56 protein-coding genes and 1 tRNA gene (1 of these 57 running past the window's edge) are annotated in these 57,671 nt (G+C 58.3%); 33 read left to right on the top strand and 24 right to left on the bottom strand.

From position 1 onward, the window contains the following. The first annotated feature begins 1,212 nt into the window (after positions 1-1,212). Positions 1,213-1,524 carry a hypothetical protein gene (locus tag F4X57_02830; protein MYC06103.1) on the top strand — a complete coding sequence of 104 codons (312 nt, stop codon included), beginning with the start codon at positions 1,213-1,215 and terminating at the stop codon, positions 1,522-1,524. Positions 1,525-1,565: 41 nt separating this feature from the next. Here F4X57_02830 and F4X57_02835 read toward each other — a convergent pair whose 3' ends face one another. From F4X57_02835 to F4X57_02845, 3 genes are all read right to left on the bottom strand, one after another. After that, positions 1,566-2,273: a hypothetical protein gene (locus tag F4X57_02835; protein ID MYC06104.1), complete on the bottom strand. Its 708-nt coding sequence runs from the start codon at positions 2,271-2,273 to the stop codon at positions 1,566-1,568. 99 nt (positions 2,274-2,372) lie between these two features. Continuing rightward, positions 2,373-3,803 (bottom strand): MFS transporter, encoded by a 1,431-nt coding sequence (locus tag F4X57_02840; protein MYC06105.1) that lies wholly within the window; start codon positions 3,801-3,803, stop codon positions 2,373-2,375. Positions 3,804-3,852: 49 nt separating this feature from the next. Next, positions 3,853-4,794, bottom strand: a complete 942-nt coding sequence (locus F4X57_02845) for a YihY/virulence factor BrkB family protein (protein ID MYC06106.1) — start codon at positions 4,792-4,794, stop codon at positions 3,853-3,855. A gap of 212 nt (positions 4,795-5,006) precedes the next feature. Here F4X57_02845 and thrC point away from each other — a divergent pair, with 212 nt between their 5' ends. After that, positions 5,007-6,134, top strand: coding sequence for a threonine synthase (gene thrC / locus F4X57_02850; protein ID MYC06107.1), 1,128 nt, complete (start codon positions 5,007-5,009; stop codon positions 6,132-6,134). A gap of 8 nt (positions 6,135-6,142) precedes the next feature. On the opposite strand, the gene F4X57_02855 is transcribed toward thrC, so the two are convergent. Further along, positions 6,143-7,324, bottom strand: coding sequence for a pyridoxal phosphate-dependent aminotransferase (locus F4X57_02855; GenBank protein MYC06108.1), 1,182 nt, complete (start codon positions 7,322-7,324; stop codon positions 6,143-6,145). A gap of 397 nt (positions 7,325-7,721) precedes the next feature. Between F4X57_02855 and F4X57_02860 the strand changes: the two genes are divergently transcribed. The 6 genes from F4X57_02860 to F4X57_02885 all read left to right on the top strand — a co-directional run bounded on the left by F4X57_02860 (position 7,722) and on the right by F4X57_02885 (position 13,592). Continuing rightward, positions 7,722-8,786, top strand: a complete 1,065-nt coding sequence (locus F4X57_02860) for a Gfo/Idh/MocA family oxidoreductase (protein MYC06109.1) — start codon at positions 7,722-7,724, stop codon at positions 8,784-8,786. Positions 8,787-8,924: 138 nt separating this feature from the next. Continuing rightward, positions 8,925-9,743, top strand: coding sequence for a hydroxypyruvate isomerase (gene hyi, locus F4X57_02865; GenBank protein MYC06110.1), 819 nt, complete (start codon positions 8,925-8,927; stop codon positions 9,741-9,743). A 100-nt stretch (positions 9,744-9,843) separates the two neighbouring features. After that, positions 9,844-12,216, top strand: coding sequence for a pyruvate dehydrogenase (locus F4X57_02870; protein MYC06111.1), 2,373 nt, complete (start codon positions 9,844-9,846; stop codon positions 12,214-12,216). Between the two features lie 70 nt (positions 12,217-12,286). Continuing rightward, a complete protein-coding gene (locus tag F4X57_02875; GenBank protein MYC06112.1) occupies positions 12,287-12,706 on the top strand; it encodes a type II 3-dehydroquinate dehydratase in 420 nt (139 codons plus the stop codon). A gap of 168 nt (positions 12,707-12,874) precedes the next feature. Continuing rightward, a tRNA-Ile gene (locus F4X57_02880) sits at positions 12,875-12,949 on the top strand. A 28-nt stretch (positions 12,950-12,977) separates the two neighbouring features. After that, on the top strand, positions 12,978-13,592 hold the full coding sequence (locus tag F4X57_02885; protein MYC06113.1) for a hypothetical protein: 615 nt from the start codon (positions 12,978-12,980) through the stop codon (positions 13,590-13,592). Between the two features lie 47 nt (positions 13,593-13,639). On the opposite strand, the gene F4X57_02890 is transcribed toward F4X57_02885, so the two are convergent. Next, the gene (locus F4X57_02890) at positions 13,640-14,011 is read right to left on the bottom strand and encodes a hypothetical protein (protein MYC06114.1); all 372 of its coding nucleotides are present in this window, start codon (positions 14,009-14,011) and stop codon (positions 13,640-13,642) included. A gap of 149 nt (positions 14,012-14,160) precedes the next feature. Here F4X57_02890 and F4X57_02895 point away from each other — a divergent pair, with 149 nt between their 5' ends. Next, positions 14,161-16,365, top strand: a complete 2,205-nt coding sequence (locus F4X57_02895) for a hypothetical protein (protein MYC06115.1) — start codon at positions 14,161-14,163, stop codon at positions 16,363-16,365. A gap of 233 nt (positions 16,366-16,598) precedes the next feature. On the opposite strand, the gene F4X57_02900 is transcribed toward F4X57_02895, so the two are convergent. From F4X57_02900 to F4X57_02910, 3 genes are all read right to left on the bottom strand, one after another. Then, complete coding sequence (locus tag F4X57_02900) at positions 16,599-17,054, bottom strand: peptidylprolyl isomerase (GenBank protein ID MYC06116.1); 456 nt, start codon at positions 17,052-17,054, stop codon at positions 16,599-16,601. 139 nt (positions 17,055-17,193) lie between these two features. Next, the gene (locus F4X57_02905) at positions 17,194-17,754 is read right to left on the bottom strand and encodes a peptidylprolyl isomerase (GenBank protein ID MYC06117.1); all 561 of its coding nucleotides are present in this window, start codon (positions 17,752-17,754) and stop codon (positions 17,194-17,196) included. 362 nt (positions 17,755-18,116) lie between these two features. Continuing rightward, positions 18,117-19,070, bottom strand: a complete 954-nt coding sequence (locus tag F4X57_02910) for a branched-chain amino acid aminotransferase (protein ID MYC06118.1) — start codon at positions 19,068-19,070, stop codon at positions 18,117-18,119. A gap of 246 nt (positions 19,071-19,316) precedes the next feature. Here F4X57_02910 and F4X57_02915 point away from each other — a divergent pair, with 246 nt between their 5' ends. The 3 genes from F4X57_02915 to F4X57_02925 all read left to right on the top strand — a co-directional run bounded on the left by F4X57_02915 (position 19,317) and on the right by F4X57_02925 (position 23,877). Further along, positions 19,317-20,036: an ABC transporter ATP-binding protein gene (locus tag F4X57_02915; GenBank protein MYC06119.1), complete on the top strand. Its 720-nt coding sequence runs from the start codon at positions 19,317-19,319 to the stop codon at positions 20,034-20,036. Between the two features lie 69 nt (positions 20,037-20,105). Continuing rightward, positions 20,106-22,688 carry an FtsX-like permease family protein gene (locus F4X57_02920; protein MYC06120.1) on the top strand — a complete coding sequence of 861 codons (2,583 nt, stop codon included), beginning with the start codon at positions 20,106-20,108 and terminating at the stop codon, positions 22,686-22,688. Next, positions 22,678-23,877, top strand: coding sequence for a carotenoid 1,2-hydratase (locus F4X57_02925; protein MYC06121.1), 1,200 nt, complete (start codon positions 22,678-22,680; stop codon positions 23,875-23,877). The genes F4X57_02920 and F4X57_02925 overlap by 11 nt, the downstream gene beginning before the upstream one ends. A gap of 25 nt (positions 23,878-23,902) precedes the next feature. Here the strand turns inward: F4X57_02925 and F4X57_02930 are convergent, their stop codons facing one another. After that, a complete protein-coding gene (locus tag F4X57_02930; GenBank protein ID MYC06122.1) occupies positions 23,903-24,184 on the bottom strand; it encodes a hypothetical protein in 282 nt (93 codons plus the stop codon). A gap of 240 nt (positions 24,185-24,424) precedes the next feature. Here F4X57_02930 and F4X57_02935 point away from each other — a divergent pair, with 240 nt between their 5' ends. From F4X57_02935 to F4X57_02960, 6 genes are all read left to right on the top strand, one after another. Continuing rightward, entirely contained in the window at positions 24,425-24,748 is a 324-nt protein-coding gene (locus tag F4X57_02935; GenBank protein ID MYC06123.1) for a hypothetical protein, read from the top strand. Positions 24,749-24,793: 45 nt separating this feature from the next. Continuing rightward, the gene (locus F4X57_02940) at positions 24,794-25,204 is read left to right on the top strand and encodes a hypothetical protein (protein MYC06124.1); all 411 of its coding nucleotides are present in this window, start codon (positions 24,794-24,796) and stop codon (positions 25,202-25,204) included. A gap of 308 nt (positions 25,205-25,512) precedes the next feature. Beyond that, positions 25,513-25,935, top strand: coding sequence for a PaaI family thioesterase (locus F4X57_02945; protein ID MYC06125.1), 423 nt, complete (start codon positions 25,513-25,515; stop codon positions 25,933-25,935). A 47-nt stretch (positions 25,936-25,982) separates the two neighbouring features. Further along, positions 25,983-26,537, top strand: a complete 555-nt coding sequence (locus tag F4X57_02950) for a Uma2 family endonuclease (GenBank protein ID MYC06126.1) — start codon at positions 25,983-25,985, stop codon at positions 26,535-26,537. Between the two features lie 20 nt (positions 26,538-26,557). After that, positions 26,558-27,553 (top strand): zinc-binding dehydrogenase, encoded by a 996-nt coding sequence (locus tag F4X57_02955; protein ID MYC06127.1) that lies wholly within the window; start codon positions 26,558-26,560, stop codon positions 27,551-27,553. Positions 27,554-27,670: 117 nt separating this feature from the next. Further along, positions 27,671-29,260 (top strand): acyl--CoA ligase, encoded by a 1,590-nt coding sequence (locus F4X57_02960; protein MYC06128.1) that lies wholly within the window; start codon positions 27,671-27,673, stop codon positions 29,258-29,260. Between the two features lie 21 nt (positions 29,261-29,281). On the opposite strand, the gene nudC is transcribed toward F4X57_02960, so the two are convergent. Further along, complete coding sequence (gene nudC, locus F4X57_02965) at positions 29,282-30,232, bottom strand: NAD(+) diphosphatase (GenBank protein ID MYC06129.1); 951 nt, start codon at positions 30,230-30,232, stop codon at positions 29,282-29,284. Between the two features lie 32 nt (positions 30,233-30,264). Here nudC and F4X57_02970 point away from each other — a divergent pair, with 32 nt between their 5' ends. Further along, entirely contained in the window at positions 30,265-31,347 is a 1,083-nt protein-coding gene (locus F4X57_02970) for a hypothetical protein (protein MYC06130.1), read from the top strand. Positions 31,348-31,405: 58 nt separating this feature from the next. Beyond that, positions 31,406-32,314 (top strand): dihydrodipicolinate synthase family protein, encoded by a 909-nt coding sequence (locus F4X57_02975; protein ID MYC06131.1) that lies wholly within the window; start codon positions 31,406-31,408, stop codon positions 32,312-32,314. 16 nt (positions 32,315-32,330) lie between these two features. On the opposite strand, the gene rimM is transcribed toward F4X57_02975, so the two are convergent. The 6 genes from rimM to F4X57_03005 form a co-directional block, all read right to left on the bottom strand. After that, positions 32,331-32,840: a 16S rRNA processing protein RimM gene (gene rimM / locus F4X57_02980; GenBank protein MYC06132.1), complete on the bottom strand. Its 510-nt coding sequence runs from the start codon at positions 32,838-32,840 to the stop codon at positions 32,331-32,333. A gap of 65 nt (positions 32,841-32,905) precedes the next feature. Then, the gene (locus F4X57_02985; protein MYC06133.1) at positions 32,906-33,136 is read right to left on the bottom strand and encodes a KH domain-containing protein; all 231 of its coding nucleotides are present in this window, start codon (positions 33,134-33,136) and stop codon (positions 32,906-32,908) included. A gap of 2 nt (positions 33,137-33,138) precedes the next feature. Next, a complete protein-coding gene (gene rpsP / locus F4X57_02990; protein ID MYC06134.1) occupies positions 33,139-33,498 on the bottom strand; it encodes a 30S ribosomal protein S16 in 360 nt (119 codons plus the stop codon). A gap of 79 nt (positions 33,499-33,577) precedes the next feature. Continuing rightward, on the bottom strand, positions 33,578-33,838 hold the full coding sequence (locus F4X57_02995; GenBank protein ID MYC06135.1) for a 30S ribosomal protein S20: 261 nt from the start codon (positions 33,836-33,838) through the stop codon (positions 33,578-33,580). 73 nt (positions 33,839-33,911) lie between these two features. Then, positions 33,912-36,077, bottom strand: a complete 2,166-nt coding sequence (locus F4X57_03000) for a bifunctional (p)ppGpp synthetase/guanosine-3',5'-bis(diphosphate) 3'-pyrophosphohydrolase (GenBank protein ID MYC06136.1) — start codon at positions 36,075-36,077, stop codon at positions 33,912-33,914. A gap of 187 nt (positions 36,078-36,264) precedes the next feature. Continuing rightward, the gene (locus F4X57_03005; GenBank protein MYC06137.1) at positions 36,265-37,200 is read right to left on the bottom strand and encodes a DMT family transporter; all 936 of its coding nucleotides are present in this window, start codon (positions 37,198-37,200) and stop codon (positions 36,265-36,267) included. A gap of 554 nt (positions 37,201-37,754) precedes the next feature. Here F4X57_03005 and hisS point away from each other — a divergent pair. From hisS to F4X57_03025, 4 genes are all read left to right on the top strand, one after another. Beyond that, positions 37,755-39,119: a histidine--tRNA ligase gene (hisS, locus tag F4X57_03010; protein MYC06138.1), complete on the top strand. Its 1,365-nt coding sequence runs from the start codon at positions 37,755-37,757 to the stop codon at positions 39,117-39,119. Between the two features lie 170 nt (positions 39,120-39,289). After that, positions 39,290-39,934, top strand: a complete 645-nt coding sequence (gene npdG, locus F4X57_03015; protein ID MYC06139.1) for an NADPH-dependent F420 reductase — start codon at positions 39,290-39,292, stop codon at positions 39,932-39,934. A 124-nt stretch (positions 39,935-40,058) separates the two neighbouring features. Beyond that, positions 40,059-40,859: a hypothetical protein gene (locus F4X57_03020; GenBank protein ID MYC06140.1), complete on the top strand. Its 801-nt coding sequence runs from the start codon at positions 40,059-40,061 to the stop codon at positions 40,857-40,859. 2 nt (positions 40,860-40,861) lie between these two features. Next, positions 40,862-41,989 carry an acetoin utilization protein AcuC gene (locus tag F4X57_03025; protein ID MYC06141.1) on the top strand — a complete coding sequence of 376 codons (1,128 nt, stop codon included), beginning with the start codon at positions 40,862-40,864 and terminating at the stop codon, positions 41,987-41,989. 50 nt (positions 41,990-42,039) lie between these two features. On the opposite strand, the gene F4X57_03030 is transcribed toward F4X57_03025, so the two are convergent. Further along, positions 42,040-42,933, bottom strand: a complete 894-nt coding sequence (locus F4X57_03030; GenBank protein ID MYC06142.1) for a TIGR01777 family protein — start codon at positions 42,931-42,933, stop codon at positions 42,040-42,042. A 286-nt stretch (positions 42,934-43,219) separates the two neighbouring features. Between F4X57_03030 and prfA the strand changes: the two genes are divergently transcribed. Together prfA and prmC are read left to right on the top strand one after the other, a co-directional pair. Beyond that, on the top strand, positions 43,220-44,287 hold the full coding sequence (gene prfA / locus F4X57_03035) for a peptide chain release factor 1 (GenBank protein MYC06143.1): 1,068 nt from the start codon (positions 43,220-43,222) through the stop codon (positions 44,285-44,287). Next, a complete protein-coding gene (gene prmC / locus F4X57_03040) occupies positions 44,287-45,180 on the top strand; it encodes a peptide chain release factor N(5)-glutamine methyltransferase (protein ID MYC06144.1) in 894 nt (297 codons plus the stop codon). The genes prfA and prmC overlap by 1 nt, the downstream gene beginning before the upstream one ends. Positions 45,181-45,341: 161 nt before the next feature. Here prmC and F4X57_03045 read toward each other — a convergent pair whose 3' ends face one another. After that, positions 45,342-46,484, bottom strand: coding sequence for a GuaB3 family IMP dehydrogenase-related protein (locus tag F4X57_03045; GenBank protein ID MYC06145.1), 1,143 nt, complete (start codon positions 46,482-46,484; stop codon positions 45,342-45,344). A gap of 305 nt (positions 46,485-46,789) precedes the next feature. Between F4X57_03045 and queG the strand changes: the two genes are divergently transcribed. The 3 genes from queG (at position 46,790) to F4X57_03060 (ending at position 49,580) form a co-directional block, all read left to right on the top strand. Further along, on the top strand, positions 46,790-47,971 hold the full coding sequence (queG, locus tag F4X57_03050) for a tRNA epoxyqueuosine(34) reductase QueG (GenBank protein ID MYC06146.1): 1,182 nt from the start codon (positions 46,790-46,792) through the stop codon (positions 47,969-47,971). Further along, positions 47,968-48,504, top strand: coding sequence for a DUF1643 domain-containing protein (locus F4X57_03055; GenBank protein ID MYC06147.1), 537 nt, complete (start codon positions 47,968-47,970; stop codon positions 48,502-48,504). The genes queG and F4X57_03055 overlap by 4 nt, the downstream gene beginning before the upstream one ends. 86 nt (positions 48,505-48,590) lie before the next feature. Further along, positions 48,591-49,580 (top strand): D-glycerate dehydrogenase, encoded by a 990-nt coding sequence (locus tag F4X57_03060; GenBank protein MYC06148.1) that lies wholly within the window; start codon positions 48,591-48,593, stop codon positions 49,578-49,580. 20 nt (positions 49,581-49,600) lie between these two features. On the opposite strand, the gene F4X57_03065 is transcribed toward F4X57_03060, so the two are convergent. From F4X57_03065 to mftG, 5 genes are all read right to left on the bottom strand, one after another. After that, positions 49,601-49,906 (bottom strand): carboxymuconolactone decarboxylase family protein, encoded by a 306-nt coding sequence (locus tag F4X57_03065; protein ID MYC06149.1) that lies wholly within the window; start codon positions 49,904-49,906, stop codon positions 49,601-49,603. A gap of 49 nt (positions 49,907-49,955) precedes the next feature. Further along, positions 49,956-50,711: an SDR family oxidoreductase gene (locus tag F4X57_03070; GenBank protein MYC06150.1), complete on the bottom strand. Its 756-nt coding sequence runs from the start codon at positions 50,709-50,711 to the stop codon at positions 49,956-49,958. 74 nt (positions 50,712-50,785) lie between these two features. Then, positions 50,786-51,658: a DMT family transporter gene (locus F4X57_03075; GenBank protein ID MYC06151.1), complete on the bottom strand. Its 873-nt coding sequence runs from the start codon at positions 51,656-51,658 to the stop codon at positions 50,786-50,788. Positions 51,659-51,717: 59 nt separating this feature from the next. Beyond that, on the bottom strand, positions 51,718-52,578 hold the full coding sequence (locus F4X57_03080) for a deoxyribonuclease IV (protein ID MYC06152.1): 861 nt from the start codon (positions 52,576-52,578) through the stop codon (positions 51,718-51,720). A 325-nt stretch (positions 52,579-52,903) separates the two neighbouring features. Continuing rightward, positions 52,904-54,451, bottom strand: coding sequence for a mycofactocin system GMC family oxidoreductase MftG (gene mftG, locus F4X57_03085; protein MYC06153.1), 1,548 nt, complete (start codon positions 54,449-54,451; stop codon positions 52,904-52,906). A gap of 73 nt (positions 54,452-54,524) precedes the next feature. Here mftG and F4X57_03090 point away from each other — a divergent pair, with 73 nt between their 5' ends. The 4 genes from F4X57_03090 (at position 54,525) to F4X57_03105 (ending at position 57,444) form a co-directional block, all read left to right on the top strand. Beyond that, positions 54,525-54,740, top strand: a complete 216-nt coding sequence (locus tag F4X57_03090) for a hypothetical protein (GenBank protein ID MYC06154.1) — start codon at positions 54,525-54,527, stop codon at positions 54,738-54,740. Continuing rightward, entirely contained in the window at positions 54,737-55,345 is a 609-nt protein-coding gene (locus F4X57_03095; GenBank protein MYC06155.1) for a hypothetical protein, read from the top strand. Before F4X57_03090 ends, F4X57_03095 begins: the two co-directional genes overlap by 4 nt. 127 nt (positions 55,346-55,472) lie before the next feature. Beyond that, positions 55,473-56,384, top strand: a complete 912-nt coding sequence (locus F4X57_03100) for an NAD(P)-dependent oxidoreductase (protein ID MYC06156.1) — start codon at positions 55,473-55,475, stop codon at positions 56,382-56,384. A gap of 13 nt (positions 56,385-56,397) precedes the next feature. After that, a complete protein-coding gene (locus F4X57_03105; protein MYC06157.1) occupies positions 56,398-57,444 on the top strand; it encodes an alcohol dehydrogenase catalytic domain-containing protein in 1,047 nt (348 codons plus the stop codon). Between the two features lie 33 nt (positions 57,445-57,477). Here F4X57_03105 and secF read toward each other — a convergent pair whose 3' ends face one another. After that, a protein-coding gene (gene secF, locus F4X57_03110) for a protein translocase subunit SecF (GenBank protein ID MYC06158.1) crosses the window boundary here: on the bottom strand, positions 57,478-57,671 show its 3' portion. 745 nt of this gene lie beyond the right edge of the window; only the last 194 of its 939 coding nucleotides appear in the window; its start codon lies beyond the right edge, outside the window — the gene reads right to left on this strand; its stop codon occupies positions 57,478-57,480.

The raw sequence follows: 57,671 nt of genomic DNA on the forward strand, positions 1-57,671 counted from the left end.
CTACAACAGAAAATAGCCAATCTCACCAACGACGGTGAGACCATAGCCATGTTCCTTGTGGACACCTTGCAAAGCGACAGCTATGCCATCAAGACCTGCCACAAGCTGGACGCCGCACGTATGCTAACTAAGTACGGCTTCGCGCAAGTCGAAGGCAAAGTCATACCCTTCGACCCAACCGGCGACGAACCATCAACCGACAACTCTGAACTGATAACTGATAACTCTAAACTGACACCCACGCTCAGAGACATCGTAGCCTACCCCATTGCCCGATACATCCGAGACCGCACAAACGAAGGCGAAACCCTAGTCGAAGCCCTCTGCGACATAATCCACGACGACGGAGAATACGACAGTCAAGCAGCGCAGGGCTTCGGATACGGTGGAGTCCGCCCGCCCGCAAAGCCACACCACAAGCTCGCAGCAGCAAGCGAACTCCTGCGCCGCGCATTCGGCGAGTCCGCCAAACGCCGCAGGTCCGCATCCTACGACCCCGAAGCGGACTTAGACGACGCAGCCCCCATCAACGGACACTTGGCAAAGCTAGTCCGAGACAAGACAAACGGCGGCACGGAAGCCGCAGAACTCCTCATACGCATAGCCGAAGACGACCGCAGCGATGGTGACTGGACAGCCGCGCACCGCGTAGCAGCCGCGCGTGAACTGCTCCACCGCGCCTACGACCTCAACTACGAAGCCGTAAGCTGGGAGCATGTGCAGGCATACAAGCAAGCCACCGACTTCGCAGACGAAGGCGCGACCCTAGAACACGCCCGCATTCAAGCCGGACGCAACGCGCTGCTCCGCGAATTCAACGAGGCATACGAGTCCGGCGACGAAGAGGCAGCGCAAGAAGCCGAAGACAGGTACAACGCCTACAATCGCTGCATCACCGAAGGCAAAGACCCCGAAGATGCAATGGCATTCGCCACCTGTGGCCCCAACGACCCCGACCCCGAAGATGAGCAGGGAATGCACGACGGCAATCTGGCCCGCTACAACCTCGTAGGGGCGACCGGCCGATCGTCCCACACCGCCGCCGCCCAAGTCCCCACTCCCAGGCTAACCATCCCCATCAACAACCGCAGCCCCTAAAAGCCCTATCCATCCCGTCCACATATTTCAGCCCAGTCCCAAGAAGGCTGACACATATCGCAGCGCCTGCATCAATTCAGTTGCGGCGCTGGGCGTGATACAATACACGCCATCATGAAATCAGCCCTCCTGCCACTGTTGCTGCTGCCGCTTTTGCTCGCCGCCTGCCTAGAACTTACGCCCAATGTCTCTACCGATTTTTCCGAGATAGAGGCGCGCGCCACTTTCGACGCGAAGGTGCGCAGCATGTGCGCCCACAAGAAGGCGCGCATCCCCGCCATTCTGGAAAAGGTCGAGGCGGCGGAGGTTATGCCAACCATCGACCACTGGGTCTTCACGATCGAAGACTTTGAGGCGCAGGTCTTCCCGTCAGGTCTGATTACCGGCGAATATCACCGCCATATACAGGAGAATCTTTGCCGTTAGATGACGGCAAATCATGGCGACAATCATGACGATGATTGAGATTAAAAAATCTCGCCCGTCGTCGGGTCCAGCACTAGCGCAATCTGCTTGACCTGCAGTCCCAGCGAATCTCGCACAGCCACCAGAACATCGAGCGCCTGCTCGCGCGTACCCCAGCCGACATCGCGCACAATTCCCAGCAGCTCTTCGCCGAGCCGGGCTACTTGCGGACTGCGCGCTGCGAATATGTGGCCCAACTCCGCCCATTCGTCCGAGTTCAACACGATTTGCAGCTCGCAATATCGTATCGCCCAGGTCGTGAACCATGCAGTGCCGTACTCCGGCACCGGACTGTTCGCGACGCCATGAAGCGCGCCTTGTAGCATCCGACCGCGAATGACATCGTTCGTGAAGCCCATCTCGCCGCGCAGCAGCTCTTCGAGCGGCGGATGCAGTATCATTTCTTCAAGGTCGCCGCCGATGCGCGCTTCCAACGAGTCAGGCGGATACTGCCGCCCTCTGACCGTCTTCGGATAGCCGCGCTGTCGCTGCACGATGTGGTATAACTCGTGCGCCGCATGGTAGGCGAGGTCGTCGCCCGGCAGCGCAGCCCACGCGGGCATCGCCGGCGCACTCAGGTCGTAGCCTTGCTCGCCGAAGACGACGCTGTGGCCCGCTTCGATGTGCTCCGCCGATACGGGAATTTCGGCATGAAAGCGCTCCCAGAAGTCGTCGAATGGTGGCGGCAATTCACGTCCTAGCACTTTCATTGTTCGTTCCTGATAGCGATTTGATTTGAGTCAAGAGGGTTGGACATTCTTGCGACTTGCTCCCTTCCCAAGCTTCCCTCTGAGTGGATGTGGACTGGTCTATCTCGACGGCTGCGCCGCTTTCGTTGTTGCGATAGATTCCGCATCGGCAGGTTCCTGCATGCTAGGGCGCTTAACGGTGAGCATTAGGAATGCGCCCAAGATGTTCAGGAAGCCGAAGAAAGCGAAGGGTATGAAGTATGTGCCGGTGGTGTCGAACATGAAGCCCGCAAACAGCGGCGCGAATATCATGCAGATATTGTTCGGCATTTGCGACAGCCCCATGATGGTGGCGAACGCCTTACGCCCGAAGTACTCGCCGCGAATGGATGTCAGCAGCGGTATCCGCCCACCGAAGCCGATGCCATACAGCACCGCGAACACCAGCGCCATCAGAATCTGGTCCGTAACCGCGATGAGCATTATTCCCACGCCCTGCAGCAATATGAAGAAGAAAATCAGCGGCGGCTTGGGCATTCTGTCCGCCAGCCAGCCCGCGACGAATTGCGTAGGCAGCGCCAGCACGGTGTAAATCAGCACGATTGTCCCCGCGCCGCTGAGCGACATGCCCATGTCCGTGAGCTTCGGCGCGAGATGCAGCGCGAGCGTTACTATCGAAACGCTCGACGACATGTGAACCACTGTCAGTATCCAGAACGCGCGCGTCCGGAGCGCCTGCATTGCCGTGAACTCTTGCTCGTCGTCGTCATCATTGGCTGCGGTCGATTTGGCAGTGTTTCGCTTTGTGCTCTGCGACTCACACTTGTCCGCGCTGCGTTCCGGTTGTCGTCCTACGCCGGGGCGAGCGCCGTCCGGCAGCAAGCCTATGTCTTCCGGCCTGTCGCGCAGCACCGTGTAGATGGGCAGAATCAGCGCCGCCAGGAATATGGCAATACCAAATGTCGTCCAGCGAAAGCCGTACAGTTCGATGCCGAGCGCAAGCACCGGCACGAGCAGCCCGCCAAAATGTATGCCAGACATGGATGTGGCAATCGCCAGCGAGCGCTGCCGCACGAACCAGTTGTTCATCAGAGCCATCAGCGCGAGCCACCCACCCACACCGGAGCCGAGGCTTATCGTGATGAACGAGATATAGAACTGCCACACGCCGCTGCTGATTGCAAACAGCCCCAAGTCCCAGAAGTCGCTGTTGCCGACCTGCGAGAACATCAGGAAGCCGAACGCCATCAGCAAATAGCCGAATAGAATCATCCGGCGATTGCCCACCTTGTCGATGAGCCACCCTTCGATAGGCCCGATGACGGCGCCTTGTGCGCGCGAAAGAGAAAACGCGCCGCTTAGCACTGTGCGGCTCCAACCGAACTCAAGCTGCAGCGCGACTAGGAATGTGCCCAATCCCTGAAAGACGCAGAGCGCCATCAGCGTTAGCAGCACGACCGCGATGCCGACCAACCACCAGCCGTAGAAGACGCCGCGCACCATGCCCACGGCATCGGCAGGGCTGCGTATGGTGGCAACAGGAATTCGCATTGAGCAAGTGTACCCACTTCACGCGCCATTGCACAAGCGAATCAAGGCGCTAGTCTGTCAGCAGCACACCGCGCCGCGTCCCTCTGCATACACGTTCGTACTCGGAACTCAATTCCGCGCCGAGTATGAGTATCAGCCCGCTTAAGTAAGCCCATAGCATGAAGACCACGACCGTGGCAAGCGTGCCGTACACGTTGCCGAAGTTCGTGAAAGTGTTCAGATACCAGATAAACAGATTCTTCGTTATCTCAAACAGCGCTGCGCCAACTAGCGCGCCAACCCAGATATACTGCCAAGATGTCTTGGTGTTGGGCGTGAACTTGTACAGCATCAGGAACACTATCAGGATGAGCACGAACGAACTCGCGTACAGGATGACCACGCTGCTCGATTCGACCAGCGCAGCAGCGTACGGAATATCGAGATACGCAAAGCGTTCGTATGAGCGCAGGAAGGCGGATATGCTGGTAGAGCAAAGGAATAGGCAGCCGGTCAGCCCCGCCATGAGCATCTGCCGCGCCTTGCTGATGGGGAGCGGACGGTCTTTATGCACATCCCACGCGCGGTTGATAGAGCGCGTGATGCCGCCGAAGACCGCGCTGCCCGACCAAAACAAGCCAAATATGGCGACCGCGCCGACCGTCTCCCGCGATCTCAGCACTTCCTCGATATTTGCCTCGATAAGTTTCTCCGAACCGGGCAGGAAGCTCGCCACCCAGTCGATAATCGTTTGCCGCGTATGCGCGTCGTCGGCAATGAACGATGTTATCGAGATTAGCCCAAGCGTCAGTGGAAACAGCGACACGAGCGCGTAGTACGACATCGCAGCCGCCATATGCGTCGCGTCGTCGTCAGACATCTCCTGCGCTGTGCGAGCGATAAGCCTGAGCACGAAATATCCGCTCAACGCGCGCAATGTACCGCGCAGGTAGAACCGGGCAAGCGTCGTTCCCCGCCTGATTGTCGGATGGCGTCGTATTTTCTCTATCATAGTTCTGATAACAAAATTATAGCAAAAGCCGCGCCCAAGCACCGTTTCCCCAACCCGCCAAGCAAGGAATCATCGATTCACACGGGACTTGCGCCTATGTTGCCAGCCACCAATCCGCACACTACTCCACCATTGACAGCCAACCCTGCCGCGAATAGCATCAGACAGCAACCACCCAATCAAGTTAGCAGCGTCAATCGAGGTATCCGCCCTTGCCCCACTTCAGACTAGCCTGCACAGAATGCCCCGCATCGTACAGCGCCGACATGACAACTCTGCACTGTACAAAGTGCAACAGCGTCCTGGATGTCGCGTACACCACCGATGAAGTGCATAACGCCCAATGCAATCCCTCCGCCATGCCCATACCAACGCCGCTGCGCAATCCCGCAGACGCCATCTCGCTTGGCGAAGGCAACACGCCCACCGTGAATCTGCGCAATCTCGGCAATTCGCTAGGAATCAGCCGCCTATACGCCAAGTTGGAGGCAATGAACCCGACCGGCTCGTTCAAGGACAGGGGCACGGCGGTGATGATGAGTGTCGCCAAGGAGATGGGGGTAACTCAGGTCGTTGAGGATTCGTCCGGCAATGCTGGCGCATCTGTGTCCGCATACGCCGCGCGCGCTGGCATTGATGCGCACATCTTCGCCCCGGCGAGCGCACCCGCCGCCAAGCTGGGGCAGATCGCCGTCTATGGCGCAACGACACACGCGATAGACGGCGACCGCCAAGCCGTGACGGACGCAGCGGTCGATTTCGCCAATAGTAACAGCATCGTCTATGCTTCGCACAACCTCAGCCCATATTTCACCGAAGGCACAAAGACTTTCGCATACGAAGTGGTGGAACAGTTCGGCGATGACCTGCCGCAGCATATCGTATTGCCTGTTGGCAACGGTTCGCTGCTAATTGGCACACACAAAGGCTTCACAGAGATCAAAGTCGCGGGCAAGATCTCACGCATACCAACGCTGCATGCGGTGCAGGCGCAAGCCGTTATGCCACTTGTCGCCGCATTCAACGGCAAACCGGCACCAACGACCGGCGCGACAATCGCGGGCGGAATTGCAGTCGCCAACCCGCCCAGACTGCTCCAGTGTGTCCGCGCATTGAATGACACGGGCGGCGCGGCAGTCGCGGTCGCTGAGGTGGACATCCTACGCTGGCAGCGGCAAATCGCGGCGCAGGAAGGCGTATTCATCGAGCCGACCTCCTCAGCGGCATTCGCCGGTGTGAAGGCGCTGTTGGATATGGGCAAAATCCAGAGCGCCGACTCTATCCTTGTCGCAGCGACAGGATTCGGCTTGAAAGACGCAATGCCGCCGTCGGATGACTAGAGCAGTAATTAGCGATATGCCCCTATCGCCGCCTCGAAGCCGGGCAGCGCTCCTTCTAGCGTGCGGTCGTCCACGCAGTACGATATGCGGAAGTAGCCAGGAAGCCCGAATCCCGCGCCCGGCACGACCAGCACCTTGCGCTCTTGCAGCACCGCTACGAACTCCACATCGTCCGGCGTGGGCGACGCGGGGAACATGTAGAACGCGCCCTGCGGCTTGACCAGCTTGTAGCCCATCGCCGTCAGGTTGTCGTAGAGGAAATCGCGCTTGCGGCGGTACTCATCGACATCCACGCTCGCCGATTGCAGCGCACGCACGATGTGCTGCATCAGCGCAGGCGCGTTCACGAAGCCCAGCGTCCGATTGCAGAACACCAGCCCGTCTATCAGGTCATCCTTGTCGCCGTATTCGGGATGTACTGCGATGTAGCCGATGCGCTCGCCCGGCAGCGCGAGGTCTTTCGAGTGCGAGGTCGCCACAATGCTGTGTTCGTGGTGATGGAAGATGTGCGGATACTCCAAGCCGTCGAACAGCAACCTGCGATACGGCTCGTCGCTGACGAGAAAAATCTCGCGTCCGTGCGCCGCTTCAGCGTCCCGAATGAGTGCGCACATCTCGTCGAGCAACTCTGCGCTGTACAGCACGCCGGAGGGATTGTTCGGAGAGTTGATGAGCACAATTTTCGTCCGCTCGTTTAGCGCATCCTTCAAGGCGTCCATGTCTGGCAGAAAGTTCTCGTCAGGCGGCACGACGTGGCATGAACTACCATGGTTATCCGCGTAGAAGTGATACTCCACGAAGAACGGCGAGAAGATGACGATTTCGTCGCCCGGATCAAGCAGCGTCTTCAGCACGACATTGAGCGCACCGCCCGCGCCGCAGGTCATCACGATGTCGCCCGCGCCAAAGTCAAGCCCGGTCTCGCCGCCAAGCTGCGATGCGACCGCCGCGCGCGTCTCTTCGTAACCTGCGTTCGGCATATAGCGGTGAATGCCCGGCTGTGGGTCGTTCGCAATGCGCCTGAGTTCGTCGAAGAACTCGGGTGGCGGCTGCATAACAGGATTACCCAGAGACAAATCGAAGACATTCTCCTCGCCAAACTGCCGCTTAAGCTCAATGCCCTCCTCGAACATCCTGCGAATCCAAGAGCCTTGCTCCATAAAATTCCGAATTTTCTGTGAAACAGCCATAGCCCAACTTTCGATTCGATTAGAATTGTTGGCGTCCAGACGCCTAAAGACGCCCCGATTTTGCCCCATGACTGGGGACGGTGTCAATTGGGGACGCTCACCTCCGCAACGATCCTTGAACAAGCATAGTTGACTCTCGCGAGGCGCACTGCCCATTGTCATTCCGAGCAAGGGGAGAAATCTAAAATCGTCGCAGTCGAGCGTGCCAATACTTTCGATTCTTGAGCTTAACCCAGAGGGCGACGGGACTATTTATGAAGCAAGTGCACCAGCCGCTTAATCGGACACATTCAGCCATGCTAAATTTCACGGCAAATGGTATCCTACAAGGCAGCTTAGCAATCCGAGTTGATCCTGATGATTCGGTGCCCGGCATTTCGGTTTTAGGAGGCGGGAAATGGACAAGGTACGACTGGCTATCGTGGGCTGCGGCACAATTTCGCAGCTCAACGCGCCCGGCTATCTGGCACACGAGCAGTGCGAGGTTGCCGCGCTCTTCGATCCTCAGACCGAACGCGCCATGCAGCGCGCCGTGCAGTGGGGCATCTCGCCGCGAATCCACGAGAGTTATGAAGACCTGCTGAACGACGACAATGTGGACGCCATCGAACTGCTGACGCCGACACACTTGCATCCACAGCAGATCGTGGATGGGCTGAAGGCGGGCAAGCATGTATCGTGCCAGAAGCCCATTTCTTCGACAGTCGCGGAAATCGACACCATTGAAGCGGCGGTCAACGGCGCCTCAACCAAATACCGCACGACCGAGAACTTCTTGTACTACCCACCCATCTTAAAGGCAAAGGAACTGCTGGACGCGGGTGAAATCGGCGAGCCGTGCATGGTTCGCATTCGTACCGTGCGCGGCAAGTTAGCAGACCAGTCGCAGATTGAAACCATGCCCGGCGCGTATGTATGGCGGCGCGACCCGACGCTCCACGCCGGCGGCATGCTCTACGATGACGGCTGGCACAAGTACGCCACCGCTATCAACTGGATTGGCCAAATCGAAAGCGTGCAGAGCATCGTATCCCGTTCGGACGACTACCTCAACGAGACGCCAAGCGCAGCGATATGGAAGTTCAAGGGCAGAACTTGCCTCGGCGTTCTCGAATACTCGTCCGCGCCCGAAATGGAGATACGCGGCAGGTACTATCCTGCCGACGAGTTCTTCGAGATTCAGGGCAGCAAGGGCGCCATCTGGGTTACGCGCTGCACCGGCGAGATGCTCGATCTGCCGCCGGTCATGGTCGTCAAGGGCACGGAGACGACCGGCATACAAGTACCGATGGACTGGATAGAAGGATTCAACGGCGCGGCGCGGCAGTTCATCGACTGCATCATCCGCGACGAACAGCCGGACATGGACATCGACTTCTCGCGCCATACCATGCAAGTTGCAATGTCCATTTACAAGGCGTCTGACGAACAGCGCCCTGTGCAACCGTCAAGCCTTACATAGCGGATATTCCATCGCTGTCACACGCAGATTGGACAGGTGCAACCAAGTCCATCACCGAACATTGCTCATCGAAAATCAATCGGCGACATTAGACAGCGACTTTTAGACACCTATACTGACCGACAACAAGGACAAGAAATGCCAAGATTCGCAGCAAACCTCACGATGTTGTACAACGAGGTGGATTTTCTCGACAGATTCACCGCCGCGTCTGCCGCCGGGTTTAAGGGCGTAGAGTATCTGTTCCCATACGAATATGAACCCGCGCAGTTGGCGGAAATGTTGGAACGGCATAGTCTCGCGCAAGTCTTGCACAACCTGCCCGCTGGCGACTGGGCAGCAGGCGAGTGTGGAATCGCGTGCCATCCCGACCGCGTGGGCGAGTTTCAAGACGGCGTGGGCAAGGCGATCGAGTATGCCGCCGCGCTCAGTTGCCCGCAGGTCAACTGCCTCGCCGGCATCGCGCCTGAAGGTGTGTCTAGCGAAGAGCTGGACGCAACGCTCGCGGCGAATCTCAAGTTCGCGGCAGAGCAGCTTGGCGCTGCCGGAATCCGACTACTCGTCGAGCCGATAAACACTATCGACATTCCCGGTTTCGTGCTGAACTACCCGGAGCAGGCACGCGACCTTATCGAGCGCGTCGGCTCGGACAATCTGTTCCTGCAACACGACCTATATCACATGCAGATAATGCAGGGCGATCTCGCGCGCAACATAGAGCGCAATATGGACATCATCCGACACATCCAAATTGCGGACAACCCGGGCCGCCACGAACCCGGCACCGGCGAAATCAACTACGCCTACCTGTTCGACTATCTCGACGAACTCGGCTACGACGGCTGGGTAGGCTGCGAATATGTCCCCGCTGCGACGACGGACGAAGGGATGGGATGGGATGGGCGAAGGCGTATCTGTAATGCGGAATCTCCGGCGCGGAGCTCATATCAAGTGTGAATAGAATCTTCGCCCCCTTACTAATCTTCTCCTGACGGGAGGGACTAATTGGACTCGACGACTGATTGCTGACACCTGAATTCTGACTGCGAGGTTAGCGATGGCAACGGCAATTCCGGAAATAGCGGATGTATATCAAGACCGCGATACGACACTGCGGCAAATCCAAGACCGCGTGCTGTGGCTCGCGATAAATATGGTGCATTACGCGAACAACGAGCGCCCGTCGCCGGACGGCAAGGTCGGCGGGCATCAGGCGTCCAGCGCGTCGGTCACGACGATAATGACATCGTTGTTCTTCGACCACATGCGCGCCGGAGACAGGATTTCGGTCAAGCCGCATGCATCACCCGTCTATCACGCCATACAGTATCTGCTGGGCAACCTAGACGGCAGATACTTGAAGACGCTGCGCGGATTTCACGGGCTGCAGGCGTACCCAAGTCAGACCAAAGACCCGGACTCTGTGGACTTCTCTACCGGGTCAGTCGGACTAGGACCGGTCGCGCCAAACTTCGCCGCGATTACTGAAGAATACCTGCGCGCGCACCTGCACTTCTATAATCGATCGCCGCGCCGATACATCAGCCTTGTCGGAGACGCCGAGCTTGACGAAGGGTCCATTTGGGAAGCGATTTCCGAACCGGAAATGGCGGCGCTCGACAATGTGCTATGGGTCGTTGACTTAAACAGGCAGAGCCTCGACCGCATCATACCGGGTATCCGCGTGCAGAGTTGGCGCGAGATGTTCGCCGCTAACGGCTGGAATTTCATCGATGTCAAGTACGGCAGACGCCTGCAAAGCGCATTCGCTGAACAGAACGGCGAGCTGCTGCAAATGTGCATCGACGATATGTCGAACGAGGCATACCAGCGTCTGCTGCGCGTCGATGGCGCCATCCTGCGCGAGTGGCTGCCCCGCTACAGCAGATTCCCACGCGATCTGGCGCGCTTCATCAGCCGGTGGAACGACGAAGAGTTTCGCAGCCTGTTCAGCAACCTTGGCGGCCACGACTTCTCCATGCTCAGAGACGCATTCGCGCGCGCGGACGAACTACGCGGTCCCACAGTGGTGTTCGCGTACACTTTCAAGGGATTTATGCTGCCGACCATCGGCGACCCACGCAACCACTCGAACCTGCTGTCGCAGACCCAGATGGAAGAACTTCGCGAGCACATCGGGTTGGCAGAGAACGAAGTTTGGGACGACTTCGATCCCAGGTCTGCGGCGGGGCTGGCTTGCCGTAGCACAGCCGCGAGATTGCGCTCGTCAGGGCTGCGCTCGCCGACAGCGTTGACTCCCGCGATTCCCACCAGCATCGACCACGAATATCGCGGCAGCACATCGAGTCAGCAAGTTTACGGGCTGGTGCTGACCGACCTCGCGCGTAATCTGCCCGAAGTCGCCGACCGCATCGTTACCGTCAGCCCGGATGTGGCGAGCTCAACCGGCTTGGGCGGCTGGATAAATCGCGCAGGCGTGTGGAATCGTACCGAGCCGGAACAACTGCCCGAAGAAGACGAAAGCGTGCTGCGCTGGAACGAATCATCGCAAGGGCAGCACATCGAGCTTGGCATATCCGAGAACAATCTGTTCATGATGCTCGGGCAATTGGGGCAGTCGTTCGAGGCGAATGGAGAGCTGCTGTTCCCCATCGGCACGCTGTACGACCCGTTCGTGCGGCGCGGGCTGGACGCGTTCACTTACGGCCTGTATTCCGACGCGAAGTTCATTGTGGTCGGTACGCCTTCGGGGATCACGCTCGCGCCGGAAGGCGGCGCGCATCAGTCGTTTATGACGCCGTCCATCGGCGCAGAAATGCCGGCACTGGACTTCTACGAACCCTGCTTCGGCAAAGAAGTGGAGTGGATTATGCTGAGCGCGCTCGAACAAGTGAGGCGGCGAGAACGCTCCACATACCTGCGCCTGACGAGCAGGCGCGTTGAGCAGTCGCTATTCAACCTGCCGGATGACACGGAGGCGCAAGAGCGTCTGCGGCGGCAGGTGTTGTCGGGCGCGTATCGCCTAGTCAGTCGCGCGTCTGAGCCTCAGTACGCGCCGGGCGAAAATGTGGTAAACATCATGGCAATCGGGGCGATGATCCCGGATGCGATTGAGGCGAGCGAGGAGTTGCTGCGCGAGGGAGTGTTCGCCAATGTCATCAACATCACTGGACCGGGCCCCCTGTACCGGCGCTATCAGGAAGGCATAGACGCTGCGGTTGCGGGCAGCACCACCACGCCGTTCCTAGCGGGCATTCTATCGACTGAAGAGCGCCAAGTGCCAGTAGTCGCGGTGGCGGACGCGCACCCGCATTCGCTCGCGTGGATAGGCGGCGCGCTCGGCACGAGGATAATGCCGCTAGGAGTAAGCGAATTCGGCCAGTCCGGTACCCGATCCGAGCTATACAAGGAATACGGTATCGATGTTGACAGCATAGTAGCGGCATGCTTCACTGCGCTGGACATTTAGCATTCACCCAATCTCACACACAGCCAACCACATATAGCCGACATTCATATCCAAAAGGAGACACGAAACGATGACGAAAGTGCTGGTACTTCACGGGCAGGGCATGGAACTACGCGGCAAGGTTGACATCGAAATCTTCGGCACGATGACGCTGCCCGAGTACGACGAGAACATCCGCCAATACGCAGCCGATTTGGGCGTGGATGTGGAGATATTCCACTCGAACGAGGAGTCCGAAGTCATCGCCAAGCTCAAGGATTCGGACGCGGACGCGGCGCTCATCAATCCAGGCGGCTACACGACCGGCCATCCCGCACTCGCCGACACGATACGCGAGGGAAGCACACCCACGCTTGAAATTCACATGTCTAACCCGGCAAGCCGAGGCCGCATATCCGAGATTGGTCCAGCCTGTAGAGGTGTCATCACCGGCATCGGTATCATGGGCTACAACCTAGGCTTGCAAGCGGCAAAAGAACTTTCTGCATAGTAAAGTCAGCGGCGTCTTTTTTGGCGGGCGCAACAGTCCCTACTCCATATGAGCGAAGGCTAGGATCAAGGCAAAATAGCGATTGGCGTCGCCATTGGCAACGCCATCTGCAGAATGCCAATCCTTGACAGCGCACACCCAGTTCGCTAGTCTAAATTGACATCAAACGGGCTTGTAGCTCAGCGGCAGAGCGGTCGGCTCATAACCGATTGGTCCCAGGTTCGATCCCTGGCAAGCCCACCACAACCAGCGCCCACACGGCACCTCTCAATTGCGCCTCGCATCTCACACACCGCGAAATATTCGCCCACGCGCCAATTCCGGCGCGGTCCGATTATTCTATCTGCTCGCCGCCATAGTCGCGTTGAGCGTGTTCACGATGGGGCAGACACCCGGCGAACGCGAGTCCGTGTTCGACAAGCCGTTACAGCTACACCGCGGTCCGGCGGGACCATACGAAGTCATCATCACCATACAGCCGCACAAGCCAAGAGTCGGCACGGTGCATTTCGGCGTAACGATACTTGACCCGGCGGCACAAGAGCTTGTCGAAAACGCGCGTGTGCTAATTGTCGCGTATAATCCGGAAGGTGAGCCGACATTCCAGACGCCCGCGCTCAACGACCCGGCGACCCCGATCCACTACAAAGGCAACATCATCTTCCGCAGCGCCGGTCAGTGGTCGCTGCTGACGAAGATTGAGACCGACGAACACGGCGAAGTTACCACAACTACCCCGCTGAACATCGCCGAAGCCGCGACCGTGCCGAGCTTTGAAGGCAGGCTCATACTCGCGCTAGTAACGCTGGCGCTAGGCGGCGGCACGGCATGGGTCGTCTTTAGCATACGGCGGGTGCAGCGTGCTAGGGATGCTGAACATGGATAAGGCAATGTGAAGCAGGCATATTGGGTCAACTCCCTCAGCCTCTCCACTCAATCTTCTATGTCGTGAATCACTAGCGCATCGCCTTCACGGTAAAAGGTTACTTCAATCGGATCGCCGAACAGCTTGTGTTCGTTCAGGTGCGATGGTGTGAAGCCTGGCACTACCTTACCCCTACCCTCGAAGCGCCATATTTTGCCGTCGTCGTCCTGCACTTCCAGCGCGGCGAGCGAAATCAGCGACTCCGCTTCTACCTGCAGCACCATGCCGCGCATCATTTCCAACGACAGCTCGGCGTCGTTGTCCGTTGCCGTGTTGGCGCCGCCGTTGCCTACGCACGCCATTAACGACATCGCGATCACAAACACAGTCACGACCGCCAGCGCACACATTGCCAACCGGCGCAGTGCTACTTCCGGCATGGCAGCCTAGTTTCATTCGACGGGATGTAGGGTTCTGAATTTTTACTGTAAGAGTTTTGGAACATTCTAAAACTAATGTGAAAAGGGACTAAATTCACGTTGAAGCGGATTTCGCACTTATGTAATTCTGACTTCCACGGAGGTGGAAGATGAAAAGAATCTACATTGCTTTCGCACTTGCGGCAATACTCTTAACTGTTTGGACAGCAAGCCAGACGGATTTGTTGCTTGCGCAGAACAACGATCCGCTAGACATCGTCATCGTTGACAGGCACGCGACGGGCGCGTCCGAGCAGAATCGTGACTTGGCTGTCTCGTTCATAGGACTGCTGTCCGAGCTGCGTGAAGACCAGCGTATAGGATTTATCGCTACTGGCGAAGAAGGCGTAATCGGGCCTGCCATCGCGGGCAGCCCCGAGCACGGCAGCGCCTATCGCGATGTCGTGAGCCACATCGAAGATTCTAACGGCGCGCAGGTCGAAGACCTAACAGCGGCGCTGTCATATGCCCACGAGCTGATGAAGTTCGAGAGTGCTGGCAGTGGTTCTACCGTTTATGTCGTCTCAGGCGGCGAACTTGACGGTGACTCGCCCGCCGAGGAGTATCCGCTGGGCGAGACTATCAACGCACTCAACCGCGAAGGCTGGCAAGTCGTCAGCGTCGCGCTGCCCGGCTCATCGACATACGCCAAAGAGTTTATGCGCACCGTGTCTGGCGGCACTGGCAGCGACATATTCCCGCTGTCCACGCCGCAGGAGCTGAAGGTCATCGCCGATCAGATACTGCGCGAGGACGCGAAGGGAACTCTGTTCGAAATTGGGCAGGACGAACTCGCTCCCAACGACGTATTCTCCGCAACACTGGATATTCCGCCGAGCACCACCGAGGCATCGCTGGTGTTCTTCAAGCAAGGCAGCACCGGCTCGTTTAGCCTACAGAATCCGTCCGGCGTCCGCGAGTCCGAAGGCGACCGCGCGCTGTCCAGCGTCGTGGAAACGCCGCATGTGATTATCTGGACGCTGACCGACCCTGCGCCTGGCAAGTGGACGATCGATGTTCGCGGCGGAGACGGTTTCATCTCGGCGTGGCATTATCCGAAAAACACGCTCGGCTTGCATCTCGTGTCCTTCGATACGATACCGCACGATAGCAGCACCGAGTTCGTGGTGTATGTCTCCGACGGCCACCAGCGTGTCTCCGTTCCGGATGCCGAGCTGCGGGCGACCATCGTCGCCGAGGGCGGGCATACCTTCACCCACGCGCTGAACGACAACGGCGAATACGGCGATGCAGTCGCCGGCGACGCCTATTATTCGACGACCGTGCCGCCGCTGGGTAGCGAAGGCGAGTACGAGATCGAGTTGGAACTGCACTGGCCGCAGCACGAGCACACTATCTCGACGCGCACTTCGGTTATGGCACAGGCATTCCCGGTGCTCGATGTCAACTTGACGCACGTGGACGGCCTAAGGCCCGGCGAACGCGTGGTAATAGGCACTACCGAAGTCAAGGTGAACGGGCAGCCTTACGCTGTGCCGACGAGCATAATCGACGTAGATATATCCTCCGCGAGCGGTAACAGCGCCATCGAATTGGTGCCCAGAGAACTGCTTAATCAAGGTCGTGCTTGGGCGTTCGACATAGTGTTCACGCCGGGCATTGAGGAATACCACACGATTCTCTTCCGCTTAAACATGAACTACGCCGCGCGCGACTACACCTTCACGAGCGACTCGGCGGTATTGTCATCGTACCCGATCCCGCCGATGCCGCAGCAGCCAGCCGTAGTCCAGCAAGCGCCACCGCCCGCACCGGAGCCGGTCCCCACAGCGCCGGTAGCGCCAGCCGCTCCGCCGGTTCAGGCAGAGCTGCCCGAAGAAAGCTCGGACTATCCGATTATCGCTATCGCACTCGCGGTGGTGGGAGGCATAGTGACGATAGTTATGGTTGCTGGCGCCGGCTACGCGATTTACGGACTGACCAAGCCTGAACCATTTGGCTACATCGCTGACGAGGAAGGCAAGGTGCTTGTGGACTTCAGCGCGGTGGAGCGGTCGTTCACGACGCTAGTTCAGCACAAGAATTTGCTTCTCGGTGAAGAGATTGGCATACCTGAATTACGAGGATTGTCGTTCTACTTCACTAAGGAAGAAGTGGACATTCGCAGCTCGCAGACCGAGCCGAGCATCCGCGTCAACAACAGACCGCTGATTGCGGGCGAGGAACAAAACGCAAGCAGGCAATCATGGATCGGCACGCAGGGCAAGCTATACAGCCTGCACCTAGCCAAGCCGGAGCCACGGCCAACCGAAGCGCCCGAGCCTACCATCGACCCAGTGGTTGGCGACGACTAGGGCTATGCGGACAGGCTACCAATAGCGGCTCGTTAGCGCAACAGCAGGAACAAGCAGAGAAAGGGCGCCGGTGATTTTGCCGACGCCCTCTTAAGTTTTGCCTTCTAAAGTCTTGATTAAGCACTCTCCTGATTAAGCACTCTCCCTTGAAGCGGTAAGGATAAGATAGGGAGACCGTATATCAACGGCGACACCCCTGTCTATCTCACGCAACCCCTACACCGCCGTCAACCCTAATCAGACTCCGCAATGCGAATTGTCCGCATCGCGTCGCCGGGCGTCCGGGAGCGCATGGGGTCGCGGACGGCGATTCCGTTGACCACGTCCATGCCGGACACGACCTTGCCGAATACTGAATGGTGATCGTCGAGGTGCGGCGTGGGGACGAATGTGATGAAGAATTGGCTGCCGTTCGTGCCGCGTCCACCGCGACTGCCAGCGTTCGCCATAGACAGGATGCCTGGCGAATCGTGCCGCAAGCTCGGGTGGAATTCGTCGTCGAACTGATAGCCGGGACCACCACTGCCAGAGCCAGTTGGATCGCCGCCCTGCGCCATAAATCCGGGAATTACCCGGTGAAAGGTAACGCCGTCGTAGTAGCCTTCCCGCGCGAGAAAGACGAAGTTGTTCACCGTGATGGGCGCTTCCGCCGCGAAAAGCTCTATCTCGATTTCGCCACCCTTTTCCATCTCTATGGTGGCGGTGTACTTCTTGCTTTGGTCGATGCCCAATGCGGGCGGTTCACTGTATTGGCTTACCACAATTCCTCCAATCGCCTGAACTGATCAAGCGGTTCAATTTCCTGTAAGTGCGTCTTCTTGTCAGAACCTAATTCTCTTCAATCCTGATGGTCTTAATCGCGTCGCCGGGTGTGGTCGCGCTGCCCGGGTCCCGCAGGCTTATGTTGTTCACCACATCCATACCTTCGACGACCTTGCCGAAGACCGAGTGGCATGACTCTGCGGCGCAGTCCTTTTCAGTGCCGTCGAGATTGTATCCGTCTAAGAAGTGCGTCTCGCGGAATGTGATGAAGAATTGGCTTCCGTTCGTGCCCTGCCCGTTGCGCATGCCTGCGTTCGCCATCGACAGGATGCCGGGGCCTTCGTGCCGCAAGTCAGGGCTGACTTCGTTGTCGAAGCGATAGCCGGGACCGCCGCCGCCCGTGCCTGTCGGGTCGCCGGTCTGCGCCATAAAACCTTCGAGCACGCGATGGAATGTTACGCCGTCGTAGAAGCCTTCGCGCGCGAGAAAGACGAAGTTATTGACTGTCGTGGGCGCGCCGTCCTCGAATAGGTCGATGACGATTTCATCGCCCTTTTCCAGCTCGATGACCGCGCGGTAGTCCTTGCTTGTGTCGATGGTCATCGCCGGCGGCGAATCCCACCGCATCAACTCAGGCTTGGCAGCAGGAGCAGGGGCGGATGTTGGCGCTGCGGCAGGCTGTACCGGCGCCGCCGCTTGTGCCGGGGCTGCGGCAGGCGTCTTAGGTGCGCCAAGCTCCGGCTCGCTGGAGCAAGCGGCAATCAGCATTAGCGTTATTGCGGCGGCAGCGACGAATGCGGCCGTCTGGGAATATCTGGTTATCATCGTCTTCACAGATCCTCCTGTATGGTGACGCAATTTTCGGCAATCACCGGCGCGTCAACGGCACTATTTTACAATCACAGCGGAGTAATCGCTACCCTGCAAGGCTGTTATTGACTTGAGGAGTGATTGAGGCTCAGGTGCGCCCCGACCTCTTCGCCTTTCAACTATTCCGCCAAATTCGCGAAGTGCACTGCTTGGTCAACGATGTCCACTCCTACCATTTCGCTGTGTGCGCTGATTAGCTGCCGTGTAATCGGACCGGGGCATTCGTCGCCGACGGCGCGGTTGTCCACGCGGCTTACCGGCACGATGCGCGGGCTGGTGCGCGAGAAGAACACTTCGTCTGCGGTGTAAAGGTCGTATGGCTGCAAGTCTTCCTCGCTGAAGGGTATGTCCAAACCTTCGGCGAGTTCAATCAGCACGCCGCGCGAGATGCCCTGCAAAATGCTGCGGTCGGTCGGTGTTTTCAGCACACCGTTCTTCACAAGAAATACATTGTAGCCGATTCCTTCGGTCAGGTTGCCCGCGTCGTCTAGCAGTATTGGCGACGCATCGGGATCGACATCCGCGACCTCCAGCTCAGCCTGCACGAAGTTCAGCCTACTGTGGTGCTTGACCTTCGGGTCGACGAACTGGCTGCTATAACTCCGCGTGCGCGCGATGACGCCGTGTGCGCCTTCGCTGTAGTAGTGCGCGAATGTGGCAAATGCGACGGGCCGAATGCCGATGCACACAGTCGCCGGCCCCGCGTCTCCGATACGCCCTGCCTGTCTGCCGCGCGTAACGAACGGGTGGATGCTGAAATCTCCGACGCGGGTCAGGTGTTCTTCGTTGCGGCGCACCCCTTCTTCGCACAGCGCGGTCATTTCCGCCGGCGTCAGTCCGCAATCAATGCGCAGGTATTTCAGCGACCGATACAATCGGTCGATATGCCTGTCAAGCACGAACGGCACCCCGTTGAAGGTGCGCCCGATGTCGAACACTACATCCGCCAGCATAAACCCGCGGTCGTCCGGCGAGATGCGCACATCCTTGTACGGTATCCACTCACCATTGAAATACGCGGCATAGTCACCATAATCTGCCATGTCTTCCTCCTTCGTGCCAGTCGGCGTCATCACCGTTATGATATATCACACGCCATTTACTCGCCATGCCCAGGAATTGAAGACGTTTTTTTCTGCCGAACCTAAAGTCCACTCATCCGCCAAGGCAAGGTTAGGATAGAGGAAAAATAAACTGCAACTGGTCCTATATGCTATAAAGGATATAGGGAGTGCAAAACTGACTCGCATTCAAGTCTCACAGTGAAATCCGCCATATATCAGCCAAAGGGGTTCACAGTTATCAAAGAACTATCCAACCTGCGAACCAACACGGTTGTACCACAGCAAACACAACCACCCAGGTCAATTGTCGAATTGCGCAGCCTCACAAAGCGCTTTCTTGAAGGACGCGAGACACGCTCGGTAATACGGCGCGCGGACGCTAAAATATATCATGGTGAGTTCGTCGCGCTGGCGGGACCTAGCGGCTCGGGTAAGACTACGCTGTTAAACCTTATCGGTGGCATCGACACGCCTACGGAAGGCGAGGTGCTCATCGATTCCACGCGCATAAACAAGCTATCCGAGACAGAACGGACGCTGTTCAGACGCAAGAATATCGGCTTCGTCTTCCAGTTCTTTAACCTAATACCCACGCTCAATGTCCGCGAGAATCTGCTGCTGCCGTTGCAACTCAACGGCTATGCAAGCGCAGAGTCCGAGCGCCGCATCAGGAAGTCATTAGAACAAGTCGGCATGGCAGACAGGATGGACAGCCATCCGGACAGGCTTTCCGGAGGCGAGCAGCAGCGCGTTGCAATCGCCCGCGCGCTCGTCCACGATCCGCTGCTGATACTCGCGGACGAGCCGACCGGCAATCTCGATTCCAACACAGGTCTGGTAGTCTTATCGCTGCTGCAAAGTTTGATTGCGAACAATGGCAAGACGCTAATTGTCGTGTCGCACAGCGATATGGTCGTGAGTGCGGCGCAGCGCGTGCTTGCGATGGAAAATGGCGAACTTGTCGAGCGAAGGTAATTTGACGACTGTCTCGATTGTCCCTGACGCCGTTATTGGATTGGCACGCTGGATGTTGGAGCGCGCTGAATGAACAGCATGCTATGGCTTTCCGGCATGCGATACTTACTGAGCCGCCCGTGGCAGACCTCGCTGTCTGTGCTGGGCATTACGCTTGGCGTCGCCATAGTGGTCGCTATTGACTTGGGCAATCAGAGCGCAAAGCACGCATTCAGCCTGTCTAGCAATGCCGTTACAGGCACCGCTACACACCGCATCGTAGGCGGTCCCGGCGGCTTACCAGAGCGCACATACCACGCGCTGCGTGTGGAACTCGGAGTCCGAGCATCCGCGCCCATCGTCGGAGGCTACGCGCATCCGATCGATGTTGACCCGCGTGGCAGGTCGCTCAGATTGTTGGGCATCGACCCATTCGCCGATACGCAGTTTCGACCGTACACGGACAGTGGCGCATTCGTGGCAAGGTCGGATTCGCCGGCGCGAAATGCCGCCTTCCTGCTTGCCGCGCCGGACGCTGTGCTAGTCTCGGTGCAGACCGCGGACGCGCTTGGCGTGCAAGCGGGCGATACGGTGAAACTGCGTATTGCCGATGCAGTGCGCGATGTGAAAATCGTAGGGCTTCTTGCCCCGCGCGACAGCATCAGCGACGAGACACTCAGGAACTTGCTGATTGTGGACATCGCTACGGCGCAAGAACTGCTGCGATTCGAAGGGCGACTCAGCCACATAGACCTTATGCTGCCACCCGGAGAGCAGGGAGACTTCGCACTGCAACGCATCCGAGCGATACTGCCGGACGAGGCAGCTATCGTCAGCTCCGAGACGCGCTCCGAGACAATCGACGAACTTACGCAATCATTCGACGATAACCTGTTCGTCGTCAGCCTACTGGGACTGATTGTCGGCGCGTTTCTGATATACAACGCGATGGCGTTCTCGGTGGTGCAGCGGCGGCCGGTCATCGGCGCACTGCGCGCCATCGGAGTTACACGCGGGCAGGTCTTCGGCATGGTACTTGGCGAGGCAGCCGTCATCGGCGTGGTCAGCTCGGTCGTGGGCGTGCTGCTGGGCATCGTCATCGGGCGCGGCGTGCTAAATATAATAACGCAGACGATTACCGATCTTTTCTTCGTCGTGTCGGTGCAAAACCTGGCTATCCCAGTTTGGTCGCTTGTCAAGGGCGCACTGCTTGGCGTGTTCGCGACGATAGCGGCGGCATTCGTGCCTGCGCTCGAAGCGACCGACATTCCCGCACGGGACACTCTATCGCGTTCAAATCTCGAAAGCAGATACAAGGGCGCTGCTCCAATCGCATCCATCGCTGGTATCGCACTGATGGTCGTTGGCGCGGTGCTTGTGCTGCTGCCCTCAAAGTCGCTGTTTCTGGCATTTGGAGGCGTTGGAACGCTGGTGCTTGGCTACGCGATGCTCACGCCGGCCGCGGTCATCGTGATGAGCCGCGCACTCGCGCCACTGATGGGCAGGTTGTTCGGTACGATGGGCGCGATGGCGGCACGCGGAATCGCCGCGTCCATCAGCCGCACAGCCGTAGCAATCGCCGCGCTCGCAGTCGCCATATCCATCACGATTTCCATTGACACGATGGTACAAAGCTTTCGTGTTACCGTCGTGCAATGGCTGGATAATTCGCTCGGCTCGGACATCTACATTTCGCCTGCGTCGTTCAGTTCACAAGCGACTGAGTCCGGATTATCGCCTGCGCTGCTCGATAGCCTACGACGCCTTGACGGCGTGGCAAGCGTGCGCACCGTGAGAAACGCAACTGTAAACTCGCCAAGCGGCGAAGTGGAGTTACTCGCGTTGGATACGACTCTCGACGACTTCGCGCGCTACAACACTTTCAAGGAAGGCGAACCGGTGCTCATCTGGGACAGGTTGCAATTCGGTGATGCCGTTGCGGTGTCGGAGCCGTTCGCGTATCGCAGCGGCATTGGTGTGGGCGACACCGTCAGCTTGTTGACGAGCGAAGGCGTGCGCGAGTTTCGTGTGGTGGGCATATACTACGACTACCGAAACTCCGCGAACGGCAAGGTGATGATGAGCCGCAAGGCGTACAACCGTTTCTGGGACGACGACAGGGTTACCGGAATCGGCGTAAGCGCGGCGTATGGCGTTAGCATCGACGCTTTGATAATGTCGGTGGATAACGCTATCAGCAGCGACGCGGATGTGCGAATACGGTCTAACGCCGAGCTGAAGACTGCCGCGCTAGAAGTGTTCGAGCGTAGTTTCGCCATCACTTCCGTAGTGCACGCGCTATCCATCAGTGTGGCGTTCGTGGGCGTGCTGAGCGCTCTGATGGCGATACAGATGGAGCGCGCCACAGAGTTCGGCACGCTGCGCGCCATCGGCTTCACGCCGCGCCAAGTGTGGTTAATGTTCACCGCGCAGACCGGGTTGATGGGCGTGGCAGCTGGCATACTCGCGGTGCCGCTCGGACTGATTCAAGGCGCGATTCTGATATTCGTGGTGAACCGCAGATCGTTCGGCTGGTCGATGGATATGGAAATCTACCCGATCATCCTGGCGCAGGCGGTCGTCATCGCCACCACCGCCGCGCTGCTCGCAGCAATCTATCCCGCAATCCGAATGTCGCGCGCGTCCCCCGCCGAGGTGCTGCATGAAGAGTAGCCTGTTGCGCCTCGTGATTGCGGCGATTTGCCTTGCGATAGTCATAGCGATGCTGGCTGGCGCCGTGTACGCGCTAACTCGCGCAGGAATCGATGCGGAAGTTAGCGCAAATCTGTCATTGCCCGATGCGCTGCGAACGACGGACGCCGGCTTCAAGAGCGTAACCGCGCCGCGCCAATTCGCATTCCCCGAAGACCACGGCCCGCATTCTGATTACGCGCTCGAATGGTGGTATTTCACCGGAAATCTAGACACGCACGACAACAGGCACTTCGGCTACGAGTTGACATTTTTCAGGGTCGGCATAACATCGGACGAATTCGACCGCACATCGGATTGGGCAGCGCGGCAGATGTACACGGCGCACTTCGCGCTGACCGATGTACAAGACGAAGACTTCTATGCTTTCGAGCGATACAGCCGCGATGCGCTCGGCTTGGCAGGCGCAGTGAGTTCGCCAACCACGCCGTTTCGAGTGTGGCTGGAAGACTGGTCCGTTGCTGCGACCGGCGACGACACACTACCCATGCGCCTGTACGCCGCTAATACGGGCGTCGAAATCGACCTGACGCTGCGCGATGGCAAGGGCGTCGCGCTGAACGGCGAAGACGGGTTCAGCCGCAAGGGATTCTTACCCGGAGAGGCGTCGTACTACTACTCACTGACACGTCTGCCGACCGATGGGACAATTACGCTAAACGGGCAGACATTCGAGGTAAGCGGGCTCAGCTGGCTGGACAGAGAATGGAGTTCGGCGCAGCTATCCTCAGAACACGAGGGCTGGGATTGGTTCTCTATGCAGTTGTCCGATGGGCGCGACATTATGTACGGTGTGCTGCGTCCGCATGATGCAAACGGACGCCCATTGCACTCGGGCACGGTGGTCGAAGCGGACGGCAACTACACCAACATTGACAGCAAGCACGTTCGGCTGGATGTGCTTGACTGGTGGGAAAGCCCGCGCGGTGGCACCTACCCGTCGCGCTGGCGATTCCGCATGTCCGACGACGGCGACGACTCCGACAAACAGGGCGATGCCCTGGACATCGAGATAACGCCGTACATCAGCGACCAAGAACTCGACACCATCGTGCGCTACTGGGAAGGCGCGGTGCGAATCGAAGGCACTGCGGCAGGCGAATCAATCAGCGGAAGCGGCTATGTTGAACTAACCGGGTACGCGGACTAATTTGCACATTAGCACTTACACCAAACTAGCCCTCGTTCAGGAACTGCACGGCGGCATCAGGATCCAGCAGCGGGTAAATCTCGAACTCAGCCGGTATCATCTCCGACCATTCGGTCAGCAGCCGGTGCAATTCTTCATTGGACGCGACATCAAACAGCGCGACCGCACCGCGTCCGGTACGCGCGTAGAATGCGCGCGCCAGGCCTCTGTCCAGCTTATCCTGCGCCCAGGGCCAATATAACTTGCGCTGCTCGCGCACATCGGACGGGCGAGTCGGGTGCGGGCTGCTTATCGCTAGAAATAGCATTGGTGGTTTCCTTTCAGACCAAGGTCCCTGTCAGTTTGGGACTGCCATTCTATAACACTCTCCCGAATTGATGTTGAATAGGAAGGTTAGGACGGGGCTATGAATCATGCAAGCCGATTCTATAATTGATAAGGAAGCAACGAGCAAGTGCCATTTGCAGGAAAACAAGGCGTGTGATAACCTCAACGGCGGTCATAGATCTCGCCCGTCATAGCGGTTTCATGAGGAAAGGAGCGCCTCTTGATAAACTACACATGCATCGTGCAGGAAGGCGTCGTACCTAACGACCTTCGCGCCAAGCTGGCTGCCAATATCAAGCGCATCAGCGCCTCGGTGCTCGACATCGACGCGGACAGCATCCCGCTCGAGTACAGCGAAATCCGTAATGGATTTGGCTTTCGTGGAGGAGAAGTATCCACGACATCGATGATTCGCGGGCAGCTCACCGAGCCGATCGACCAAGAGACGCGCGAGGACTTTATGAAGCAGCTTTTGGACATGTGGCGCGCCGAGACGGGCTGCTCCGTTGACGAGTTGATAGTATCCGTCCGCGACCCGCAATAGCGAGTCACTTACAGATTGCAACAGGAAAAGAGAGAGGGAGAATAAATGCCATATTACAAGTGCATCGTGCCGGAAGACTCAGTCGAGTTCGAGACCAGGAAGGCGGTCGCCAAGGCGTTTACCGACATTCACTGCGGTGAGACGGGCGCGCCTCGCTCGTTTGTCCACTGCGAGTTCATCGAGTATCCCGAAGGCGGCGAAACCGGTTATGACAGCGGCACGCCGTACTACATGGACGGCGGCAACCGGGCCGGGCGCCCGCAGGAGGTCAAGGACCAGCTGCTCAGCGATCTGCTTGGCGCATTCGTGGAGATTACCGGCATTTCGCGAGACGACATAGCCGGCAGGATAACCGAGGGCAAAGCGTCGCAAACCATGGAAGGCGGCTTCGTCCTGCCTGAGCCCGGCGAAGAGGGTCCGGAGTGGTACGAGCACGACTCGGTGGCTGCGGACTAGCAACCGTTCGATCGAGTGGGTATACTGCCGATGTGATGGGCATGCCGGATGCGACTGGTATGCGACAATCTTGTCTCATCCTAACATTCCTCATTTGTGGGAAGGGACTGCCTGCTTGGCAATTCTCAATTGACTTACAAAATGCGCCCAGCGAAAACTGAGCGCATTTTTTTGCTATCATCAGGGAAACATCAGTGGGAAGTTACTGCGTTAATGCTGCAGGCGGTTGAAATGGCTTGCCGTGCTATATAGCATTAGCAGTGAAATTCAGTCAAGTTTTGCCCTGATGCGGCGAGAGGTACACTGAGATGGACTTGCACAAGCGAATGCGAGAAGCCCCGTATCACCGCTGGCTCGGCGTTGAACTCTTGCATGCCGATGGCGGCGAGGTTGAAGTGCGCATGCCGTTTCGCGAAGAGTTTCTGGCGTCAGACGACCGCTTGAGCGTGCACGGCGGCATCATTTCTACGCTCGCCGACTTAACCGCCTGCTTTGCGATGATGAGCAGCACGGGCAAGGACGCGCCAAATATGAATTTGCAAGTTGACTATCTGCGAATGGTGGGACCCGACACCGATCTGGTAGCGCGTGGCAAGGCAGTCAAGACAGGGCGTACAGTTGGCGTCGCCGATGTTGAGATACGCACGACCGAAGGCAGACTCGTAGCAGTCGGACGCTCTACACTGGTTAACAACGCGGCACCGCGCGAGACGCTTACCGGCAGAGGCTAGACATGTGCTGACATGTATCATAACTATGACACTTTGTATTTGGATGCCTGACGATAGTAATCCAGAGAGCGCGAATAAATAGCACTTACGAAGACCGTCGCAGCACGCCTGAAGACAAGCGATACCAGCTGCTAGACGGGGAGTTGATTATGACGGCAGCCCCGCGCAGAGCGTACCAAAGAGCAGGCACGAAACTGGTAACTCTGCTCGATAGCTATGTAGAGGCGCATGACTTGGGTGAAGTCTATGACGCGTCCTTCGATGTCGTGTTCAGCGATACGGATGTGGTACAGCCTGACTTGCTGTTCGTGTCCAAGGAGCGACTGTACATCAAAAACGACGACAATGTACGCGGTGCGCCCGACCTTGTCACCGAAATCCTATCCTCTTCGACGGCAAGCATCGACAGAAACTTCAAGCGCGCGTTATACGCCAAGCACGGCGTCAAAGAGTTCTGGCTCGTAGACACCGACGCTAGGAACATAACGGTGATGTTCCTCCGCGAACACGGCTATGAGGTTGTCGGCATCTACGGCGAAGGGCAGACCCTTACATCGCCCACGCTCGAAGGTTTAATACTCAACATCAGCGAGATTTTCTAGCGAACACTGCAGGTGCATCCATGCGCGCAGTCGTCATACATGAACACGGTGGACGGGACAAGCTTATTCTCGAAGAAGTCGCTGACCCGGTGCCGTCCACCGGCGAGATACTGATTCGCGTCAAGGCGGTCGGGCTGAACTACCTCGACATATTCGTGCGGCGCGGCATGCCGGGCTTGCCCATCGACCTGCCGCGCATATCCGGCGGCGACATAGCGGGCGAAGTCGTCGCGCTCGGCGATGGCGTGGAATCTGTGAGCATCGGTCAGCGCCTGCTCATAGATCCGGCAATCACGATGCCTGACGGGACAGGCGGCGCGCTCGGCGAGAGTGCGACAGGCGGATTGTCCGAGTACTTCGCCATCAGCGCGGACAACGCCATTCCCCTGCCCGACGATGTTACCTACGAACAAGCCGCCGCGCTGCCCATAGCGTACGGCACGGCTTGGCGAATGCTCATCACACGTGGCAGGCTACAAGCGGGTGAGAGCATCTTGATTCTCGGCGCGAGCGGCGGCGTGGGCACGGGCGCGGTGCAGATTGCCAAGATGCTCGGCTGCGAAGTGTTCGCCGCCGCAAGCAGCGCAGGCAAGCTCGCACAACTCAAAGAACTTGGCGCAGACCACCTCGTCAACTACACGGAACAACCGGAGTTTCACCGCTATGTGCGCGGCATCATGGGCGGCGAAGGGGTGGATGTAGTGGTCAACTACACGGGCGGCGACAGCTGGGTGCGTAGCCTCAAGGCGGTCAGGCACGGCGGGCGCATCCTGACCTGCGGCGCAACCGCCGGCTTCGAGCCTCCAACCGACATCCGCTATATTTGGCGTCGGGAAATGGACATTCTCGGATCGGACGGCTGGCGCAGACAAGACCTAATAGGCCTGCTTGACAAGGTGCAAGATGGCAGTATCATTCCTGTCATAGGCTCAGTGCTGCCGCTCGAAGAGACGGCTGAGGGACACCGCCTGCTCGAAGACCGCGAGATTTTCGGGAAGGTGATTATCACGCCATAAGCAAGCATGCCGTTTCACCGCCAATCCTATTGTGCTTTACCTGTCCTAAACTGCAATGTCGTATTGGGCTAGTCTCAGAAGCAAGATGAAAGACTTCGATGAGGTGATTATCACGCCATGACCGTGACCGTGAATGTTGAAAAGCATCCATCCAAGAACTTCGGCGAACTCTTCTGGCGGCCGGTCGCGCTGTATCCGGACAAGACCGTGATACAGCAGGGCGAAGTCTCGCTCACCTATGCCGATTTGGACGCACGCACGCAGCAGGTCGCGGCGGCGCTCGCGCGACTGGGCATCGGCAAGGACGACAAGGTGATGCTGCTGATGACCAATGACTACCGCTTCGTCGAGAGTCTGTTCGGCATCATTCGCATCGGCGCGGTGGCGGTCCCGGCGAACATCAAGCTAGGTAACGACGCGCTGATATACATCGCCGAGCATAGCGACTCGCGTATTCTCGTCGCGCACGAAGAGCTTGCGGACAGGGCGCAGGCGATTCATGATGGTGTTGCGAACGTCGAGCACACGTTGCTGGTTGACGGCGATATGCCCGGCATGCTTGACTACGAGACGCTGCTCGCCGCAGAACTCGATAGTTTCACGACAGCGGAAGTCGAAGACGACGATGTGGCGATGATGATGTACACATCCGGATCAACCGGCAGGCCCAAAGGCTGTCTGCTCAGCCACGCGAGCAAGTGGTGGACGGCGCGCTCTAACACGCGCGCGATGATGCACGTGCAGTCCGACCGCGCGCTCATAGTCGGTCCCTTGTACCACGCGAACGCGCTCTGGGGCAGCCTAATGCCGATGCTGTATGTCGGCGGCTCCGCTGCGATTCTGCCCGGCTTTGCCGCTGTCCCCGTAATCGAGGCGATTGACAGGCACAAACCCACATTCATGTCTGGCACACCATCGATGTACAGCCTGATGCTCGCCGAACGCGAAGCACTTCGGGTGAACGATGTAACATCCTTCGAGTTCCTGTCCTGCGGCTCTGCGCCTGTGCCTGAAGAGCTGATGCAGGAGATAAACCGCGTCTTCGGCTGTGAAGTCGTGGAGAGCTACGGCTTGACCGAAGCAGGCGCGAATGTGCTGACGCCGCGTTGGGGATTGAAGAAACTTGGCAGTTGCGGGTTGCCCGTGATGGATGTGCAAATCCGAATCGTGGACTTGGAAGACGACACGCGCAACTGTGAACCCGGCGAAATCGGCGAGCTCTGGAGCAAGGGTCCGCCCAACCTGATCGGCTACTACAAGCAGCCCGATGTAACCGCCGAGAAGATGACGCCCGACGGCTATGTGAAGTCAGGTGACCTCGTGTACGCCGACGAGCAGGGCTACATCTACTTTCAAGGTCGAGTGGACGATATGATTAACTGCGGCGGCGAGAACGTGTATCCCAAGGAAGTGGAAACTATCATCTTGGCGCACCCTGCCGTCGCCGATGTGAGCGTGGTGTCGGCGCGGCATCAGGTCAAGGGCGAAGCGCCGGTCGCATGGGTAGTGCTGCACAAGGGCGAAGACACTGATGAGATGGCGCTCAAGCAGTTCTTCTTCGCCAACGGTCCCGCCTACGCCCACCCGCGTCGCGTCTTCTTCCTGGAAGAGATACCCGTCTCAGGCACAAACAAGATCGACCGCAAGTGGCTCACCGAAGAGGCAGCGCGCCGCATTCCGCAGGGGATAACTGGCGGGATGGGATAGGCACGCGATAGCGCATACTGGTTATGGCATCTCCCCATACGCCCATGCCTTAACCAGATGGTGCGCTATGGCAAGCGGCGCGGGCACCGTCAGCTTCTCGCTCTTGCCCTCCAGCGCGAGCAGCACTTCAGAGCGCTCGAACCACTGCACGTCGGTCATCTCTTCGGCGTCCATGTTGATGTCCGTCGTGGCGGCTTCGGCGATGCAGCCTATCATCAGCGATGACGGGAAGGGCCAAGGCTGTGACGAGTGGTAGCGCACATTCTTCACTTCGATGCCCGCTTCTTCCCGAATCTCTCGCGCGACCGCCTCTTCGATTGCTTCACCCTGGTCCATAAAGCCCGCGAGTGCCGAGTACATCCGCATTCGTTGCAGTCGTCCGCGCGACTGCCCTAGCAAGCATCGGTCGCCTTCCTTGTCCTCTACGACGGTGATAACCACGGGGTCGGTGCGCGGGAAGTGCTGCGCCTTGCATACCGGGCAAAAGCGTACTTGCCCGCCGCGCCGCTTCTCCGACGGATTGCCGCAGACCGAACAATACCGATGTCGCCTGTGCCAGTCTATCTGCGCGCGCGCCTGCGCCACGATTCCGCCGTCTGGTATGGGCAGTAGTTCGCCCGCCGCGCGGCAGTCCTCGAACTTCATGCCGGACCATTCTTCGAGGAACACGGCCGCGTCGTCGTCCACCTCAATGGCGAAGTGCGTGGAGCCGTCCATCATTCCGAGTAGCGTCGGAGTGCTGACCGTGCCGTCCGCAGGGATAACGTCCTGCGGCAGCCAACCCAGCGTTGGTTCGGGGTCGATGCCGAGCAGCACATTCAGGCTGCTGAACGGCAGGTAAAGGCTCCGCGGGTCGCGTGCTTGCGCGTCAATCCAATCTTCGTCGCGCCGCTCGACCTCTCCTCTGTCCAACGGGTTGCCCGCGAATACATGTGGGGGATACAAGTGGCGCTCCTTTGGTTCATCGGTCAGTCTATCAGTGTCTCAGTCCGTCAGTCTGTTCAATGTCAGGGGGATTATACAGAACCCAGAAGGGCTTGTGCTATAATCCGCGCAGCCAAGGGCGAAAGGAACGCACGATGCCTCTGGAAAGCCTACTCTCGCTTGTACAAACACTGCGCGAGCGCATCAGCGAACATCGCAGCACACTCAGCCGAAACGAAATGCTTACGCGGTACGCATTAGTTGACCCATTGCTGCGCGAACTTGGGTGGGACACAGGAGACCCTGCGATAGTCGTTCCGGAGGATACATCTGGCCAGGGACGTGCCGACTATGTGCTACGAACCAACGGACAGCCCGTAATGGTGGTGGAGGCAAAGAGCTTGGGCAGTGGGTTGCAGAACGGCGCAAGGCAAGCCGTGGACTACGCGATGGACGCCAACCGCCAAGCGCGCTACTTTGCCATAACCGACGGCCAGAACTGGGTGACTTACGACACGAACAGACCTGCCAACGATATGCGCGTATCATCCTTCGACGTCATGTCGGCATCACCTGCCGAGGCGTGCTTGAAGGCTATGGCGCTTTGGCATCCTGCAGTCGAGCACGACAGCGTAATTGCTGCTGAAACTCCGTTAGTCGGGCTGGACGCCGTAGAGCGGGACGTAGCAGAACCAATTGTTCCGCCTGTACAGGGGCATGAACCTGCGCTGCAAGAGCAGTCTGCAACTCAGCGACGCTCTGCTGCCAACACGCAGCCAGGCGAAAGAGGTCAAAAATGGATTCCGCTGTCCGCCTTGAATCCGCAGGGAGGTGACGCTCCACCTGTCGAGATTCAGTTCCCTGACAATAGCAGAGTCGCGCTCGGAAAATGGAATACGGTTGCGATCGAGTCAGTTCGCTGGCTATTCACAAGTAACTACTTGAACGCCGGTAATTGGCGTATTCAACGTGCTACAAGATATATCGTATCCGATAGTCCGATTCACCCAAATGGAAAAGAATTCACGATATCCCGTAATGTAGGTCCGTTGCATGTAGAGATAAATTACAGTGGATTGAACCTTGTCAAGAACACGCAGATAATTATCGAGCATGCAGGCCAAGACCCATCCGAATTCAAAGTCCGCCTCCCACCCCAATAGCCCTCATCCTACCCATCCTCTACATCCCGTTATTCCCATCCAAGAGGAGCACGCTACAATGACCGATTTCCGCGGCAGTCACACCGTCCTAGCCACGCCTTTCACCGCAGACGGCAGCGCCATCGACACCGACGCCCTGCGCCAGCTGATTAACTGGCAAATCGAATCTGGCAGCCATGGGTTGATTCCGCTCGGCAGCACGGGCGAGTTTCTGTCTGTCAGCGACGATGAGCGCAGGGTGATTGTGGAGACTGCCGTGGATGCCGCTAACGGGCGCGTTCCCGTGCTCATCGGCACGGCGGACGAGTGGACGGAAAAGGCGGTGCGATATTCCGTCGAGGCGCAGGACGCCGGCGCGGACGGCTTGATGATTATCTCGCCATACTATTCCAGCCCAACTGAAGACGAGCTCTTCGAGCACTTTCGCCGCATCAGCGACACCGTGAGCATACCTATCATGGTCTATAACAACCCGAACACGGCGAATGTTGACCTGCGTCCGGAGTTTGTGGCGCGGCTGGGCGAATTGGACAATGTGCGCTACATCAAGGAATCGAGCGGCGATATATCGCGCGTCCGCGAGATTCACCGCATCAGCGACCGCGTGTCGGTGTTTGCGGGCTATCACCCATTCGAATCGCTGGCAGCGGGCGCGAAGGGCTATGTGTCGGTCATCGGCAATTTCCTGCCTGCGGAGTCGGCGGCGGTCTGCGACTTGATGGACGCGGGCAGGCACGACGAAGCGCTGCGCTTGTACAACCGCATGATACCGCTGCTGAACGCCATCGCCGGCGACAAGTATGTGTCCGCAACGAAGTGCGCGATGGCGGCGGTCGGCATGCCAATCGGCAATCCGAGACCGCCAAGACTCGCGTTGCCCGAAGCGGACGCGGCAAAACTACGCAGACTAATCGTCGAGTTCAAGCGGGAATCTATGATGCCGGAGGCGGTAGAAGCTGCGGACTAGATTGGGCTACATTGACCTAGACTAGACCATCAAGCAGACTGACCGTCATCCGGCTCGCTTGCAAATCGACATCCAAAACCACATCCGGAAGCGCGGGGATTAGGATGTCGCGGCGGTCGTCTTCGTGGACGACATACACGTCGTTGCTGCCGGTTACGATAATCTCGCTGATAGTGCCGAGGTTTTCGCCGTCTTCGGTTAACACCTGCATGCCGAGAATCTGGAAGTGGTAGTACACGCCATCAGGCAGAGGTTCGACCTGATCCGGCAGGATGGTCAGTTCTTCGCCGCGCAGAGATTCGGCTTGTGTTCTGTCGGCTACGGCGTCCAACTTCACGAGGATGCCGCGCTTATTCTTGCGCGAGCGTTCGACGCGGGTGGGCTTGCCTTTCAAACGCAATTCACTGCCCGCCGCGAACCGCTTAGGAGCGTCCGACAGCACCTCCACGCTCACATCGCCGTGCACGCCCCACGCAGAGCGTATTCTGCCTACGACTATGGGTTGTTCTTCGCTAGAGGCGGGCATGGGTAAACCGGCGATGGCGAGGCGGGCGATGGGTAAGAGGCCTGTGTTCGAGGGAAATGCGGGTGCTAGTCAATTTTGAAGACGACTCGCGTGTTTTCCTTGACGGCAGCCACGCGCAGGAGCGCGCGGATGGACTGCGCCACCCTGCCCTGTCTTCCGATGACTTTGCCTTTGTCCGATGGTGCGACTTCGAGGCGCAGAACTAGGAATCCGTCGTCTTCCTCTTCTTCGATGACCACGACTTCATCCGGCTCGGATACGATTGCCTTTGCGATGTATTCGACGATGTCTTTCATTGCTAGCTTGTCGTCTCCGTATCGTCAGCGCCGTCCGAGCCTTCGTCAGAATTCGCGTCGTCCGCGGAATCGCTTTCGGCAGCGGCTTCGGCTGCTACGGCTTCTGCTGGCGCGGCTTCTGCGGCGGGCGGTCCCATCTTGTCTATTATGCGCTGCACAGCGTCCGACGGCTTTGCGCCGACGCTGAGCCACTTGCGCGCCTTTTCCTCGTCAATGACCACCGTCGGTGGCTCCGTGCGCGGGTTGTAGTGGCCAAGGTAGTCCACGAAAGCGCCGTCTCGCGCCGCCCTCGAATCGGCGACCACTATGCGGTAGCTCGGCTGGTTCTTCGCGCCGACCCGTCTCAATCTCATCCTGAGCATCGTGCTGATAATCCTTCCTAGTCGTCCCAGTTGCACGCCGTAACGCGCCAGCGCATGGTGAGCAAAGTTCGTCGCAGTACTAGCTCGCGTTCTTTGCGTTTTGCAGCGCCTTCATAATTCTCGACTTGCGGCGCGATGCGTTGTTCGCGTGCAGTGCGCCCTTTTGTGCCGCCTTATCCAACGCTACGAACGCCGACTGTACCGCCTTCTCGGCGCTGTCGATGTCATTGGCGTCGATTAGCGCCCGCGCCTTCCTGACTTCCGTTTTGGCTCGCGTACGCAGCGGTAAATTGCGATCGCGCTTGCGAACCTGAACTCGTGCTGATTTTGCGCTTGGCACTTTGTCGTCCTCCTGAATTGCAGCCGATGGGCTTCGTCCTCTGTCGGCTTATCGTTTGCGTTTAACCTGGTGGCTAGACTCTTCCCCTGCTGACGCCAATAACGCCGCGCACGCTCTCCATCTTGGAGAACAGCCGGTTTAGCTGGCTAATGCCGTCAACATATACGGTCAGAGAAATAATGCTGGTGTCCTTCTCTTCCTCCGACACGCATGAAGCTATGTTAACACCTTCTTCGGAAACAAGGGAAGTAATATCGCGGAGCAGCCCTACCCGGTCTTGCGCTTCCAGTCGAACACGCACCGGATATAGCTCGTGCGCGCGACTCCAGGCGACATTGACCAGACGCTCGGTCTCGCGCTCAGCGAGGATGTTGGAGCAGTTGCGCCGGTGCACCGTTACGCCACGGGTTCGCGTGATGTAGCCGATGATGTCGTCGCCCAGCACGGGCGTGCAGCAGTTCGCCATGCGGGTGAGCAAGTCGCCCACGCCCAGCACTTCGACGCCTGACGCGGGACCGGTCGTCGGCACCTTATATATCTTCTCAAAGTCTGGATCCGGCGGTATCTCTTGGCTTGCGATGCGCTCGACAACCTGCTCGACGGTGATTTCGCCGCCGCCCAAGGCGACCATGAATTCGTCCGCGCCGTTGAAGCCGAGCGCGCTGGCAAGCTCTCCATCCGTCATTGCCTGATTTAGGCGGCGCAATTGCCGGCGGAATATGTCCTTGCCGCGCTCAAGGCTTGCGCGCCGCTCCTGCCGGTTAAACCACTGTCGCACCTTTGTGCGCGCGGAGTTTGTACTGAGGTAGCCCAGGCTAGGGTTAAGCCAGTCTAGGCTAGGTCCCCTGACCGCCTTGCTGGTCATAATTTCAACCGTGTCGCCATTCTGAAGCTGGTAGGTGAGTGCGACCAGCTTGCCGTTCACCTTCGCGCCGATGCAGCGATAGCCAACATCGGTATGAATGCGGAACGCGAAATCCAGCGGTGTCGCGCCGGCGGGCAGTTCCTTCAAGTCCCCCCTTGGCGTATAGACGAAGACCTGATTCTTGAATATGTCGGTCTTAAACGACTCTACATACTCGTGCGGATTGCTGACATCGCGCTGCCAGTCAAGAATCTGACGCAGCCACGTCATCTTCTCGTCGAACTCTACGTCCGCAGTCTTGCCTTCCTTGTAGAGCCAGTGCGCGGCAACGCCGTATTCCGCGAGGTTGTGCATCTCACGTGTGCGTATCTGTACTTCGACCGGGTGCGCGTCGATGCACAGCACCGTGGTGTGCAGCGACTTATACAGGTTGTCTTTCGGGTTGGCGATGTAGTCGTCGAATTGACCGGGCAACGGTCGCCAGTTAGAGTGCACTACGCCGAGCGCTAGATAGCAATCCCTAACCGAGTCCACGAGAATTCGCAGCGCGAACAAGTCGTGGATGTCGTTCACGCCCAAGTTCTGCCGGCGGTACTTCTCGGTCTTCTTGTGGATGCTGTAGATGTGCTTCGGCCTGCCCGTAACCTCCGCCGTAATGTCCGCCTTGTCCAGCTCGGATTGCAGCAGCGAGCGCACGCTCTCGATGTAGTCCTCGCGTTCCTGCCGCTTGGCGTTCAGCATGCTGGAGATTTCCTGATACGCGTCGTTGTTCAGGTGCTGGAACGCCAGGTCTTCCAGCCGCCACTTGACTTCCCAAATGCCAAGCCGGTGCGCGAGCGGCGCGAACACTTCAAGCGTTTCCTTCGCGATCGCCCTGCGTCTGTCCGGCGAGAGCGCCTGCAATGTCCGCATGTTGTGTAGCCTGTCCGCCAGCTTGATTAGAACGACGCGGACATCTTCCGCCATCGTAACGAGCATCTTGCGCAGGCTTGCGGCTTGCCCTATGTCAACTTCGTTGCCGCGCAACAGGAAGCCGTTTCTGCCCTCCTCAGCGTCTAACTCCGCCTTGGTCAGCTTCGTTACGCCATCGACCATTCCGGCAATCTCACCGCCGAATTCGTTCTCAATGTCCTCGAGGCACACATCACAGTCTTCGACGACATCGTGCAGGAGCGCGGCGGCGAGCGCGTTGGCGTCCAGCCGCAGGTCGGCGAGATAAAGCGCGGTCTGCAGTGGGTGTTCAATGAACGGCTCGCCGGAGCGCCGCACTTGTCCATCGTGGGCTTTCGCCGCGTACGCATACGCCTGATCGATGATGCCGAGCCTGTCTGCTGGGATGTATGTCCTTGCCTTGTCTAGTAGCGTATCAACCATAAATCTCCACGCCTGTGCTGCGCGTCAATCGGGTAATCGGACTAATGCATTAAGTATATCCTAGCGAACGCCGCCATACAATCGGCAACGGGTGTCATAAGTCCATTCTCGCCTCCTAGTGGGGAGATTAGAATAGGGTGTGAACGGGCATGCTTCCAATAAGCGTGGAATTATTGAAACATAGCAATTACAACTGCCTGTTGGGCACCCGTCTTGCCTGCGAGTATGATTCCCAGCTATACGCCGCGGCGCCGGCGCACAGCAGGACGACACCGACGATAAGCCCGCGACCAGGGTCTTCGCCGAGTATGAGCCAGGCGAGGATGATGCCCGCAATCGGCTGCGCGAAGTAGTAGAAGGTGATGGACGACGGCAAGTATCGCTTCACCAGCCACGCATTGGCTAGGAAACCCACACCCGCAATCACAACGCCCTGATAGGCGAGCGCCAACCAGAATCTGCCTTCAAGCGTGTAATTGGAGCTTTCGAAGATGTAGCTCCCGGCGAGAAGCAGCACCGTACCGATAATCAGCTGCCCCAGCATCAGCTTGGCTTCCGATACATCCTGCGCGAAGTTCGACAGCAGAATTATCCTGAATCCCAGCAGTCCCGCCGAGATGAAGCTCAGCACATCGCCGAGCAGCGTAACGCCCTCTTGCGCCACGACCGCATCGCCGAATACGACGACCAACACGCCGGCATACGCGACGACGAGGGCGACGGCCTTCCACACGGTCAGCCTATCCGATGGGATGAAGAACCGCGCAAGCGTCGCCGTCCAGATTGGCAGCGTTGAGTTCAGCGCCACACCATGCCCTGCGGATGTGAGGTCCTGACCGACATTCATTATCGCGAGCTGAGTGGCGAAAATTAGGCCGATAATCAAGACCGGCTTGATTTCGTGCTTTGCCAAGCCCAACGATTCGCGTCTGATTACCATGTACGCCAGCGTAACCAGACCGCCGAGAATGAAGCGCATCCAGCCGACTTGCATCGGCGCGGCGTAGTCTAGGGACGCCTTCAGGCTGACATTGTTGCCGCCCCACATCATCGCCAACAGCAGCGAGAATCCGCTAGGAATCAGCCCCGCCGGTCTGCGTACTTCCCCGTAAGATTCGCTCAATTATCTAAACGACCCTTCACAAGCATCTTGTGTTTCCGGCGCCGCGCCCCCAATTGGAAGACAAGACTACCTACTCTTTCTTTCACCAAATGGCGTAGCCAAATATCCCTTCCATCCAAATAGCGAAAGGTTTGGAATGAAGGCAAACACTAGATTTTGTTGATATTTCACAATTGCGCCCCGTCATTCCTGCTGAAGCAAGAATTCAGCACTTGCAAGCGGCGTTAATATAACAATGAATGCTAAATATGAGATTTCGGATTCCCGTTTTCACGGGACGCCTCAATTGTCCATACAACCTGGCAAGACCAGCCCTGCCACACCAGTGATTAGGCACGCGGGACATTCTAACACACTGCGGCGAACACAATCGCAATCGTAGGTCCATCTGCGTCATTGCTTGCCGCCGGAATTGTATTCCTCGCAATGCGTAAAGTCTGAAGTCGTGATAGGTCAAGCGGGCAAAGATTTCAGCACACATTGCACGCTGTGGTACAATTCGTTCTCGCAAGTCGCACTGACAACGCCTCTTTTGACAAGGAGCATCATCGCCAATGTGTGCCGACCGCATAGACAGAGTATCGCCCTCGCCGATTAGCGGCTTTCCGGAATGGTCGCCCGCAGAGCGCCTGATCGAGCAGGATATGCTTGACCGCATCCGTGCGTCGTTCGAGCTGTTTGGCTTTTCGCCCATTGAGACGCCCGCCATCGAGCGCAATTCCGTGCTGACTGCCAAGGGCGGCGAAGAGACCGAGCGTCAAATTTACAGCCTGACCGGGCTGCACGCGCAGTCCGGCGACGAAAGACGCGACTACTCGCTGCACTTCGACTTGACGGTACCTCTTGCGCGGTATGTGGCGCAGCACAACAACGAGCTTGTCTTCCCATTTCGCCGCTACCAGATTCAGAAAGTCTGGCGCGGCGAGCGTCCGCAGCACGGTCGATTCCGCGAGTTTACACAGTGCGACATCGACATCGTGGGCGACGGCAAGCTTAGCCTGATGGCAGACGCAGAAATCCCTGCCGTAATATCCAATGTGTTCAACAGTCTGAACATTGGCGATTTCACGATACGCATCAGCAATCGCAAGATACTCACCGGCTACCTGGAACATCTCGGCTTTGGCGCGGGCAATGCTGCCGTCGTACTGCGCGAAGCGGATAAAATTGACCGACAGGGCACCGTACCACTGCTGCAGGCGCTAGATAGTATGCCCGACGGCAAGGCGGCTGCGGACGACATCTTAGCGCTTGTGCAGACGAGTGGCGGCGCGGCTGAAGTGCTGGAAAGGCTCAGTTCTTTCGAGGGCGGCGATCTGTACCGGCAGGGCGTGGACGAGCTGAAGGCTGTGTTCGAGCATGCCGCGGCGTTCGGTATCGAAGAGGACAACTTCTCCGCCGACATCGGAATCGTGCGCGGTCTGGACTACTACACCGGCACAATCTACGAGACGCGGCTTGACGACCACCCACATTTGGGCAGTATCTGCTCCGGCGGGCGGTACGACGACCTTGCCAGCTACTTCATTCGCAAGACGCTGCCCGGCGTGGGCATATCCATCGGGCTGACGCGGCTGTTTTCGCAGCTGCTGCAGGCGGGCATCGTGAAGGGCGGCAGCGCGTCCGCCGCACAGGTGCTGGTAACCACACCGGATGCCAGCCTCACAGCGGCCGCAATCGAAATCGCCAGTGCGTTGCGCGCGGAGAGCGTAAACACCGAGATTTTCTTCGAGCAGTCGCGGCTTGGCAGACAACTGCGGTACGCATCGCGCAAGGGCTTCAGGCTCGCCGTAATTCCGCTTTCCGAAGATTTGGAGCGCGAACAGGTCAGGTACCGAGATATGGACGCCGGCGAAGAATACACAGTCGCCATCGCAGACCTGCCGAAGGAAGTCGCGCGCCATCTGACGCAGTGTTAGAAACGAGCCGCCCGGAAGAGTCCCTTCCCACTTGATTGAGGAAGATTAGGATGAGGTGATGGTCCGAAATTGTCCACAAGTGTGCATTCAGATCAGCCCCTTACCAAAGAAGTATCATTGAGTAATAGTCGCGGCATCACACACTGTCACCACAGAAAGGCAAAACCCGAATGATTGGATTTATTGGCGGCACGGGACCTGAGGGACGCGGACTCGCGCTTCGGTTCGCGCTTTCCGGCGAAGACATTCTCATCGGCTCGCGGGATATGGAGCGTGCGAAATCGGCGGCGGACAGCGTGCGTGAGATTGCGCCGGCCATCTCAATCGACGGTGGATTAAACTCGGACGTCGCGGCGCAATCGGACATTGTCGTAATTGCCGTGCCGTATTCGGCGCAGAAGCCAACGCTCGAATCGCTTACAAGCGAACTGTCCGGCAAGCTCATCATCAACGTGGTCGCGCCGTTGGCGTTCAACAAGGGTATCGCAAGCGCGGTCAGGGTCGAAGCAGGTTCAGCGGCATTAGAAGCGCAGGAAATCGTGCCGGATGCCATACACACGGCGGCATTCCACAATGTGAGCGCACAGGAGCTACTTATACCCGACAGGCCACTGGACACAGACATCATAGTATTCGCCAATGACGCGGATGCCAAGTGCAAGGTCATTGCCCTCGCCGAAACAATAACGGGCGCGCGTGGCATAGATGGCGGCGGCTTGATGAACGCGCGATACTGCGAAGACCTTACAGCCTTGCTGCTGAACATCAACCGCATCTACAAGGCGCACTCTATGATTAAGATTGTTGGCGTGTAGCGCGATTTGCGATCCATAAACGACAGACAATACATCGAAAGTGACGGTTACACAGCGAATCGACCCCATCCTCACCTTCCACTTCAAAGGGAAAAGGGATGAGAAAATCAGGCAAGGAGTAGTCATGCAGTTAAGAGTGCTTGGTGCCCACAATGGGGAAAGCCGCCGGACACGGATGTCGGGTTATTTGGTTGACGACGTGCTTGCGCTCGACGCCGGCTCGCTGACGCGCTCTTTGACGCACGGCGAACAATGCGGGATACGCGCGATCATCCTGTCGCACCGGCACTTCGACCATGTGAAAGACTTGCTGCCGTTGGGCATCGGAGTTCGCAACGAAGGCGTTACCATCGATGTGTACGCCATACAGGACACGGTGGACGCGGTAACAGAGACGCTGATGAACGGCAGGCTATTCCCCAATTTCCTAGAATCGCCAAGCGAAGATGCGCCGACATTTCGGATGCACACGGTCAATTTCTACCAGCCGTTCCGCGTGCTTGGCTATGACGTCGTAGCGGTACCCGTATATCACTCGGTTCCTACGGCTGGTTTCCAGATTGACGATGGCAGCATGCGGCTATTCTACACCGGAGACACGGGCAAGGGCTTGTGGAAGGCATGGGAGCATGTTGCGCCGGATGCGCTTCTCACCGAAGTTACATTCGGCAACGAAAATGCGGTTGGCGCACGGGCTGCAGGCCATCTAACGCCCAAGATACTGAAGGATGAACTGGACAGATTCCGCGCGACTCACGGGCGTTTGCCTGAGACAATCGTCTCGCACATCAACCCTGCGTGGGAAGACGCAGTGCGCCGTGAACTCGCCGAAATTAGCGCTGCGACCGGACAGCAATTTACGATTGCGGATGCCGATATGCACCTCGACCTTTCGCGCGATTCAATGACTGTCGTGGAGAATTAGGCATGGCGAGAAAAACGGCATTCGTTTACGCTGACGAACTTTCGAGGCACACGCTGAGTGAGACACACCCGATGAAGCCGGCGCGCCTGCGCTACACCTACGAATTGCTGCAAGCCTACAACGCCTTCGACGCGCCTAATGTATCGGTCGTCGCGCCACGTGAGGCGCTGCTCGAAGAAATCCGGTGGTATCACTCCGCGGACTATGTTGATGCGGTGCAACGGCTGAACAACGGCGATGTGAGCGTTGATCAGCGCAAGTTCAACTTCGGTCCAGGAGACAATCCAGCGTACCGCGGCATCTACGATGCGTCCGCGCTATCCACCGGCGCGACGATGACGGCGGTCGAAATGCTGCTTTCGGACGAAGTGGACGCGGCATTCAGCATATCCGGTGGGTTGCACCATGCGATGCCGTCATACGCATACGGCTTCTGCGTGTTCAACGACCCGGTCATCGGCATCAAGCGGCTGTTGGCGGAAGGCTTGCGAGTCGCATACGTGGACATCGACTGCCATCACGGCGACGGCGTACAGCACGCATTCTATGACACGGACGCGGTGATGACCATTTCGTTGCACGAATCCGGCGCGTTCCTGTTCCCCGGCACCGGGCATACGCAGGAAATTGGCGCGGGCAGGGGCAGAGGCTACTCCGTGAATATGCCGCTCTACCCGTACACGAGCGACGAAGTGTACTTATGGGCGCTGCGCGAAGTGGCGATGCCGCTGCTGCATCGATTCCGTCCAGATGTGCTAGTAACGCAATTGGGCATCGACTCGCACTTCCGCGACCCGATAACGCATCTCGCGCTGTCCGTGCAGGGACACGCGGCGGCAGTTCAGGAACTAGCATCGCTTGGCGCGCGCAAGTGGCTCGCGCTCGGAGGCGGCGGTTACGACTTGCAGGCCGTAGCAAGGGCGTGGGCGATGGACCTCGCCGTCATGTCCGAGCAGAACTTGCCTGCCGGCATCCCGCAAGATTACGCCGCGCAGTATGGCGTTTCCACTTTGCGCGATGTGGAAGAGCCACCCCTTCAAGCGGACATGATTAGGGATGCCAGGACGTTCGCAGAGGCAGGCGTACAGTCTGTCCAACGGCTGGTGTTCAGCGCGCTGGGGCTGCGCTGATTGAGTTACGGTGCTCGCAACTGTTCGCTATGGACCATTTTGTTGAGCGCCTAGTCGCGGAGTATATCTCGCAGCGCCAGATCGATGTCTTCCCACCGGAATCGATAGCCGCTTTGCGAAAGCTTCAGCGGGTACATTCTCGTCGATTCGGTGGCGAACTGCGCAGCCTCGCCCATCGCAATACGCAGCGCGAACTTGGGCACTATGAACATAGCTGGGCGCTTCACTGCGCGCGCCAACGCCTTAGTGAACTCGCGGTTGGTAGCGGCATTGGGCACGGACAGGTTGACCGGACCTTCAAGCGATGGCATGTCTAGCGCTTGCACGAATCCGCCCACCACATCATCGATATGAACCCAGCTCATGTACTGCTTACCGTTGCCCAGCTTGCCGCCAAGTCCCATTTTGAACGGAGCGAGCATCCTGCGCGGCAGGTCGCCGTCTTTGCTCAGCACCACGCCGATTCGCATGTTGCACACGCGAATTCCCGCGTCAGAGGCAGGAACAGTCGCTGCTTCCCATTCTGCGGTTACATCGGCGAGGAATCCCCTGCCTTTCGGCGTGTTCTCGGTGGCTATTTCGTCCTTCATGTCGCCGTAAAATCCAAGCGCGGAGGCGCACAGGAACACGCTAGGCTTAGGATGAAAGCCCGCAATTGTCTCGCTGAGCAAGCGCGTGCTGTTGACGCGGCTGTCGCGTATCATTTGTTTGTACGCTGCATCCCAGCGCTGCCCGGTGATGCTCGCGCCGCCCAAATGCACCACCGCATCCACGCCTGCAAGCGCGCCGGCGTCGATGCTGCTGCCAACGGGGTCCCACTCAGCTTCGTCCGGCGCAGTCGGCGCGCGCCGCACCAGTCTCAGCACATCGTGCCCGTCAGATTGCAGCCTTCGCACTAGTGCCGCCCCAATCAGCCCCGATGAACCGCCAACGACTACTTTCATTTGAACCTCTTTCGTGCGCGTATGGTGTTGCCACCTGAATTTGAACCGATATGTGGCTCCGTCCTGGCCTCCCCCTGAGCGGGAAAGGACACCGGAGAGCATGCTCATAATGCTAATTATCCGTGTTCAGATTAAGTTCTGCGCGGGTTAAGGTCAAGGATGTGATTCAGCAGCCTGAACGGAATTCCGACATCATTCGTCATAGGCATCGCATCTGATATACTTGATGGAAGATTGATGGTTGGCACACGACAGCAGTTACAAGTGAGCGCACTTACCGATGACGATGCAAGAGCGGCTTGAGGCTATCGAGCGGCGGTATGATGAACTAGACAGCCTGATGGCGGATCCTGAAGTGGCGGTGGATTTCACGCGCATTCAGACGCTCGCCAAAGAGCAAGGCTCGATACGCACAATAGTCGAGCTTTCGCGCGAGTTCCGCGATGTACAGACGCAGCTCGACGAGGTTCGCTTGCTGCTACGCGAAGAGTCTGACACGGATATGATTGGCTTGGCGCGTGAAGAGGAAGCCGATCTGTTGGCGAATATCGAACGCATCGAGGCAGACTTGCGCATTGAGCTTATCCCCAAGGATCCGAATGACGAGAAGAACGTCATCCTTGAAATCCGCGCAGGCACGGGCGGAGACGAGGCAGGCTTGTTCGCGTCCGACCTATATCGAATGTACACGCGCTACGCACAGCGCAACGGCTGGCGCACCGAAGTCATCGATGTCAACCAGACCGGGCTTGGCGCGATCAAGGAGATTGTCTTCGAGCTGAAGGGCAGTGGCGCGTACAGCCGCCTCAAGCACGAGAGCGGCGGGCATCGTGTGCAACGTGTACCGGTTACCGAGTCGAGCGGGCGCATCCACACATCGGCGGCGACGGTGGCGGTGCTGCCCGAAGCCGAAGAAGTGGACATCGACATCAAGCCCGACGACTTGGACATCGACATATTCCGCGCCGGCGGACATGGCGGGCAGAATGTGCAGAAGGTCGAGACCGCTGTCCGCATCACACATGTGCCGACGGGTATAGTAGCGACCTGTCAAGACGAACGCTCGCAGCTCAAGAACCGCGAGAAGGCGATGGCGGTCTTGCGTTCTAGGCTGCTCGCGCGTGAGATCGAACGCCAGCACGCAGAAATATCCGAGGCGCGGCGCGCGCAAGTCGGCAGCGGCGATAGGTCCCAGCGCGTCCGCACATACAATTTCCCGCAGAGCCGCGTAACCGACCACCGCGTCAACCTGTCCAGCTACAATCTCGAGCAGGTGCTTGACGGCGATATCGACGAGTTCATCGAAGCGCTGATACAGCAGGAGCAAGCGGACGCGCTCGCATTCGGCGGCTGATGATAGCCCGGCCTCAAAAGCAAGGGCAAGAGCATTGCGATACTCCGCGCACAGTGCGACAAGCATCCGTACAAGTCGCGGCGACGCTCAAACGGCACGGCATCCCCGACAGCAACCTCGAAGCCGAAGTGCTGGTGCGCCACGCGCTCAACTGGGACCGCGCGCAATTCTACGCCTCGCTCAGCGAATCGCTGCAACCTGCAAGCGTTGATCACGTCCAAGCCATTACGAGTCACAGACTGTCGGGCGAACCGCTCGCCTACATCACCGGACACCGTGAGTTCTACGGCTTGGAATTGAGCGTAAACTCAGCCGTTCTGATACCACGACAAGAGACGGAGCTGCTCGTTGACGCGGCGTTGGACTATGCACGGACGTTAGACACGGAATCTATCACGATTGCGGACGTCGGCACCGGCAGCGGTGCGATCGCGGTGGCGCTCGCGGCACACCTGCCGAATGCACAAGTCTTCGCCATAGATTCATCCTCCGATGCGCTCACAGTCGCGGAACAAAATCGCCGTAAGCACGGATTGGTTGACCGCGTTTGCCCGCTGCAAGGCGATTTGCTTGCGCCATTACAGCACAGCGTTGACATCATCGTTTCGAACCCGCCATACATCTCAAGCGACCTTATCGCAGGACTGTCGCCGGAAGTGCGCCACGAACCGCGCCAAGCCCTCGACGGCGGTAAGGACGGCAGGGAAGTGATACGCCGACTGCTGCGACAAGCGCCGTCCAAACTGAACGCCGGCGGTTGTGCGCTAATCGAAATCTCGCCGGAGCAATCCGACGCCGCACACAAAACGGCGCGGGAGCAATTCCCCCGCGCCGATATTTCTGTTCTCAATGATTTGCTTGGTCTGCCGCGCTGTCTTGTAGTCAGGACTTAGTCCAGTACTTCTACAGTCGCTGTAAGGCGACGATGACGGTCGTCGGCAGTGCCAAGGATGCTATAGGCGTGCGAGTCAGTCGATTTTCCACTTCCTGAAGGTCGGCTTTCGTCGCAAGGTGTTCACATCCGCCTCAGGAGAAGGGACTGTTTCAATCGCGCCTAACTGTCGAGGCCTAGCTGGTAGTGCTTGCCTTCGGTTTTGATGGATGGAGCGACTACGACTTCGGCTTCGTGCATTTCTTGGATTGTTTGCGCGCCTATCATGCCCATGCACACTTGCAACGCCCCCATCAAGTTCTGCGTGCCGTCGGTTACGGATGTGGGACCGTATAGGATTTCTTCGAGGCTGCCGTTGATACCCACCTTAACTCGCGTGCCTCTCGGCAATGCGGGATGCGGGTTCGCCATGCCCCAATTGTAGCCCTTGCCCGGCGCCTCTTCTGCCTGAGCGAGCGGCGTTCCCAGCATCACTGCGTCCGCGCCGCATGCGAATGCCTTGCACAGGTCGCCACCGGTTCGTATGCCGCCGTCCGTTACGATCGGCACATAGCGTCCCGTGCGCTCGTAGTATTCGTCCCTAGCTGCCGCGCAGTCGAGTGTCGCGCTGACCTGCGGCACGCCCACGCCCGTAACCTCGCGCGTGGTGCAAGCTGCACCAGGGCCTACGCCCACTAAAACGCCGTGAATTCCGGTTTCCATCAACTCAAGCGCGACATCGTAGCCGACGCAGTTTCCAACCAGCATAGGAACGTTCAGCATTTCCAAGAGTTCCGGGAAACGCAGCCCTCGCGCGCTGTTGGAGATATGCCTCGCGGTGGTAACGGTGGACTGCACGACAATCATGTCCGCGCCGGCTTCCGCCGCGACCGGCGCGAGTTCTTTCGTCTTCGCCGGGGTAACGGAAACGGCGCACACAGCGCCGTTTTCTTTCATCTCTTCCACCCGCTCGCCCACAAGGTTGTGCCGTATTGGAGCGGAGTAGAGCTTTTGCAGCAGGCCAGTTACCTCGTCCTGCGGTGTGGTGACAATCTGGTTGAGAATCTCATCCGGGTCGTCATACCGTGCCTGCACGCCTTCCAGATTCATCACGCCCATGCCGCCAAGCTCGCTCATCTTCCCCGCGAACTTGGGGGAGCCGACCGCGTCCATTGCAGAGGCAAGCACAGGTGTCCTCAGCGTTATGCCGTCAATCGGAAAATCGGTGCTGACCAGCTCAGGATTGATTGTCAGCTCACCGGGTACGATTGCGACTTCATCGAATCCATAGACCCGTCGTAATTCCTTGATGCGCGGTGTTGCCAAGATACACCCCCTAATAATGATGTATTGTCTGAATATAACAAAGCAGTATGGGCTATTCAAGGATTTTTGCGCCGTCGATATGACTGCAAGAGCGCGGTGTAGAAAGCGTCAGGATGATTCCCCCGTCTCAGCCTTCTCCCAACAAGGCGGAATGGGACAGCGCATGTGGCAATCGTCGCAGCCGCTCTTTTCCCATGCGAATCTATATTCGCGAGCGGTGCGTTTCATAGTAACCGTGATGATATAATGCTGCAACAACGGTGGTCAACATAACGGAGTGAATGTTTATCATTCCTTGAAATGATATGTCCGTTGATTTATTCAGCGAAAGGGATGATTGCTTGCACGCGACCAAGGTAGGCATAGAAGCTAACATCAAGCAACTGGGCTACGAATGCGGCTTTGACATCGTGCGCGTAACGACCGCCGATGCCTTCACGCGCGACGAAGCCGCAGCTTTACAGCGCATCCGCGACGGGCACATGGACGGCTTCAGTTGGTACACCGAAGAGCGTGTGCGCCGTGCTAACCGCCCGCAGGCACTGCTCGAAGGCGCGAAGTCTGTCATATCGCTCGCGCTGAGTTACAACACCGGCGAGCCGGACACACTCGATGAACAGCCACGCGGCAAGATAGCCCGCTATGCTTGGGGCGACGACTACCACGATGTCATCAAGAAGCGTCTGCGCGAGTTTGCCGCAAAGCTGCCGGAGATCGCGGCTCGCGAGGTCAAGACGCGTATCTTCGTGGACGATGGGCCGATGAACGACCGCGCGGCGGCGGCACGCGCCGGCATCGGCTGGTTTGGCAAAAACACGAACATCCTGACGCCAACGCACGGTTCTTGGGTTTTTCTGGCGCAGGTCATCACAGACATCGACTTGCAGCCGGACGCGCCGTTGAAGAAAAACTGCGGCTCGTGCATGATGTGCATCGACGCCTGCCCGACAGGCGCAATCGTCGCGCCGTATGTCATCGACAACAAGCGCTGTATCTCATATTTGACCATCGAACTGCGCGGGGCGATACCACGCGAGCTGCGTCCGCTGGTCGGAGATTGGATATTCGGATGCGACATATGCCAGGATGTCTGCCCAGTCAACCGCAAGGCAATCGGCAGCCTTGAACCGGCATTTCAGCAGCGGCACGACTTTAGCGCGCCGGCCCTCATACCGCTACTTGCGCTCGATCAGCCGGCATTCAGCGAGCGCTTTCGACGCAGCCCGGTAAAACGCGCCAAGCGAGTGGGACTGCAGCGCAATGTGTGCGTCGCGCTCGGCAATATCGGCGACCAGGCAGCTGTGCCAGCACTCGCAGCCGCACTCGAACACGACAGCGAGGTCGTGCGCGAACACGCGGCCTGGGCGCTTGGTCGCATCGGCGGCGATGAGGCAAGACGCGCACTACACGACGCCATTGATAGTGAAACAGACAGCGGCGTGATCTCGGAACTGCGCCTCGCAATCAAAGAAATCGAGGCATCATGACTGACGGCTGGGCGAATTTCTCGGACGACGGGCGATACCGCTACCTGTTGGGGCGGCATATCAGCGACACGCCGTGCCGCCTGCTGTTCATTATGCTCAACCCGTCCACGGCGGACGCCAAAAAGTCTGACAGCACAATTACGCGCTGCATCAACTTCGCTCGGGACTGGGGATACGGCACGATGGAAGTGGTAAATCTGTTTGCGTTCCGTACGCCCTATGTCAAGGCGCTGCGGCAAGCGGACGACCCTATCGGCACGGACAACGACGAATGGATTTGCGGCACGCTGCACGAAGCAGATGCGGTCGTGCTTGCTTGGGGAAATCACGGCGCGTACAAGAACAGGTCGCAAGCGGTCAGACGCATGGCATTCGACGCTAAGCCATCGTATCATTTGGGACTGAACAAGACCGGCGAGCCGAAGCATCCACTATACTTGCGCTCCGACACCAAGCCTGTGCAGTACACTCATGCAAAGGCCGATAGAAACGGTGAACAGCAAGGCGGGGCATTTTACGGCACTCCATCCTAACCTTCGCCCATAAAGAGGTCAGGGACATTACGAATGACAACAATTCCAGCCTGAAAGAACAGACAGCAGACAACGATAGGTGATACATGCCCAGCGAAAAGATATTCATCACGCGCAGCCACATCATACCGGAGGCGATCGCGTACCTTGATGGGATTTATGATGTCGAAGTGTGGCAGCAGAATTCGCCGCCGCCGCGCGAATTGCTGCACGAAAAGGTGCAGGAATGCGACGCCATGCTGACCGAGGTAACCGACATAATCGACGCTGAGCTGCTGGATACCGCCACCACGCTGAAGGTTGTGGCTAACCGCGCCGTCGGGCTGGATAACATCGATATTCCGGCTGCCACGCGCAACGGCATTCTCATCGGCAATACGCCCGGTGTGCTGCACGAATCCTGCGCCGATTTTACTTTCGGGTTGATGCTGTCACTTGCGCGCAATATCGCATACGGAGAACGTAAAATCCGCGCGAAGGAGTGGACGGTATTCGACCAGATTCCTTACCTTGGCACCGATGTGCACGGCGCGACGCTTGGCATCATCGGCATGGGTCTGATAGGCACGGCAGTCGCGCGGCGAGCGAGCGCGTTCGACATGCACATCATCTATAACTCCCGCACGCGCAAGCCCGACGTGGAATCCGCACTTGGCGCAGAGTGGCGCGACGATATGGATTCCGTTCTGCGCGAGTCGGACTATGTGAGCCTGCACATGCCGCTTACTCCGGACACCGAATACATGATTGGCAGGCGCGAACTAGAGTTGATGCAATCCACCGCATTCCTAATCAATACAACGCGCGGGCGCACCGTAAACCCGCGCGACTTGTACGACGCGCTGTCGAACGGCGTCATCGCAGGCGCAGCGATTGATGTGACCGACCCGGAGCCAATCCCGTTTAACGACCCGCTGCTAACGCTAGACAATCTGCTTGTAACACCGCACATAGCCAGCGCCAGCCGCCAGACCGTGCGCCGAATGGGGCAGATGTCCGCGGATAACATCATCGCCGCGATAAAGGGCGAGACTATGCCTGGCTGCGTTAATCCGGACGCGCTAGCAATGGGCTAACGGCAGGAATCGCGCGAAACCTAGTCTTCCCTGAATGCGTTGACGCCCGTTACGAGTGCGGGCAGCCCGCCCATCCAGAACGCGACCCGAATGGTCTCCGCGATTTCCGCTTCGGTTGCACCCATGCCGCGCGCGCGGTCCGCGATGACTTTCACGCCGTCTTCGTGCGCCAGCAGCGCGTCGCACAGCATAGTCATCAGCGTCTTCGTCTTCGCGGACAGCGCGCCATCCTGGATGATGAACTCGCGGTTCGTGGTCAGAACCTCCGCCAATTCGGGATCGTTTGCGAGTAGTGCCGCCATGTATGGGGGTGCTTGCTGCTGCATTTCGGTGTCTCCTGTGGTTCAAAGCATGGGAAAGGAAGAGACTATTGGGCTAAGCGGCGCCTGCTTCGGCGGATGTGTCGCGCATGTATGTTGGGCGTATAATCAGCTCAGGGATACAGGCGCGCTGCGGCAGATTCGCGATCAGGAAAATCGCTTCGGCGGCGTCTTCGGCGGTCACCATTGTGTCGCGCGCTTCGCCATCCGGCACTATCGGGCGGTTGTCCAAAATGGGCGTATCCACTTCGCCGGGTATCACCACGCTGCTGCGGATGCCTGTGTTCTTCAGTTCGGTGTTCAGGAATGCCGTGAAGTTGATGACCGCCGCTTTCGCCGCGCTATATGCCATGCCGGCGAGCAGGCTTGCGTTTACGCCCGCCATAGATGACACATTGATTATTGTGCCCTCGCCGCGTTCGCGCATATGCGGCACGACCGCCTGCGAACAATACACGCTGCCGGCGACATTGGAATCCAGCACGCCGCGCAATTCGTCCGGCGTAGTAGTCATTAGGCGGCGGTGGTGCGAACTATGCCCGGCGTTGTTCACCAACACATCAACTTGTCCGTATGCGTCCAGCACATCCTTCGCCATCTGTATCACACCGTCGTAGTCGCCCACATCCAGCCCGAGCGCCATCGCCGTGCCGCCCGCCGCCGTAATTTCGTCGCGGACATCCTCAACCTTTGATACAGTCCTGCCGACAAGCACGACTTTCGCGCCCGCCTCTGCCATCATCAGGGAGGCGCTGCGTCCGATGCCGCTGCCGCCGCCCGTTACTATGCACACCTTACCGTTGAGTCCCATTTCTTCACCTCATGAAATATCTCAAATATAATCTGATACAACGCGTTCTCGGAAAATTACCGCGTCAGAGTATATCACGAGGCGAGCGCGAGCACGAAAAGTCCGGCTAGCGTGATGCACAGCCCGACCCATTGGCTGAAGGCGAGCCGTTCGCGGAACAGGATTATCCCTCCAAGCATCGGGATGAGCGGATAGGAAATAGATGCGGCGGCGACAATCGAAATGACGCCCACTTCCGTGCCTCTGGCGTAGGCGAACATGCCGCCCATTTCCACAATGCCGGCGAATGCCATAAGCAGCGCGAGGGCGATTGTTACGCCCTTCAATGTCCACTGCCGCATTGCGATTGTGAGGGGAATGAACAACGCTGTGCTGACAACGCGCGTTATGAACACCGGCAAGAACCAGCCAAGCTCCCGCGACATTATGCCGAGCGCGTAACTTAATCCGCCTAGTCCGACCATCGTTACGATTGCCAGCACCGCGCCAAGCCCGATGAGTCTGCCACCAGTGGACAGGCTGCGCGGATCGAACGAAGCAAGCACCACTCCTCCCACGCTACACACCGCGCCCATCGCCTGCCACAGGCTAAGCCGTTCCCCGGCAAACACAACAGCCAGCCCAATAAGAATGATGGCATACGACGACACAATGGGACTGACGACTGCAACAGGACCTTCAACGAGCGCGCGGTAGAAGGCGACATACACCAGCACGCCGCCAGCGGACATTGCGCCAAGTATAGCCCAATGCTGCCACTTCAACGCGCCGGGCTCAAAGACGATAACGAAGTACCCAGCCACAGCTACTACAGAGGCCAGATGCACGCCCGTCGCGGTTCGGAGCACGCCGACGCGTTTGGACGCCGCAGCCGCGATGAAGTCGGCAATGCCCCAACCTGCAGCCGCCAGCAGTCCGAAAACTACACTGGCCGCTACCGCGCTCATCCGGCGCCGCGCTCAGTAATAGTCTGTGCCCGCAAAGGCAGAATTGCCAACATCGCTTCCTATCGCTGCGCCACTGCCGCCAGCCTTGCGCGTATGTCCTTCAGGCGGTCGAGATTCGGCCTGTCCGGACCCTTCCTGTTCTCGCCGGGCACTTCCAGCAGGAACGGCACATCGGCGAACGCGGGATGCGCCATAATCGCCTCGAATCCTTCGATGCCGATGAAGCCCTCGCCGATGTTTTCGTGGCGGTCAATGCCGGAGCCGAGCTCCACCTTGGAGTCGTTGGCGTGTACCACGACGAGCCTCTCCAACCCGATTTCGGTGTCGAACTCTTCCATAGTCTTCTCAATGCCATCCGGCTCGGCGAGGTTGTAGCCAGCGGCGAAGGCGTGCTCTGTGTCGAGGCATACAGTCAGGCGCGGCGAATCAACGGCTTTTATCATCCTGCCAATCTCGTCGAATGACGCGCCAATCTGCGCGTTCAATCCCGCGCAGTTCTCGATTATCAGCTGCACATCGTAATCCGTGTTGTCCAGCACTGTGTATAGCACACCCATCGCCTGCTCGAATATCACATCGAAGCCGACGCCCTTGTGGCTGCCGGAGTGGAATATGACGCCTCGCGCGCCAATTTGCGCCGCCGCGTTCATGTGGTTGATGAGCGAGTCGATAGATTTCTCCACGAGCTCCGGCTTGCCACCAATGTTGACCAGATACGACCCGTGCAGGAATGTAGAGTGGATACCTTCTGCCGCCGCCTGCTCGCGGTATGACTCCGCCTTCTCGTCAGGTATCGGCTTGAACTTCCAGCCGCGCGGTGATGACGCGAAGAGCTGTATCGCCTCCGCACCGATGGCAGTCGCGCGCCCGACCGCCTTGTCCACGCCGCCCGCCGCCGACACATGCGCCCCCAATTCCATCTGAACCTCCATGGCTACCTGACGCCGCCTTGCTCATACATACATAGGTTTGAAGTGCGAGCGTGGCGCGTTCGCCTGTACCCTGACTCTTCCTATCCTAGCGATACCCTAGTGATGGGAGTAGTTTAGCTGTCCGCGTTCTTGCCCACACTATATGGTAGCACTGCGGTATATAGGCGCAAGGAGTTTCCGGCGGTCGTAAGTTCAGATTGTAGTGGTTCGATTTACCAAGAGCGCGGAGTATGTCCTCCTTCATTCAACCTTCGCAACAGGCGACCTTCGCAATAGGCGCAATAGAATTTTGTTGGGGATTATTGGCGGACAATTAGCGGCCTTCCTTGATGAAGTCGGCGGCTTTCTCGCCTATCATAATTGTAGTGGCGTTGGTGTTGGCGCGGATGCAATCCGGCATGACAGATGCGTCCGCAACACGCAGGCACTCGACGCCCTTGACTTTGAGGTATTGGTCGACGACTGCCATTGGGTCGGAGTCGGGGCCCATCTTGCAGGTGCCGGATACATGGTGCGATGTGCCGGAGTTCCGCCGCAGCCATTCGTTGAGCAGATCGTCCGATTGCAATTCTTCGTCGCTGGGCATAATCCTGTCTAGCAGCAAGTCGGAGAAACTGGAATTCTCGGCAATGCGCACGCCCAGTCGTATCGCCTCTCGCATGCGACGCAGGTCTTCCTCTTCCTGATAGTAATTGTAGTTGAGGTTCGGCTGCGCGTGCGGGTCGGTCGATTGAAGCGTCAGTTCGCCTTCGCCAAGCGCCAATTGCAGGCTTGCGCTGAAACCTATGTAGTTCAGGTCTTCGTCAATATCAATATGCGCCGGGCGGTGCTCGCTGGTCATCAGCATCGGGCTAAGCTGCATGTCGTTGCGCAAGTCGGAGCCTTCGACCGTGTAGCGCAAGCCGACCTGGATCGTGGGCGCTTGCACATCGGGAGGATCTCCGACGGCGTGGTAGAGCGCGGCCGCGGCGGGATGGTCGCGCAGGTTTTGTCCGACGCCCGGCAAGTCATGCACGACTTCGATGCCGAAGCTTTGCAGATGCTCAGCAGGACCGATGCCCGACAACATCAGCAATTGCGGAGACGCAATCGCGCCGCTGCACACAATAATCTCGCCACCCTGCACGGTAAACGCTTCGCCGCCGCTTTCGGCTTCGATGCCCACGGCACGATTGCCCTCAAAGATAATTCGCCGCGCGGTAACGCTGCCGCGAATGGTCAAGTTCAGGCGATGGCGCGCCATGTTCAGGTAGTTGATGGCGTTGCTCATCCGAATGCCGTCGATGTTGTTGCGCGCGCGCGGCGAGACGCCGGTGGATTCGGGATGATTCTGGTCTTCGTCTATCCGGAAGCCTTCGTCCACGCATGCGCTCTCGAACGCGACCGCGTGCGGCATCCATTCGCCTCGAGGCGGACGGCGCACCGGCACGGGACCTTCCGAGCCGTGGAAGTCGTCACCTCCAAAGTCGAGGTCGGTCTCCATCTTATTGAAGTACGGCAGAACGCTGGTGAAACTCCACTCGTCGTTGCCCCACTCCGCCCAGCGGTCGTAGTCTTCGGGGATGCCGCGGAACAGCACTTGCCCGTTCACGGCGCTCGAACCGCCCGTCGCCCTGCCGCGCGGTATTTCCAGGTCGGTCTGCTCGTCCGTAATCTTCGCGCGGTATGCCCAGCTGTGCGGGCCGTACGCCGACAACCAGACATTGTTGCCCAACTTCAGGTCGTCCGGCAGCCGGTCGAATTCCGGATAGTCGGGACCTGCCTCCAACAGCAGTACCGACCGCTCCGGGTCTTCCGAAAGGCGTGTCGCGATTGCGCAGCCTGCCGAGCCGCCGCCAACAACGATGTAGTCGTACTTCATGGAAAAACCTCCCTGCTCTACTTGCCATCTGAGCAGACTATATTATCAACGCAAATGAAGCGCAACCGTCGGTGTGCTTACTGATGGCGTCAAAGCAGAGATAGATGATGATCTGTCGGGCGTGCTGCGAGACATTCGCGACGAAGCGCGCGAACTCGCCGAAACACTCATGTGGCGCGCTTCACCAGCGGTAGCAATCAAAATCCCAAAATCGCGTGATAATATCATGCTCGCACGCGAATTTGGTGAAGACATGGAAATATCGCTCTTTTGGACTGATGCATCATGATACATAAAGACAACTGGGCCTTAAACATAACAATATCCCTATTGGCTGCTATTCTTTGCAGCGCCGGGGCGGTATTGCTGTTAGACATATTCGGTCCATATTTCGATCGCCCCTTTGTGGAGAAAACCCTAGTTGGAGCGCTACCAATCGGGATCGCACTTGCGCTATTCTTCGGGCTGCGGTCGTTGGCGCGCTCGAGATTCCTTGGCACAGGCATCAAGATGATTGTGTTAGACATAGCAATTGTTCTTTTTGTCGCCGTTCTCCAAAGTAGTGAGTTAGTGTTTATAGTTATCGGAAGTGACGTAGATTTCATACGCCTTGTGAGACAGACTATTATCCGTGCAGTAATGCTTGGAATCGCGCTTGGGTTGTTCTTCGGGTTACGGCTTTTGGCAAGCAAATTGATTGTAAGTATTCTCAACAACTTACAGGTCAGCCAGATCCAACGGCGTCTAATCCATTTCCCTTTCAACACCGCGTGCAGTCCTTCGTGCCTGTCCCGCAACAGCCAGACGTCGAAGGGCGGGTTTGCGCTCTCGTGGTTCGCCCTTCAGCAGGACCAGGACTATCATCACGAACGGATTGTGGGCAACGCACTATAACCCGAAAGCCCTGCTTTCGGGACTTGTCGATTAGGAAACATCGCGCAATTCTGTTATTCTGACACTGATACTGCAAATATAATGCAGCGTTCGTTCACGCCGACAAGTGTAATAAGGAGCGGCTTCAATGGCAGTACGAACCGTAGCGATTCTCAGTCCCGGGGATATGGGCGCAGGCGTGGGATACGCGCTCGGTCAGAACGAATTCGATGTCATCACTTGCCTTCGCGGCAGGAGCGACCGCACGCGGCGACTTGCGGGGGACGCTCATTTCCGCGATATTCCCACGTTGGGCTTACTGGTCGAACAAGCAGATCTGATATTGTCCATTCTCGTGCCGTCGCAGGCAGTTTCGGTGGCGGAACAGGTTGCCGCAGCGATGCGCGCCACAGGCAAGCATTCCGTGTACGCCGACTGCAACGCTATATCGCCGCAGACAACGCGTCAGATTGAGAGCATAATCACCGGCGCGGGCGGGCAGTATGTGGACGGCGGGATAATCGGCGGCTCCCCAACGCGCGGCGCTCCGCCACGATTCTACGTATCCGGCAAGCACACCGATGTCGTCGCGGAATTGGACGGCAAGGGCATCACAGTCAAGCCCATCGGCGAGGAGATTGGCAAGGGTTCGGGCATAAAGATGTGCTACGCCGCGCTGACCAAAGGCACATCCACGCTGCAGATTGCTCTGCTTTCCGCCGCGGAGTCGATGAACTTGACAGACGAGTTAGTCGCAGAGTTCGAGTTCAGCCAGCCAGCCGCGCTCAAGCAGATGAACAGCGGAATATCGCGCCTACCGCCGAATGCGCACCGCTGGATCGGCGAGATGGAAGAGATCGCGTCCACCTTCGAGGCGCTGGGGATAACTCCGTCGTTCCACCAAGGCGCGGCGGAAATATACCGGCTGCTGAGCGGCACGCCGTACGCCGACGAGACGCCCGAGACCGTTGACAAAGACCGCCCGACCAACGACACGATCCGCGCCGTCGTGGATTTGGTGAAGTCTGACATGTCCGCCGGCGAACAGGCGGCAGACTAGCTCGCGGCAACTGATGGCAACGATGCAAGCGCTAGTCGTAAACTCGCAGTCCGACGCGCCACGCCTAGAACAACGCGAGTTGCCGATGCCGGTGCCTAAGCCGCATGAAATCGTGGTGCGCGTGGCGGCGTGCGGCATCTGCTACCACGATGTTGCGGTGGTCAACGGCACGCTGCGGCGCGGCGTCAAGCCCGATGTCGTGCTGGGACACGAAGTTTCCGGCTATGTGCACGAAGTGGGCGATGGTGTAACGGCAATTCAGCCGGGCGAGCGCGTCGTTACCGCGCTAACGACATTCTGCGGCGAATGCCTGCGATGCACAGCGGGCAATCAATATCGCTGCGTGCGCGGACGCGGCTTCGGGCACGGTCTCGACGGCGGGTTCGCGCAATACATGCTCGTCCCCGAAGCGAGCGCAATCCCAATCCCCGACAACATTGACATCGTTGACGCCGCCCTGTTCGGCTGCCCCATCGGTGTGGCGATAAACGCACTCGAAGATGCCGCTCAATTACGCTCCGGCGAGACTGCGCTGGTAGTAGGCGCGGGCGGCGGGCTAGGCGTACATCTAGCGCAAGTTGCGGCGGCGATGGGCGCGCGTGTCTTCGCCATTACCACATCGCCCGACAAACTCGGCGCACTAGAAACACTGCAAGGCGTAGAGGCACTCCTAGCTGAGAGCGAGCTGGACTTCTCCGAAATCGTGCTGGCACTAACCGAAGACAACGGCGCGGATGTGGTGCTCAACCCGGTCGGGTCTGCGCTGTTCAACTCGTGCCTTGCGAGCATGGCGCAGTTCGGCAGGATGGTTGTGCTTGGGGAAGTGGCAGGTCGTGCCGCGCGCTTCAATCTCGCCGAGCTGCTATTTCGCGACGCTATCATCACCGGCGCAACCGGCGCATCGCCACGCCACATCTACAAGGCGATTGACCTGGTATCGAGCGGCGCAGTGCAACCAGTCGTCTCACAGCAATGCATATTTGACGATGCGGCGATGGCGATCGAAGATATGCAGGCGGCGCGTACTTTCGGACGGGTGGCAATTATACCGCCTGCCTAGTGAATGCAATAGGACTTGCACCGACGGTCAGACTTACGCCGTAGCGGACCGTCTGAATGGCAGCAACCTGCCAAAATCGCCGTTTTCCCAGACTACGAGCATTTGGCTTGCCACTGCTATGGAGCTGTATGTTCCTGCTACTACGCCAATTATCAGCACTATTAGGAAGGTCCGTATGGTTGCGCCGCCGAATAGCAGTAGCGCCATTAGCACGATTAGCAGCGTTA

This window comes from Chloroflexota bacterium, from assembly GCA_009840355.1.
In the GTDB taxonomy this organism is placed as follows: Bacteria; Chloroflexota; Dehalococcoidia; order Lucifugimonadales; family JADFKI01; genus Bin90.

Excerpts from the sequence above, each read along its gene's own strand:
- F4X57_03020 (MYC06140.1), top strand. The coding sequence starts at position 40,059 with ATGCAGTTAAGAGTGCTTGGTGCCCACAATGGGGAAAGCCGCCGGACA.
- F4X57_02835 (MYC06104.1), bottom strand. The coding sequence starts at position 2,273 with ATGAAAGTGCTAGGACGTGAATTGCCGCCACCATTCGACGACTTCTGG.
- rimM (MYC06132.1), bottom strand. The coding sequence starts at position 32,840 with ATGCCCGCCTCTAGCGAAGAACAACCCATAGTCGTAGGCAGAATACGC.
- F4X57_02875 (MYC06112.1), top strand. The coding sequence starts at position 12,287 with ATGACGAAAGTGCTGGTACTTCACGGGCAGGGCATGGAACTACGCGGC.
- F4X57_02945 (MYC06125.1), top strand. The coding sequence starts at position 25,513 with ATGGACTTGCACAAGCGAATGCGAGAAGCCCCGTATCACCGCTGGCTC.
- F4X57_02920 (MYC06120.1), top strand. The coding sequence starts at position 20,106 with ATGAACAGCATGCTATGGCTTTCCGGCATGCGATACTTACTGAGCCGC.
- F4X57_02840 (MYC06105.1), bottom strand. The coding sequence starts at position 3,803 with ATGCGAATTCCTGTTGCCACCATACGCAGCCCTGCCGATGCCGTGGGC.
- mftG (MYC06153.1), bottom strand. The coding sequence starts at position 54,451 with ATGAAGTACGACTACATCGTTGTTGGCGGCGGCTCGGCAGGCTGCGCA.
- F4X57_03075 (MYC06151.1), bottom strand. The coding sequence starts at position 51,658 with ATGAGCGCGGTAGCGGCCAGTGTAGTTTTCGGACTGCTGGCGGCTGCA.
- npdG (MYC06139.1), top strand. The coding sequence starts at position 39,290 with ATGATTGGATTTATTGGCGGCACGGGACCTGAGGGACGCGGACTCGCG.
- F4X57_02910 (MYC06118.1), bottom strand. The coding sequence starts at position 19,070 with ATGACGCCGACTGGCACGAAGGAGGAAGACATGGCAGATTATGGTGAC.
- F4X57_03095 (MYC06155.1), top strand. The coding sequence starts at position 54,737 with ATGATACATAAAGACAACTGGGCCTTAAACATAACAATATCCCTATTG.
- F4X57_03070 (MYC06150.1), bottom strand. The coding sequence starts at position 50,711 with ATGGGACTCAACGGTAAGGTGTGCATAGTAACGGGCGGCGGCAGCGGC.
- F4X57_02960 (MYC06128.1), top strand. The coding sequence starts at position 27,671 with ATGACCGTGACCGTGAATGTTGAAAAGCATCCATCCAAGAACTTCGGC.
- F4X57_02900 (MYC06116.1), bottom strand. The coding sequence starts at position 17,054 with ATGGAAAAGGGTGGCGAAATCGAGATAGAGCTTTTCGCGGCGGAAGCG.
- prmC (MYC06144.1), top strand. The coding sequence starts at position 44,287 with ATGATAGCCCGGCCTCAAAAGCAAGGGCAAGAGCATTGCGATACTCCG.
- F4X57_03030 (MYC06142.1), bottom strand. The coding sequence starts at position 42,933 with ATGAAAGTAGTCGTTGGCGGTTCATCGGGGCTGATTGGGGCGGCACTA.
- hisS (MYC06138.1), top strand. The coding sequence starts at position 37,755 with ATGTGTGCCGACCGCATAGACAGAGTATCGCCCTCGCCGATTAGCGGC.
- F4X57_02855 (MYC06108.1), bottom strand. The coding sequence starts at position 7,324 with ATGGCTGTTTCACAGAAAATTCGGAATTTTATGGAGCAAGGCTCTTGG.
- F4X57_02895 (MYC06115.1), top strand. The coding sequence starts at position 14,161 with ATGAAAAGAATCTACATTGCTTTCGCACTTGCGGCAATACTCTTAACT.
- F4X57_02905 (MYC06117.1), bottom strand. The coding sequence starts at position 17,754 with ATGCGGTGGGATTCGCCGCCGGCGATGACCATCGACACAAGCAAGGAC.
- F4X57_03080 (MYC06152.1), bottom strand. The coding sequence starts at position 52,578 with ATGGAATTGGGGGCGCATGTGTCGGCGGCGGGCGGCGTGGACAAGGCG.
- F4X57_03025 (MYC06141.1), top strand. The coding sequence starts at position 40,862 with ATGGCGAGAAAAACGGCATTCGTTTACGCTGACGAACTTTCGAGGCAC.
- F4X57_03060 (MYC06148.1), top strand. The coding sequence starts at position 48,591 with ATGCCCAGCGAAAAGATATTCATCACGCGCAGCCACATCATACCGGAG.
- F4X57_03105 (MYC06157.1), top strand. The coding sequence starts at position 56,398 with ATGGCAACGATGCAAGCGCTAGTCGTAAACTCGCAGTCCGACGCGCCA.
- F4X57_02870 (MYC06111.1), top strand. The coding sequence starts at position 9,844 with ATGGCAACGGCAATTCCGGAAATAGCGGATGTATATCAAGACCGCGAT.
- F4X57_03065 (MYC06149.1), bottom strand. The coding sequence starts at position 49,906 with ATGCAGCAGCAAGCACCCCCATACATGGCGGCACTACTCGCAAACGAT.
- hyi (MYC06110.1), top strand. The coding sequence starts at position 8,925 with ATGCCAAGATTCGCAGCAAACCTCACGATGTTGTACAACGAGGTGGAT.
- prfA (MYC06143.1), top strand. The coding sequence starts at position 43,220 with ATGCAAGAGCGGCTTGAGGCTATCGAGCGGCGGTATGATGAACTAGAC.
- F4X57_02845 (MYC06106.1), bottom strand. The coding sequence starts at position 4,794 with ATGATAGAGAAAATACGACGCCATCCGACAATCAGGCGGGGAACGACG.
- F4X57_02955 (MYC06127.1), top strand. The coding sequence starts at position 26,558 with ATGCGCGCAGTCGTCATACATGAACACGGTGGACGGGACAAGCTTATT.
- F4X57_02940 (MYC06124.1), top strand. The coding sequence starts at position 24,794 with ATGCCATATTACAAGTGCATCGTGCCGGAAGACTCAGTCGAGTTCGAG.
- rpsP (MYC06134.1), bottom strand. The coding sequence starts at position 33,498 with ATGCTCAGGATGAGATTGAGACGGGTCGGCGCGAAGAACCAGCCGAGC.
- F4X57_02860 (MYC06109.1), top strand. The coding sequence starts at position 7,722 with ATGGACAAGGTACGACTGGCTATCGTGGGCTGCGGCACAATTTCGCAG.
- F4X57_03100 (MYC06156.1), top strand. The coding sequence starts at position 55,473 with ATGGCAGTACGAACCGTAGCGATTCTCAGTCCCGGGGATATGGGCGCA.
- F4X57_02930 (MYC06122.1), bottom strand. The coding sequence starts at position 24,184 with ATGCTATTTCTAGCGATAAGCAGCCCGCACCCGACTCGCCCGTCCGAT.
- F4X57_02985 (MYC06133.1), bottom strand. The coding sequence starts at position 33,136 with ATGAAAGACATCGTCGAATACATCGCAAAGGCAATCGTATCCGAGCCG.
- F4X57_02830 (MYC06103.1), top strand. The coding sequence starts at position 1,213 with ATGAAATCAGCCCTCCTGCCACTGTTGCTGCTGCCGCTTTTGCTCGCC.
- queG (MYC06146.1), top strand. The coding sequence starts at position 46,790 with ATGTCCGTTGATTTATTCAGCGAAAGGGATGATTGCTTGCACGCGACC.
- F4X57_02925 (MYC06121.1), top strand. The coding sequence starts at position 22,678 with ATGAAGAGTAGCCTGTTGCGCCTCGTGATTGCGGCGATTTGCCTTGCG.
- F4X57_03055 (MYC06147.1), top strand. The coding sequence starts at position 47,968 with ATGACTGACGGCTGGGCGAATTTCTCGGACGACGGGCGATACCGCTAC.
- F4X57_03000 (MYC06136.1), bottom strand. The coding sequence starts at position 36,077 with ATGGTTGATACGCTACTAGACAAGGCAAGGACATACATCCCAGCAGAC.
- F4X57_02975 (MYC06131.1), top strand. The coding sequence starts at position 31,406 with ATGACCGATTTCCGCGGCAGTCACACCGTCCTAGCCACGCCTTTCACC.
- F4X57_02970 (MYC06130.1), top strand. The coding sequence starts at position 30,265 with ATGTCAGGGGGATTATACAGAACCCAGAAGGGCTTGTGCTATAATCCG.
- F4X57_02890 (MYC06114.1), bottom strand. The coding sequence starts at position 14,011 with ATGCCGGAAGTAGCACTGCGCCGGTTGGCAATGTGTGCGCTGGCGGTC.